General features: G+C 57.2%; 49 protein-coding genes and 5 tRNA genes (2 of these 54 only partly in view). 9 read left to right on the top strand and 45 right to left on the bottom strand.

The window, feature by feature from the left end:
• The 3 genes in view from asrA to asrC are tightly spaced (at most 23 nt apart) and all read left to right on the top strand, a layout consistent with a single transcriptional unit that may run on beyond the window.
• On the top strand, positions 1 to 412 hold the end of the coding sequence (gene asrA, locus I4V53_RS05050; protein WP_195984290.1) for an anaerobic sulfite reductase subunit AsrA. 632 nt of this gene lie to the left of the window's left edge; only the last 412 of its 1,044 coding nucleotides appear in the window; its start codon lies off the left edge, out of view; the stop codon is at positions 410 to 412.
• Between the two features lie 5 nt (positions 413 to 417).
• On the top strand, positions 418 to 1,209 hold the full coding sequence (gene asrB / locus I4V53_RS05045; RefSeq protein WP_195984289.1) for an anaerobic sulfite reductase subunit AsrB: 792 nt from the start codon (positions 418 to 420) through the stop codon (positions 1,207 to 1,209).
• 23 nt (positions 1,210 to 1,232) lie between these two features.
• Positions 1,233 to 2,312: a sulfite reductase subunit C gene (gene asrC / locus I4V53_RS05040; RefSeq protein ID WP_195984288.1), complete on the top strand. Its 1,080-nt coding sequence runs from the start codon at positions 1,233 to 1,235 to the stop codon at positions 2,310 to 2,312.
• A gap of 124 nt (positions 2,313 to 2,436) precedes the next feature.
• Here asrC and I4V53_RS05035 read toward each other — a convergent pair whose 3' ends face one another.
• From I4V53_RS05035 to ruvC, 20 genes are all read right to left on the bottom strand, one after another.
• Complete coding sequence (locus I4V53_RS05035) at positions 2,437 to 2,742, bottom strand: helix-turn-helix domain-containing protein (RefSeq protein WP_195984287.1); 306 nt, start codon at positions 2,740 to 2,742, stop codon at positions 2,437 to 2,439.
• A 799-nt stretch (positions 2,743 to 3,541) separates the two neighbouring features.
• Positions 3,542 to 3,617: transfer RNA gene (locus tag I4V53_RS05030), tRNA-Lys, on the bottom strand.
• Positions 3,618 to 3,704: 87 nt separating this feature from the next.
• Positions 3,705 to 3,780 (bottom strand) — tRNA-Gln (locus I4V53_RS05025).
• A gap of 51 nt (positions 3,781 to 3,831) precedes the next feature.
• Positions 3,832 to 3,908 (bottom strand) — tRNA-His (locus tag I4V53_RS05020).
• A 6-nt stretch (positions 3,909 to 3,914) separates the two neighbouring features.
• Positions 3,915 to 3,991: transfer RNA gene (locus I4V53_RS05015), tRNA-Arg, on the bottom strand.
• A gap of 7 nt (positions 3,992 to 3,998) precedes the next feature.
• Positions 3,999 to 4,072: transfer RNA gene (locus I4V53_RS05010), tRNA-Gly, on the bottom strand.
• Between the two features lie 134 nt (positions 4,073 to 4,206).
• A complete protein-coding gene (locus tag I4V53_RS05005; RefSeq protein WP_195984322.1) occupies positions 4,207 to 6,480 on the bottom strand; it encodes an ATP-dependent Clp protease ATP-binding subunit in 2,274 nt (757 codons plus the stop codon).
• An 86-nt stretch (positions 6,481 to 6,566) separates the two neighbouring features.
• Positions 6,567 to 7,187, bottom strand: coding sequence for a CDP-alcohol phosphatidyltransferase family protein (locus I4V53_RS05000; protein ID WP_195984286.1), 621 nt, complete (start codon positions 7,185 to 7,187; stop codon positions 6,567 to 6,569).
• Between the two features lie 89 nt (positions 7,188 to 7,276).
• A complete protein-coding gene (locus I4V53_RS04995; protein ID WP_195984285.1) occupies positions 7,277 to 7,819 on the bottom strand; it encodes a CvpA family protein in 543 nt (180 codons plus the stop codon).
• Positions 7,820 to 7,956: 137 nt separating this feature from the next.
• Positions 7,957 to 9,204, bottom strand: a complete 1,248-nt coding sequence (locus I4V53_RS04990; RefSeq protein WP_195984284.1) for a DUF5711 family protein — start codon at positions 9,202 to 9,204, stop codon at positions 7,957 to 7,959.
• The gene (gene truA / locus I4V53_RS04985; RefSeq protein ID WP_195984283.1) at positions 9,197 to 9,955 is read right to left on the bottom strand and encodes a tRNA pseudouridine(38-40) synthase TruA; all 759 of its coding nucleotides are present in this window, start codon (positions 9,953 to 9,955) and stop codon (positions 9,197 to 9,199) included. Before truA ends, I4V53_RS04990 begins: the two co-directional genes overlap by 8 nt.
• Before the next feature lie 22 nt (positions 9,956 to 9,977).
• The gene (locus I4V53_RS04980) at positions 9,978 to 10,793 is read right to left on the bottom strand and encodes an energy-coupling factor transporter transmembrane component T family protein (protein ID WP_195984282.1); all 816 of its coding nucleotides are present in this window, start codon (positions 10,791 to 10,793) and stop codon (positions 9,978 to 9,980) included.
• The gene (locus I4V53_RS04975; RefSeq protein ID WP_195984281.1) at positions 10,790 to 11,653 is read right to left on the bottom strand and encodes an energy-coupling factor transporter ATPase; all 864 of its coding nucleotides are present in this window, start codon (positions 11,651 to 11,653) and stop codon (positions 10,790 to 10,792) included. Before I4V53_RS04975 ends, I4V53_RS04980 begins: the two co-directional genes overlap by 4 nt.
• A 38-nt stretch (positions 11,654 to 11,691) precedes the next feature.
• A complete protein-coding gene (locus tag I4V53_RS04970; protein ID WP_195984280.1) occupies positions 11,692 to 12,546 on the bottom strand; it encodes an energy-coupling factor transporter ATPase in 855 nt (284 codons plus the stop codon).
• Between the two features lie 52 nt (positions 12,547 to 12,598).
• Positions 12,599 to 13,459, bottom strand: a complete 861-nt coding sequence (locus I4V53_RS04965; RefSeq protein ID WP_353616472.1) for a class I SAM-dependent methyltransferase — start codon at positions 13,457 to 13,459, stop codon at positions 12,599 to 12,601.
• Positions 13,460 to 13,480: 21 nt separating this feature from the next.
• Entirely contained in the window at positions 13,481 to 14,830 is a 1,350-nt protein-coding gene (glmM, locus tag I4V53_RS04960; RefSeq protein ID WP_195984278.1) for a phosphoglucosamine mutase, read from the bottom strand.
• A 144-nt stretch (positions 14,831 to 14,974) separates the two neighbouring features.
• Positions 14,975 to 15,298 carry a YqfO family protein gene (locus tag I4V53_RS04955; RefSeq protein WP_195984277.1) on the bottom strand — a complete coding sequence of 108 codons (324 nt, stop codon included), beginning with the start codon at positions 15,296 to 15,298 and terminating at the stop codon, positions 14,975 to 14,977.
• A 9-nt stretch (positions 15,299 to 15,307) separates the two neighbouring features.
• A complete protein-coding gene (gene ruvB, locus I4V53_RS04950) occupies positions 15,308 to 16,384 on the bottom strand; it encodes a Holliday junction branch migration DNA helicase RuvB (RefSeq protein WP_195984276.1) in 1,077 nt (358 codons plus the stop codon).
• Between the two features lie 38 nt (positions 16,385 to 16,422).
• Positions 16,423 to 17,028: a Holliday junction branch migration protein RuvA gene (gene ruvA, locus I4V53_RS04945; RefSeq protein ID WP_195984275.1), complete on the bottom strand. Its 606-nt coding sequence runs from the start codon at positions 17,026 to 17,028 to the stop codon at positions 16,423 to 16,425.
• A gap of 18 nt (positions 17,029 to 17,046) precedes the next feature.
• Positions 17,047 to 17,550, bottom strand: coding sequence for a crossover junction endodeoxyribonuclease RuvC (gene ruvC / locus I4V53_RS04940; RefSeq protein WP_195984274.1), 504 nt, complete (start codon positions 17,548 to 17,550; stop codon positions 17,047 to 17,049).
• A 577-nt stretch (positions 17,551 to 18,127) separates the two neighbouring features.
• Between ruvC and I4V53_RS04935 the strand changes: the two genes are divergently transcribed.
• Entirely contained in the window at positions 18,128 to 19,618 is a 1,491-nt protein-coding gene (locus I4V53_RS04935) for a phosphate--AMP phosphotransferase (RefSeq protein WP_195984273.1), read from the top strand.
• A 112-nt stretch (positions 19,619 to 19,730) separates the two neighbouring features.
• On the opposite strand, the gene I4V53_RS04930 is transcribed toward I4V53_RS04935, so the two are convergent.
• The 8 genes from I4V53_RS04930 to I4V53_RS04895 form a co-directional block, all read right to left on the bottom strand.
• The gene (locus I4V53_RS04930; protein WP_195984272.1) at positions 19,731 to 20,177 is read right to left on the bottom strand and encodes a threonine/serine exporter family protein; all 447 of its coding nucleotides are present in this window, start codon (positions 20,175 to 20,177) and stop codon (positions 19,731 to 19,733) included.
• Positions 20,178 to 20,180: 3 nt separating this feature from the next.
• Positions 20,181 to 20,945: a threonine/serine exporter family protein gene (locus tag I4V53_RS04925; RefSeq protein ID WP_195984271.1), complete on the bottom strand. Its 765-nt coding sequence runs from the start codon at positions 20,943 to 20,945 to the stop codon at positions 20,181 to 20,183.
• Positions 20,946 to 21,009: 64 nt separating this feature from the next.
• Positions 21,010 to 22,050 carry an A/G-specific adenine glycosylase gene (gene mutY / locus I4V53_RS04920; protein ID WP_195984270.1) on the bottom strand — a complete coding sequence of 347 codons (1,041 nt, stop codon included), beginning with the start codon at positions 22,048 to 22,050 and terminating at the stop codon, positions 21,010 to 21,012.
• Complete coding sequence (locus I4V53_RS04915; protein WP_195984269.1) at positions 22,047 to 23,642, bottom strand: amidohydrolase; 1,596 nt, start codon at positions 23,640 to 23,642, stop codon at positions 22,047 to 22,049. Before I4V53_RS04915 ends, mutY begins: the two co-directional genes overlap by 4 nt.
• Before the next feature lie 103 nt (positions 23,643 to 23,745).
• A complete protein-coding gene (locus I4V53_RS04910) occupies positions 23,746 to 24,417 on the bottom strand; it encodes a DUF6320 domain-containing protein (protein ID WP_195984268.1) in 672 nt (223 codons plus the stop codon).
• Positions 24,414 to 25,697: a hypothetical protein gene (locus I4V53_RS04905; protein WP_195984267.1), complete on the bottom strand. Its 1,284-nt coding sequence runs from the start codon at positions 25,695 to 25,697 to the stop codon at positions 24,414 to 24,416. Before I4V53_RS04905 ends, I4V53_RS04910 begins: the two co-directional genes overlap by 4 nt.
• Positions 25,694 to 26,629: an alpha/beta hydrolase gene (locus I4V53_RS04900; RefSeq protein ID WP_195984266.1), complete on the bottom strand. Its 936-nt coding sequence runs from the start codon at positions 26,627 to 26,629 to the stop codon at positions 25,694 to 25,696. The genes I4V53_RS04905 and I4V53_RS04900 overlap by 4 nt, the downstream gene beginning before the upstream one ends.
• Before the next feature lie 3 nt (positions 26,630 to 26,632).
• Positions 26,633 to 28,261, bottom strand: a complete 1,629-nt coding sequence (locus I4V53_RS04895) for a DEAD/DEAH box helicase (RefSeq protein ID WP_195984265.1) — start codon at positions 28,259 to 28,261, stop codon at positions 26,633 to 26,635.
• Positions 28,262 to 28,574: 313 nt separating this feature from the next.
• Between I4V53_RS04895 and I4V53_RS04890 the strand changes: the two genes are divergently transcribed.
• The 3 genes from I4V53_RS04890 (at position 28,575) to I4V53_RS04880 (ending at position 30,977) form a co-directional block, all read left to right on the top strand.
• Positions 28,575 to 29,804: a class I SAM-dependent rRNA methyltransferase gene (locus I4V53_RS04890; protein WP_195984321.1), complete on the top strand. Its 1,230-nt coding sequence runs from the start codon at positions 28,575 to 28,577 to the stop codon at positions 29,802 to 29,804.
• Between the two features lie 227 nt (positions 29,805 to 30,031).
• Entirely contained in the window at positions 30,032 to 30,469 is a 438-nt protein-coding gene (locus tag I4V53_RS04885; protein ID WP_195984264.1) for a hypothetical protein, read from the top strand.
• Positions 30,470 to 30,488: 19 nt separating this feature from the next.
• Positions 30,489 to 30,977, top strand: a complete 489-nt coding sequence (locus I4V53_RS04880; protein WP_195984263.1) for a P-loop nucleotide/nucleoside kinase family protein — start codon at positions 30,489 to 30,491, stop codon at positions 30,975 to 30,977.
• Between the two features lie 153 nt (positions 30,978 to 31,130).
• Here the strand turns inward: I4V53_RS04880 and I4V53_RS04875 are convergent, their stop codons facing one another.
• The 5 genes from I4V53_RS04875 to I4V53_RS04855 form a co-directional block, all read right to left on the bottom strand.
• On the bottom strand, positions 31,131 to 32,636 hold the full coding sequence (locus I4V53_RS04875) for a catalase (protein WP_195984262.1): 1,506 nt from the start codon (positions 32,634 to 32,636) through the stop codon (positions 31,131 to 31,133).
• 287 nt (positions 32,637 to 32,923) lie between these two features.
• Positions 32,924 to 34,093 carry an ABC transporter permease gene (locus tag I4V53_RS04870; protein ID WP_195984261.1) on the bottom strand — a complete coding sequence of 390 codons (1,170 nt, stop codon included), beginning with the start codon at positions 34,091 to 34,093 and terminating at the stop codon, positions 32,924 to 32,926.
• Positions 34,077 to 34,796: an ABC transporter ATP-binding protein gene (locus tag I4V53_RS04865; protein WP_195984260.1), complete on the bottom strand. Its 720-nt coding sequence runs from the start codon at positions 34,794 to 34,796 to the stop codon at positions 34,077 to 34,079. The genes I4V53_RS04870 and I4V53_RS04865 overlap by 17 nt, the downstream gene beginning before the upstream one ends.
• Positions 34,796 to 36,592, bottom strand: coding sequence for an efflux RND transporter periplasmic adaptor subunit (locus I4V53_RS04860; protein ID WP_195984259.1), 1,797 nt, complete (start codon positions 36,590 to 36,592; stop codon positions 34,796 to 34,798). Before I4V53_RS04860 ends, I4V53_RS04865 begins: the two co-directional genes overlap by 1 nt.
• Positions 36,585 to 37,649 carry an S-layer homology domain-containing protein gene (locus I4V53_RS04855; RefSeq protein WP_195984258.1) on the bottom strand — a complete coding sequence of 355 codons (1,065 nt, stop codon included), beginning with the start codon at positions 37,647 to 37,649 and terminating at the stop codon, positions 36,585 to 36,587. The genes I4V53_RS04860 and I4V53_RS04855 overlap by 8 nt, the downstream gene beginning before the upstream one ends.
• 787 nt (positions 37,650 to 38,436) lie before the next feature.
• Here I4V53_RS04855 and I4V53_RS04850 point away from each other — a divergent pair.
• Positions 38,437 to 39,126 (top strand): response regulator transcription factor, encoded by a 690-nt coding sequence (locus I4V53_RS04850; RefSeq protein WP_195984257.1) that lies wholly within the window; start codon positions 38,437 to 38,439, stop codon positions 39,124 to 39,126.
• Entirely contained in the window at positions 39,111 to 40,304 is a 1,194-nt protein-coding gene (locus I4V53_RS04845) for a sensor histidine kinase (RefSeq protein ID WP_195984256.1), read from the top strand. Before I4V53_RS04850 ends, I4V53_RS04845 begins: the two co-directional genes overlap by 16 nt.
• A gap of 66 nt (positions 40,305 to 40,370) precedes the next feature.
• Here I4V53_RS04845 and I4V53_RS04840 read toward each other — a convergent pair whose 3' ends face one another.
• The 12 genes from I4V53_RS04840 to I4V53_RS04785 all read right to left on the bottom strand — a co-directional run.
• Positions 40,371 to 41,192 (bottom strand): DegV family protein, encoded by an 822-nt coding sequence (locus I4V53_RS04840; protein WP_195984255.1) that lies wholly within the window; start codon positions 41,190 to 41,192, stop codon positions 40,371 to 40,373.
• Positions 41,189 to 41,971 (bottom strand): acetyl-CoA carboxylase carboxyltransferase subunit alpha, encoded by a 783-nt coding sequence (locus I4V53_RS04835; protein WP_195984254.1) that lies wholly within the window; start codon positions 41,969 to 41,971, stop codon positions 41,189 to 41,191. The genes I4V53_RS04840 and I4V53_RS04835 overlap by 4 nt, the downstream gene beginning before the upstream one ends.
• The gene (gene accD, locus I4V53_RS04830; protein WP_195984253.1) at positions 41,958 to 42,848 is read right to left on the bottom strand and encodes an acetyl-CoA carboxylase, carboxyltransferase subunit beta; all 891 of its coding nucleotides are present in this window, start codon (positions 42,846 to 42,848) and stop codon (positions 41,958 to 41,960) included. The genes I4V53_RS04835 and accD overlap by 14 nt, the downstream gene beginning before the upstream one ends.
• 3 nt (positions 42,849 to 42,851) lie before the next feature.
• Positions 42,852 to 44,195 (bottom strand): acetyl-CoA carboxylase biotin carboxylase subunit, encoded by a 1,344-nt coding sequence (gene accC, locus I4V53_RS04825; protein ID WP_195984252.1) that lies wholly within the window; start codon positions 44,193 to 44,195, stop codon positions 42,852 to 42,854.
• A gap of 37 nt (positions 44,196 to 44,232) precedes the next feature.
• Entirely contained in the window at positions 44,233 to 44,643 is a 411-nt protein-coding gene (locus I4V53_RS04820; protein WP_195984251.1) for a 3-hydroxyacyl-ACP dehydratase FabZ family protein, read from the bottom strand.
• Between the two features lie 28 nt (positions 44,644 to 44,671).
• Positions 44,672 to 45,109: an acetyl-CoA carboxylase biotin carboxyl carrier protein gene (accB, locus tag I4V53_RS04815; RefSeq protein WP_195984250.1), complete on the bottom strand. Its 438-nt coding sequence runs from the start codon at positions 45,107 to 45,109 to the stop codon at positions 44,672 to 44,674.
• A gap of 12 nt (positions 45,110 to 45,121) precedes the next feature.
• Positions 45,122 to 46,360 carry a beta-ketoacyl-ACP synthase II gene (gene fabF / locus I4V53_RS04810; protein ID WP_195984249.1) on the bottom strand — a complete coding sequence of 413 codons (1,239 nt, stop codon included), beginning with the start codon at positions 46,358 to 46,360 and terminating at the stop codon, positions 45,122 to 45,124.
• 18 nt (positions 46,361 to 46,378) lie between these two features.
• A complete protein-coding gene (gene fabG / locus I4V53_RS04805; RefSeq protein WP_195984248.1) occupies positions 46,379 to 47,119 on the bottom strand; it encodes a 3-oxoacyl-[acyl-carrier-protein] reductase in 741 nt (246 codons plus the stop codon).
• 13 nt (positions 47,120 to 47,132) lie between these two features.
• The gene (gene fabD / locus I4V53_RS04800; RefSeq protein ID WP_195984247.1) at positions 47,133 to 48,056 is read right to left on the bottom strand and encodes an ACP S-malonyltransferase; all 924 of its coding nucleotides are present in this window, start codon (positions 48,054 to 48,056) and stop codon (positions 47,133 to 47,135) included.
• Positions 48,044 to 48,991, bottom strand: coding sequence for an enoyl-[acyl-carrier-protein] reductase FabK (fabK, locus tag I4V53_RS04795; RefSeq protein WP_195984246.1), 948 nt, complete (start codon positions 48,989 to 48,991; stop codon positions 48,044 to 48,046). Before fabK ends, fabD begins: the two co-directional genes overlap by 13 nt.
• Before the next feature lie 38 nt (positions 48,992 to 49,029).
• Complete coding sequence (locus I4V53_RS04790; RefSeq protein ID WP_195984245.1) at positions 49,030 to 50,004, bottom strand: beta-ketoacyl-ACP synthase III; 975 nt, start codon at positions 50,002 to 50,004, stop codon at positions 49,030 to 49,032.
• A gap of 424 nt (positions 50,005 to 50,428) precedes the next feature.
• Positions 50,429 to 57,671, bottom strand: the 3' portion of a protein-coding gene (locus I4V53_RS04785; RefSeq protein ID WP_195984244.1) for a glycoside hydrolase family 2 TIM barrel-domain containing protein. It continues 170 nt past the right edge of the window; the window shows 7,243 of its 7,413 coding nt (coding positions 171-7,413); the start codon falls outside the window, past its right edge; the stop codon is at positions 50,429 to 50,431.

Here is a 57,671-nt window from a genome sequence, read left to right as displayed (position 1 = left end):
GGCTCTTAAAAAGCACCCCATGTGGAAAGAATTTGATTCCCGCTGCATCTCCTGCGGAAGCTGTACGCTGGCGTGTTCCACCTGCACCTGTTTTACCACCCGTGATCTGATCTATGGGGACAATCCCGAGGTCGGCGAAAGAAGGCGGGTCAGCGCATCCTGCCAGATTGAAGGGTTTGACCGGATGGCGGGCCAGCGGGAACTGCGGTCCACCGCCGGAGACCGGATGCGCTACAAGGTATTACATAAGTTTCACGATTACAAAGCCAGGTTTGGAGAAAGCCATATGTGCGTCGGCTGCGGGCGCTGCACGCACCGCTGCCCCGAGCTCATTTCCATCTCCGCGACCGTCGCAAAAGTAAACGACGCCGTAGCGGAAATCAAGGCCGGCATGGCGACCAAAGGAGCGTGAGAAAGATGATCGATTCTGTTCAGCCGCAGCCCTGCACCATCCTCAGCGTCCAGAAGGAAAGCGAGCACGAGTGGACTTTCCGCGTGGAATCCGACGCAAAGGTTGCGCACGGCCAGTTCATGCAGCTTTCCATCCCCAAAATCGGCGAGGCCCCGATCTCAGTCTCTTCCCAGGGGGAGGGATGGCTGGAATTTACCATCCGTTCGGTCGGTAAAGTGACCGACTGCATTTTCAGCAAACAGCCGGGGGACCTTCTGTTCCTGCGCGGGCCGTACGGCAAGGGCTGGCCCCTCGACGCGCTAAAAGGGAAACATCTGGTAATCATCACCGGCGGAACCGGTCTGGCCCCGGTGCGCTCTCTGCTGCGCAAATGCGCGGAGGAGCCCGGCTTTGTGGCGGACGTCCATCTCATCTGCGGCTTCAAAAACGAAGCGGGGATCGTCTTCCACAAAGAGCTGGAGAAATGGCGGGAAACATTCCACACCACCTATGCGCTGGATACCGACGAGAAGGAGGGCTGGCGCACCGGCTTTGTCACCGCTTTCGTAAAGGAAATTCCCTTCGCGTCCTTTGACGGGAATTACGCCGTGCTGGTGGTCGGCCCGCCGCCCATGATGAAATTTACCGGTCTGGAACTGCTGAAATGCGGAGCGGACCCGGAAACCATCTGGATGAGTTTTGAACGCAAAATGTCCTGCGCCATCGGCAAATGCGGCCACTGCCGCATTGACGAGGTCTATGTCTGCCTGGACGGTCCGGTATTCCCCTATGCCGTCGCCCGGGACCTTGTGGACTGATTGAAAAGGAAGGAGAATTTCGGATGAATCAGGACATCAATATCAAGAAGGTTCGCCTCAACTGCTTCCGCCAGTCCAAGGTGCCCGGCCTCTTCATGCTCCAGATGCGCGTGCCGGGCGGCACGGTGGATGCAAAATATCTGAGTTACATCCAGCACATCGCCAAAACCTGGGGGGACGGCAACTTCCACTTCGGCACCCGCCAGACCTTTGACATCACCGGCATCAAATATGAGGACATCCCCGCTGTGGACGCCTATCTGGAATCGTATATCCGGGAGGTGGACGCATCCCTCTGCAATGTGGATATGGACATGGTGGCCGGCCAGCCGCGGGATTGGGACCCGGTCAGCGGCTATCCTACCATCGGCGCCCGCAACATCACCGCCTGTATCGGCAATTACCATTGCATTTGCGGCAACTGCAATACCTTCGAGCTGGCGCAGAAGATCGAACCCATCATCTTCCCCAGCCACTACCACATCAAAATCAATATCGCAGGCTGCCCCAACGACTGCAACAAAGCGCATCTGTGCGACTTTGGCATTATCGGCGTCGCCCGGATGGTCTACCATCCCGAGCGCTGTATCGCCTGCGGGGCCTGTGTGCGGGCCTGCGAAAAAGGCGCCACCCGTGTTCTCAAGCTCAACGAGGACACAGGAAAAGTGGAAAAGGACGCCTGCTGCTGCGTCGGCTGCGGCGAATGCGTGCGGGCCTGCCCCGCCAGCGCATGGACCCGGCAGGAGACGAAGTTCTACCGTGTGATCCTGGGCGGGCGCACCGGCCGCCAGACGCCCCGCACCGGCAAGATGTTCCTCAACTGGGCGACGGAGGAGGTCATTTTGAACGTGCTGCGCAACTGGCAGAAGTTTTCCGCCTGGGTCATGGACTACAAGCCCGAATACCTCCACGGCGGCCATCTGATCGACCGTGCGGGTTACAAAAAATTCAAGGAACTCATGCTCGACGGCGTAACGCTCAACCCGGATTGCCTGGTGGCGGAGGACATCTTCTGGCAGGAGACCGAGTACCGCTCCAACTTTAACGTCAAGCCTCTGGAAAAGCATCATACCGCCGGGCCGCAGGAAAAGGCCGCGCAATAAACGAAACAAAAAGCCGGGGAACCGTCTCGTTTGAGAATGGTTCGCCGGCTTTTTTAACATTCACCTTCAGAAAACAGGGGACATGTTTTCCTTTCAGGCAATACATAATCCATAAACAACACTTTTACATTTTTTCAAGCAAATCTTTCATGATGCGCTGTTGCTCGCTTGTCAGCGCAGACCAGTTGTCGAGCAGCTCTTTCTGCTCCCCGGTCAGGGAAATAGGATCGTCTCCCTCGGCAAAAAACTGGGACAGCGTAATGCCCAATCCATTGCACACCTTGTCCAAAGTCTGAATTGTGGGCGTCTGCTGCTTACGGTACCACGTCGATATGGTGGACTGGGACAGCCCCGCGTGTTTGGCCAACTTATATTCAGACCACTTCCGCTGTAAACGCAGCCTTGTAATCTCCTCTAGGACGTCCTTCATTGTCTCACCTGCCCGCTATGTTCTGTCGTTATTATACTTTATAAAAAACTTAATTTTTAGTTGTCTATACCGTATACTTTATTTGGTAAAAAACACCAACGAAAAAAAGCCAGAGGCAAAAAATAAAAGCCACAGGAATTATCAGAAAGGCAGATGAATCGGGGAAAATCGTACTTCAAAAGGAAATCAGAGACGCATTTCATATGCAGGAAAAAGACGTGCTAAAGATTTTCATTGACAGGGAGAACGAAGAAATCATTCTGAAAAAGGCTGCAAAGCAATGCATGAAATGCCAATCAAATGAGAATTTGAAAGATATCAAAAGCGGCGTTTATCTATGCGAAAGCTGTATCCGGAAATTGCAATAAAAAATAGCTGTGTTTTTCCAGCCCTTATCTGCTTTCCAGATAACCTGTCTGAATGAGATTTTTTGTTACGTTTAAAAGTGAAAAATCAAACGATTTTTTTGATGTAATAAAAAATAGCTGTGTCATTCCGGTTTCTGAGCGCGTTCCAGTTCACCTGGCAGAAACAGATTTTTTGTTACGTTCAGAGGTGGAAAATCTAACAATTTTCTTGATGTAATAAAAAAGAGCGCAGCTGCAACGCTGCGCCCCCTTTTGGGTACATAAAAAAACAGCCCAAAAGGGCTGCCCCTATTTCTCCATTTAATCACTGTGAAACATACGGCTGCATACCTATTTGATTACAAAAAGCAGTCAAACGGCAGTCAAAGACAAAAAGCATAAAGAAAAACCGCAAGGTCAACGCCCAAAAGGCTTAACCATGCGGTTTTTCTTGGTGAACCATCGGGGATTCGAACCCCGGACACCCTGATTAAAAGTCAGGTGCTCTGCCAGCTGAGCTAATGATTCATTTACAGCTTGTCTATTATAACAACTTTTTACAGTCTTGTCAACAAATAAATTCCTGCCCGCAAGCCTGGGCCACGGGCAGGCTTTTGGCTGGGCTGGCAGGATTCGAACCTACGGAATGACGGAGTCAAAGTCCGTTGCCTTACCGCTTGGCGACAGCCCAAAATATGGGGCACGGGACAAACGTCGCTTGTCCCGTGCTGCAAAAAAAGTATGGGGTGGATGATGGGATTCGAACCCACGGTCTCCAGAGCCACAATCTGGCGCTTTAACCAGCTAAGCTACAACCACCATGTATGGCGCGCCAAAAGGGACTCGAACCCCTGGCCTACTGCTTAGAAGGCAGTTGCTCTATCCAGCTGAGCTATTGGCGCACGCAATTGGAGCGAGTGATGGGAATCGAACCCACACGACCAGCTTGGAAGGCTGGGGTTCTACCATTGAACTACACTCGCATTTTAGCGACGGCTATAATTATAGCATAGTCCAACGGCATCTGTCAATAGAATTTTCCAAATTGCGCGGCCAATCCGCCCAGTTTTTCTCTTTTCGCGCCGTATTTCCGCCCGTTTCTCCGGGCTTTTTTTAATTACTGCAAAACATCCAGTTTGAGCTCCTCTTCCGCCGTGAGCGCAATGCCGAAAATCTGCTCATCGTAGCGGTCCACCAGTAGGGACGCGATCTGATCCTCCACCTTGCGGCGGATCAGGTTGCGCAGGTCGCGCGCGCCGCTCTTGCCGCCGATGGCATGCTCCGCCAGCCACTTGGTGGCGCGTTCGTCATAGACAAACTTCACGCCGCGCTCCTGCAGGGAGCCGACATATTCGTTCAGCATCAGGGCGGCAATTTCGTTGAAGTCCTCCAGCGTCAGCTGACGGAACACAATGACTTCGTCCACACGGCTGAGGAATTCCGGACGCAGGAAGTCGGACAGGGCCTTCATCGCTTTTTCCTTGGTGACGTCCGCCTCGTTGCGGGCAAAGCCCAGCGCGCCCTCCTTCTTTTCGCTGCCCGCGTTGGAGGTCATGACGATCACGGTGTTTTCAAAATTGACCGTGCGTCCATGCGCGTCGGTGATGCGCCCCTCGTCGAGAATCTGCAGCAGGATGTTCATCACATCGGGATGCGCTTTCTCAATCTCGTCAAAGAGCAGTACCGAATATGGGCGGCGGCGCACCTTCTCCGTCACCTGCCCGGCTTCGTCGTAGCCGACGTAACCCGGAGGGGAACCGATGATGCGGGACACGGAGTGCTTCTCCATAAACTCGGACATATCCAGGCGGATCAGCGTCTCCGGAGAGTCGAACAGCTCCTGAGACAGCACCTTGACCAGCTCCGTCTTTCCCACGCCGGTAGGGCCGACAAAGATGAAGGACGCCGGGCGGCGGCGGGGGCTGATCTGCACACGGCTGCGGCGGATGGCGGCGGAAATTGCCGCGACAGCTTCTTTCTGTCCAATAATCTTGGAATTGAGCACGCCTTCAATATCGCCCAGCTTTTTCAGCTCGTTTTCCTGTACGCGGCTGGCGGGGATCCCCGTCCAGAGCTCAATGACCTTGGCCAGATCGGTTTCCTCCACCTCAGCGCCGAGTGCGGCGGGGGCCAGCTCCTTGACCTTCTGATCCAGCTGGGAGATGGAATAGCGGAGCTTCGCCAGCTCCTCATAGTCGATCTCCGCGCCGTCGTTGGTCATGTCCTCTTCCTCCTGGCGCAGGCGCTCCAGCTCCGCGGCCGCCTTGTCGTATTCCGCCATGGGGAGGTTCCGCAGGGCGGCGCAGGCGCAGGCTTCGTCCAGCAGGTCGATCGCCTTGTCCGGCAGGAAGCGGTCGGTGATATAGCGCTCAGAAAGCACCACTGTGCGGCGCACCAGCGGTTCCGGCACGCGGACGCGGTGGTATTCCTCATAGTACGACTTGATGCCGTCGAGCATATCCACCGTCTCGCCGACGGACGGTTCCGCGATGGTCACCGGCTGGAAGCGGCGCTCCAATGCGGCGTCCTTTTCGATATATTTGCGGTATTCCACAAAGGTCGTTGCGCCGATCACCTGAATTTCCCCGCGGGAAAGCGCCGGCTTGAGGATGTTCGCGGCATTCATGGAGCCCTCCGCGTCTCCGGTGCCAACCAGGTTGTGCACCTCGTCGATGAAGAGGATGATGTTCCCCTCTGCCTTGACCTCGTCCACCAGGCTCTTAATGCGGCTTTCAAACTGACCGCGGAACTGTGTGCCCGCCACCAGCGCGGTCAGGTCCAGCAGGTGGATTTCCTTGGATTTCAGGCGCGACGGCACCTCGCCCGCCGCGATGCGCAGGGCCAGGCCCTCCGCCACCGCCGTCTTGCCGACGCCGGGCTCACCGATCAAACAGGGGTTGTTCTTGGTGCGGCGGCTCAGAATCTGCACCACACGGGAGATTTCCTTATCGCGCCCGATGATGCGGTCGATCTCGCCTTTTCTGGCGCGGGCCGTCAGATCGGTGCAATACGTATCCAGCGCTTTGCGCTTGGTCTTCGGCTTTTCTCTTTTTTCCCTTCTGGGAGGCTCCTTGGGGGTTGTATTTTCCTTCCCGCCCTGCGGGTTGGTCAGATCGGAAAAGATATTCTGCAAAAAGGGAAAGGTCGCCGCGCCTCCGGGCACAAAGCCATCCTCGCCGCTGCCTTCCTCGGTGTTCATCAGACCGCCGAGCTCGGACTCCATGGCTTCCATCTGCTCCTCGGTGATCCCCATCTTTTCCATCAGATCGTTGACCGGCTTGATTCCCAGCTCTTTGGCGCACACCAGGCAAAGCCCCTGGCTCTCCTTGGCATTGACCGTGGGCGAGATGAAAACGACCGCCGGACGTTTATGGCATCTGGAACACATCATCATAATGATCACTTCTTTTTCTATAGAATACGGCTGCAACAGATAAAACAACAACCGCCCGCAGCCAGGGGGGCGGTTTCCAAAATTTATTTGTCTTCCCGGGTTTTTCTGGCCTTCATATCGGCCTTCAAATCGATGTTGTCCTTCGGATCGTTGGAATGCATCAATTCCAGGAAGATCTTAAAGTATTGTACAAACGCATAGATCATAAACGCCGCCGTTACAGAGAGCAGCGTCACAGTAACCGCAAGGTTCTCTATATGGAAGAAGCCCTTGAGCGCCACAATGACAACAAAGGAAACATAGAAAAGGATCGTCGCCACCTTGCCGTACCATTTGGAGCCGCTGGGCCGTTTTTTCTTTTTCAGTACCAGGAACGACGCCGCGAACAGCATCAAAAGTTCCTTCAGGATAAAGATCGCAAGCAGCGGAATCAAAATCGGCTGCTCGATTGCCAGACAGATCGCCACCGCGCCCTGCGTGAGCTTATCCGCCAGCGGGTCGAGCATCTGCCCCAGTTCCGTAAACTGGTTGAATTTGCGCGCAATCATGCCGTCCAGCATATCGGAAATTCCGGAGAGCACCAGACAGACCGCCGCCGGGATGATCCGGTCGTTCAAAAAGAAATAGACAAACGGTACGATCAGGATGATCCGGGACAGGGAAAGCGCGTTTGGCACATTGATATTTTTGTTCCTGCTTTTCATGTTAAACTAGCCTTTCCGGGCCGTCCTTTCCTATAGAAACCCATATGGAAGAAGGGCGCCCGCCGTGAAAATTTCTGAGTTGCGCGCATTTACATTCCGGAGTCCTTCAAAAAGTCTTCCACGCGGAACAGGGAATAAACCGGATTGTGTGAAGAGATTGCCTGATATACATAAGAAGTTTGGAACAGCTTCTGCTGGTCCAGCGGCACGTCGTCCATTTCAAAGACCGGCGACGCCACCTGCACCAGACTGCAGAGAAGAAATACCAACACCACGCCTTTCAACGCGCCGAACAGCGCGCCAAGCAGGGAATTCGCCAGATTGAGCAGCGGCAGCCGGAACACCGCGTCCAATGCCGAAGCGGCGATGCGCACCACCATCTGCAGCAAAACAAATACAATCACCGTTGCAATCATCCGCAGAAAATAGTATTCCGCGGCAGAAGGCGAACGCGACTGCAAAAAAAATCCACAAATGACGTCCGTCACAAAGCCCGTGAGCACCACTGATGCGATCACCGCAAGGATGTACCCAACAAACTCCACCAACGTCCGGACCAAGCCGGCCCGATAGCCGGAGATAATCAGCCAGAGCGTGACGGCAGCAAAAACAACGTCCAATACCAGACCCACTTACATCCCCCATTGTCTTGTTGATTTACAAATTTTGGAGGAAATTCCCTCCAAACGGTATATAACTCCCCACGTAGGAATTAATATAGCACAAAAAAGAGATAAACACAAGTTTTGCAACGAATGTTCACATGGCGTTAACCAATCTCCACGCTGCGCAGCTCTGAAATCCCCAGTACAAAGGCACGGCTCTCACTGCTCTGCGCCACGGCCTTTGCATCGCTGCCGGCGTCCGCCGTGCCGACCGCGGCGCCGTCCGCCGCGGAATACGCGTACAGCTTACCGTCTGCCAACGCCGTCACGGTGTCCCCATAGACGGAAACAGAGCGCACCGCGCCCGGAACGCTTACGCTGGCCCGTTCCTTCCCGCCGCCGTCCAGCACCACCAACCGGCTGCTGGCCGCGCTGTCATACGGAGTCAGGCTCAGCGCCGTATTGCCGTTATCCACAGTATATGCCGTCAACTGCATGCCCTGATAATCATAATTTACCTTTGTCTGTGCCATCGTATTGATAATCGCCGTCATTTTATCCCCGATCGCGGTGACGGTCCCGTCGTTGCTCCAGTAGACGTCGAGCATCATATTTTCCGTATAAGCGGCAAACGGCTGCACTGGCTCCTTGCTGCTGAAGTCCAGCAGATAGATCGCGGAGGTCAGACCGCCGTCCTGCGCGGAGATTGCAGTTACCGCCGCCCGGGTGCCGTCCGCATTCAGTGCGACCGCCGTGGGATAGTAGTCGGCAAACCAGTAGTGGAACAGTTCCTTGCCGTCCGGCTTGTAGGCCGTCAGCTTACCGCAGTAGCCCTCCACCTGCGTGACAAACGCATAGCGGCCGTTGCCTGCCAGCGCGCCGGCAAAGATATTCTCCGACGTGCTCTTTTTCTGCAGCGTCTTGCTGCGGCTTTCCAGCTGGTAGCCCGTGCCGCCCAGATTGTAGATCAGGGTCCGGGAGCCGCTCACCTTCATGACCGGCTCGCTGAAGCTGTGCTGACGGCTTGTCAGCACCTTTGCGGTGCCATTATATACCGTAAGATCCGTATCGCTGACCATCACCAGCTCCTGATTGACAGACAGAAAATTTCTGGCTTCCACAGAACCGGAGAACTTCTGCGGGAATCCGTCGCCCACGCCGATGCCTACCACACGGTCCTGCACCCATTCCGCGATATTGGCGGGCGCAAGGTTCTGCCGGTTGAACCAGAGCAGCATCCCCACCACGCTCAACGCCAGAATCAGGATGACCTTATAGACCCAGCCCGGAATTTTGCCAAAGCGGGCCTTGCGGCGGCGGCGCTTGGCGCGCTTTTGGGCGATCCGCTCGGAGCGCCCGTCGTGCTTTGGCGCGTCGAATTCACCGGTGGCAAAGTGTTTTCCATCATTCATAGCGGTATTCCTCTCCGTAGAAGACGCGGCTCAGGTACAGACCGCAGGGCGGCGCGGTCGGCCCGGCCGCCTTGCGGTTTTGGGCAGCAAGAATTTCCGGAATCTGTTCCGGCTCCAGTTTGCCCTGCGCCACACGCAACAGCGTACCCACCATGATACGCACCATGTTGTACAAAAAGCCGTCCGCCGCAACAGTAAACAAAACCAGGCCGCCCTCCCGGCGCACCTCCGACTTTGTGACCGTGCGGCGCAGGTCGCCGCGCTCCCGCGCGTCCAGCGTGCAGAAGGAGGTAAAGTCGTGCGATCCCAGATAGTGGGCGGCGGCCGCATTGAGGCGGTCCAGGTTCAGATCGTACCAATAATGCAAAGCGCGGTGCTGCAAAAACGGATTGCGCACCGGCTCATTCCAAATCTTATAGACGTACTCCTTGCCGGTACAGGAATAGCGCGCGTGGAAGTCCAGCGGGACCTCCCGGCAGTCCTTCACCGCGATATCCTCCGGCAGGAAGTGGTTCAGCGCGTTGAGCAGCCGCTCACAGGGGATGCTGTGCTCCGTCTTGAGGCTGATGCAGTACGCATTGGCGTGCACGCCGGAATCGGTGCGGCTGCAGCCCTTGATATCCGGACGCTCCGCGATAATTTTGAGAAGCGCTTCCTGAAAAACCTGCTGGACCGCCACGGCGTTCTGCTGGATTTGCCAGCCGTGGTAACGCGTGCCGTCGTAGCAGATGGTCAGCAATAGGTTTCTCATGGGCGCTTCCCTTCTTTCTTCATTAAAATACAGATGGCAGGTAAAGATTCAACACCACGACCACCGCGCAGACCAGCACGGATACGGCGGCCGCCCAGCCGTCCCTTGCGGTGATATGCAGCTGCTTCATTTTGGTGCGCCCCTCCCCGCCGTGGTAACAGCGGCATTCCATTGCCATCGCAAGGTCGTACGCCCGGCGGAACGAGGAGACAAAGAGCGGAATCAGAATCGGAATCAGCGCTTTGACGCGCTGCATCAGCCCGCCGCTCTCCAAATCGGCGCCGCGCGCCTTCTGCGCGCTCATAATCTTATCCGTCTCCTCCAGCAGCGTCGGCACAAAGCGCAGCGCAATGGTCATCATCATCGCGATCTCGTGCACCTTGATGTGAAACACCTTGAGCGGCTTCATAATGCGCTCCAGCGCGTCGGTCAGCTCGGTCGGTGAGGTGGTAAATGTCAGCACGGCGCTGAACAAAATCAGGCTCATAATGCGGATTGCAATAAAAATGGCATTCTCGAGGCCGCTTGCCGTGATCTGCATGAAGCCGAACAGCGTCACCAGCGGCTCGCCCGTTCCGTAGAACAGGTTCAGCACCGAGGTGAACAGCACTACAAAAAGAACCGCCTTGAGGCTTTTGAAATACTGCCTGAGCGGCACGCCGGAAAGAAACAGCGTGCTCAGCAGCAGCGCGATCATCACCAGAAGCGAACCGAAATTTCGCGCCACAAAAATGAACACGATGAACAGAAATGTCAGGATAATCTTGACGCGCGGGTCCAGCCGGTGAATCAGCGATTTGCCGGGAAAGTACTGTCCCAGCGTAACGTCTCTAATCATCTGCCCGCCCCCCTTTTTTTCAGCAGCGGCATCAGCTGCTTGATCGCCTGCTCCATTGTGAGGGACGTCCCCACCGGGTAGCCCTTCCGGCGCAGGATCGACAGGATCTTTGTGACCTGCGGGACCCGCAGGCCCATCGCCTCCAGCTCCTCCCCGCGCGCGAACACCTTTTCCGTCGCGTCGAACATGGCGGCGTGCGCGTCGTTCATGACGAGGATGCGGTCCGCCGTGCGGGCAATATCCTCCATGCTGTGAGAGACCAGCAGCACGGTGTTATGCCGCATCTCATGATAACTCGTGATCTGGGAGAGCAGTACGTCGCGCCCGCACGGGTCCAGTCCCGCTGTGGGCTCGTCCAGGATCAGCACGTCCGGGTCCATCGCGATCACGCCCGCAATCGCGGCGCGGCGCTTCTCGCCGCCGGAGAGCTCAAACGGGCTTTTCTCCAGCAGCGTCTCCGACAGGCCGACAAATTTCGCGGCGTTCCGCGCGCGCTCCTCGATCTCGTCAGGCTTTAAGCCCATGTTCGTGGGGCCGAAGGAAATGTCCCTGAGCACCGTCTCCTCAAAGAGCTGATGCTCAGGGTACTGAAACACCATTCCCACCCGAAAGCGCACGTCGCGGATTTTCTTCGGCTCGGCCCAGATATCCTTCCCGTCCAGCAGCACCGTGCCGGAGGTCGGCGTAAGCAGGCCGTTCAGCAGCTGAATCAGCGTGGACTTGCCGGAACCGGTGTGTCCGATGACCCCAATGAACTCCCCCTTCTCGATGGAGAGGTTCACATGGTCCACCGCCATCTTTTCAAAGGGCGTGCCCGCGCCGTAGGTATATGTCAGGTTTTTCGTCTCTATGATTGCCATCACGATTCCCCGTACTTTCGTCAGATTTACGCCGGTCCTTATTTGGACAAAAGGGGTTCCAGCGCCGCCACACAATCTTCCACGTTCAGCACACATTCCGGCAAGGGAAAGCCGCTGGCGCGCAGGCGGTACACCAGCTCTGTGGCCTGCGGCACATCCAGCTTGTGCTGCTTGAGCAGTTCCACCTGGGAGAAAACCTCCTCCGGGGTTCCCTGCGTCAGGATGCGCCCGCTGTCCATCACGATGACGCGGTCCGCCTGCACCGCCTCGTCCATGTAATGTGTAATCAGGATAATGGTGATGTTTTTTTCCCTGTTCAGCTTGTGGATCGTGCGCAGCACCTCTTCGCGCCCGCGCGGGTCCAGCATGGCGGTGGGCTCGTCCAGCACGATACAGTCGGGCCGCATGGCGATGATGCCCGCGATGGCGATGCGCTGTTTCTGCCCGCCGGAGAGCTTATACGGCGCGTTCAGCCGGTAGTCGTACATCTCTACCGCCCGGAGCGCGTCGTCCACCCGCTCGCGGATTTCCTTTGGCGGCACGCCGAGGTTCTCCGGCCCGAACGCCACATCCTCCTCCACGATGCTGGCCACCAGCTGGTTGTCCGGATTTTGCAGCACCAGGCCGACGCGGCGGCGGATTTCATACAGCAGGGATTCGTCCAGCGTATCCATGCCGTCGATGTAGACCTTGCCGCCCGCGGGCAGCAGCATCGCGTTGAACATCTTGGCGATGGTGGATTTGCCGGAACCGTTGTGCCCCAGCAGCGCCACGAACTCGCCCTTTTCGACGCCCAGCGACACGCCGCGCAGCACTTTGCGCACCTGGACGGATTCGCCTTCTTCCGCCTCATCGTAGGTGAAGGTTAAATTTTCTGTCTGTATATAACTCATCGTATAATACTCTCCGTATTTTCACAAACCGCCAATTTTTTCTCTGGCATCTTCAGGATTCCCAAATCGCCGTGCTCCCACAGGGCAGCGTCAGCCCGCTTGCCGTCACCGGCAGGCCGATTTCTCCGGAGGAAACCTTTCCGCCAAAGCGCTTTTGCAGCAGCACGCCCAGCAAGTACTCCATGACCGCCGGGGACAGCCCCGTGGTATAGGAATTCAGGATGAAAAACAGCGGATTTCGGGAAAGGATGGGCAGGCACAGCTCCACCAATCCGTAGAGCTGCTCCTCCAGCTTCCAGACCTCGCCGTTCGGGCCGCGCCCATAGGAGGGCGGGTCCATGATGATGCCGTCGTAGGTGTTGCCGCGGCGCTGCTCACGCTGCACAAATTTGACGCAGTCGTCCACCAGCCAGCGGACCGGGCGGTCCGCCAAACCGGACGCGGCGGCGTTCTCCTTGGCCCATGCGACCATGCCCTTGGAGGCGTCCACATGGCAGACCTGCGCGCCCGCCCTGGCGCAGGCCAGCGTGGCCGCGCCCGTGTAGCCGAACAGGTTCAGCACTTTGACGGGGCGGCCTGCGCCTGCAATTTTCTGCATGGCAAAATCCCAGTTGACGGCCTGTTCCGGGAAAATACCGGTATGTTTAAAGCCCATGGTTTTGAGTTGGAAGGTCAAATCCCCGTAGCCGATCTTCCACATCGCGGGAACCTTTTTCAGTTCCTGCCAGCTGCCGCCGCCCGTGCTGGACCGGTAATACCGCGCGTGCGCCTGTTTCCACAGCGGATGTTCGCACGGGGTATCCCAGATGATCTGCGGATCCGGACGGATCAGGACAATATTGCCCCAGCGCTCCAGCCGCTCGCCGCCCGATGTGTCGATCAGTTCATAGTCCTTCCAATTTGCCGCTCTCAAACCCATTCCTCTTTTCTAAGATTATGCCAGCCGCTCCCGCAGGACGTCCGCGACGGAGTTCGCCAGTTCGTTGATATAGTCCAGGTCCTCGCCCTCGATCATCACGCGCAGAAGCGGCTCCGTTCCGGAGGGGCGCACCACAATGCGTCCGCTGTCGCCCAGCTTTTCTTTCGCGCGCTCGATGGCCTCTTTCACTTCCGCATCCGTGTAGAAATGCAGCTTGCCCTCCGGGCCGACTTTTACGTTGACAATGACCTGCGGATAGCGGGTCATCAGCGTCGCCAGGCTGGAAAGCTTTGCCTGCCGGCGGTGTACAATGCTCAGCAGCTGCGCCGCGGTCATCTGTCCGTCTCCCGTGGAGGCGAAGTCGAGGAATATCACATGCCCGCTCTGCTCGCCGCCAAAGTTGTAGCCTTCCAGCAGCATTTCCTCCAGCACATAGCGGTCGCCCACCTTTGTCGCCTCAAAATGCAGCCCAATCTCCTTGCAAAAGCGCGTAAAGCCCATGTTGGTCATAATCGTGCCCACGACCGTATCCTTCGCCAGCTTGCCGCGGGACTTCAAATCCGCCGCGCAGATCGCCATAACGAAGTCGCCGTCCACCAGCTGGCCCTTATCGTCCACCGCCAGGCAGCGGTCCGCATCGCCGTCAAATGCGACGCCCGCGTCGAGGTTGTGCTCCTTGACATAGCTCATCAGGTTTTCCATATGGGTGGAACCGCAGTTTTCATTTACATTCACACCGTCCGGATGATCGGACAGCATATGGCAGTTGGCGCCCAGTTCCGTAAACAGCAGCTCCGCCGTCCGGCAGGCCGCGCCGTTTGCGCAGTCCAGAGCGATATTCATGCCGTGCAGCGAGAAGGGTACCGTGCTCTTGATATGGTCCACATAGTCGCGTACCACGTTCGGCGCGGTGGTCACACTGCCAATGTCTCCCCCGGTCGGCGCGGGAGGCGTATCCTTATGGTCCAGAACAATTGCTTCAATCTGCTCCTCCAGCGCATCAGGCAGCTTGTTGCCGTCGCCGCTGAAAATCTTGATCCCGTTAAATTCGCACGGGTTGTGGGAGGCCGTCAGCATCACGCCCGCGTCCGCCTTGTATTTGCCCACCAGGAAGGCCACGGCCGGGGTCGGCACCACACCGAGCTGCACCACATTCGCGCCCACGCTGCAAAGACCCGCGGTGATCGCGCTCTCCAGCATGTCGGAAGAAAGGCGCGTATCCTTGCCAATTAAAATCTTCGGGTGGCGGTGGTTGTTATCCGTCAGCACCATCGCGGCCGCGCGGCCGATGTTCATTGCCATTTCACAGGTCAATTCCGAGTTTGCGACGCCTCTGACGCCGTCCGTTCCAAAAAGTCTGCCCATGTACCATACACTCTCCTAATCATGATCTTTTGTTGATTGTACCAAATCCCCAATGCAAACCGCGTCGCAAAAGCTTTGCATCCCCCACACGGCGCGGATTTCTGCCATTTCCATACCTTCCCTGTACAAGGGTAATGCCGCCTTTTAAATATCCCACAAGGGCAGCACATGAACAACCGGTTCCTCATATGGGTGCAGGCACTTGACCGTCTCCACCGCCCGCACGGCCAGTTCCGCCGGGCAAACCGCCTCTATTTTGCACTCCTCACCGCGGCTGAGGATCCCCACCTCGCCGTCGAACGGATCCGCCCCGGGCAAAGGCCGCCAGGTCCCCGCAACGCGCGACACGGATGTGCAGCAGTCATAATTTCCAATATGACAGGCGCCCAGCGCATTGAGCGCGTCCCGGATGGAATCCACACAGGACTCCGGCGCATAGATTTCCAACTTTACTCTGGTAATTTCCATGGATAGGCCTCATTTCCGATCCTGCATTTCAAACAGGTTCTGCTGCTCCGGTTTCACTTCCCCCGGCGGCGTCAGCCCCAGATGCAGGTATGCCGCCCGCGTGGCGCAGCGGCCGCGCGGCGTGCGGTTCAAAAAGCCGATCTGCATCAGATACGGCTCGTAAACGTCCTCAATGGTGACAGCCTCTTCTCCGATGGCCGCCGCGAGCGTTTCCAGCCCAACCGGCCCGCCGTTATAGAACTGAATCAGCGTGGACAGCATCCGTCGGTCGTTGGCGTCCAGGCCGATCTCGTCGACCTCCAGGCGGTCAAGGCCAATTTTGGCCGACTGGAAGGTGATGACGCCGTCCGTCATCACCTGCGCAAAGTCCCGCACGCGCTTGAGCATGCGGTTCGCGATACGCGGCGTTCCGCGGGACCGGGAGGCGATTTCCAGCGCGCCGTCCGCCTCGATCGGGATGCCCAGAATTTTCGCGCTGCGGGCGACGATCTTCGCCAGTTCCTGCGGGGAATACATCTCCAGACGCAGGACGACGCCAAAACGGTCGCGCAGCGGCGCGGAGAGCTGGCCCGCGCGCGTGGTCGCACCCACCAGCGTAAACTTCGGCAGCGGCAGGTGGTAGGAAGCCGCCATCTGTCCCTTGCCCGTGATAATATCCAGCGCAAAGTCCTCCATCGCGGGGTAGAGAATTTCCTCCACGCTGCGGGAAAGGCGGTGCACCTCGTCGATAAACAGCACGTCGCCGGGATTCAGGTTCGTCAGCAGCGCCGCCAGATCGCCCGGCTTTTCAATTGCCGGGCCGGAGGTAATGCGCAAATTGACGTTTAATTCGTTTGCAATGATGCCCGCCAGCGTGGTTTTTCCCAGTCCGGGCGGGCCGTACAGCAGCACATGGTCCAGTGACTCCTTGCGCTGTTTGGCCGCTTCTATAAAAACCGCCAGGTTTTCCTTGACCTTTTCCTGGCCGATGTATTCTCCCAGTGTCCGGGGACGAAGCGGGTTTTCCACCTCCGCGTCCTCGGGGGCATACTCCGGCGCGACCATCCGGTTTTCAAAGTCCATCTCGTTTTCGTATTCATAATCCATCGGCACGCCTCACCGCCCTTTTCATCTCTTTCATTTTTCTATCTCGCCTTGCCGAATTCTTTGAGCGCCAGGCGGATCAATTCCTCCGTCGGCAGGGAGCTGTCAAACTTCGCCACAACCGACGCCGCATCCGTGGGCGTATAACCCAGCACGGAAAGCGCGCTGACCGCATTGGCGGCGTTTCCGGCGGCATTCGGCGCGCCGCCCGCGGGCACAAAACCCTCCAGCGTACCGCCGCCCATCTTTTTGACCTTATCCTTCAGTTCCAGAACAATGCGCTGCGCCAGCTTTGCGCCCACGCCGCTGGCCCGCGTCAGGGACTTGCTGTCCCCTGCCGCTGCCGCCATCGCCACCTGCTCCGGAGAAAGCTCGCTTAGAATCGCCAGGCCGACCTTCGGCCCCACGCCGGAAACGCCCGTCAGCATTTTAAAGCAGTTCAACTCCATCATCGAGGCAAAGCCGAACAGGTCCAGCGCGTCCTCGCGCACATTTAAATGCGTGTACAGCTTAACCGTCTCACCCAGCTTCGGCATGGCGCGCTGGGTGCTCATGGTGGTCATGCATTTAAAGCCGACCCCGCCGCATTCCACCACAGCCAAACCCGGCTCCATGTGTGTCAAAATTCCTTTTACACTATAAAACATCTTGTATTCTCCAACTTTTTATCTTCTGCGCAGCATCGCCTGCCGCAAACTGGAGCCCGCCGCCTGCCCGTGGCAGATCGCCATAGCCAGCGCGTCCGCCGTGTCGTCCGGTTTTGGCACTTCCTTCAGGCAGAGCAGCCGGCGCGTCATCTCCATCACCTGCGGCTTCTGCGCCTGCCCGTAACCGGTCACCGCCAGCTTCACCTGCAACGGGGTGTATTCAAAGACGGGCACCCGCGCCTTCTGCGCGGCCAGCAGGATCACACCCCTCGCTTCCGCCACGCCGATCGCCGTCTTCTGGTTGTTCTGGAAAAAAAGCTTTTCCAGGCTGACCGCTTCGGGCCGCCATTTCTGCAGGACCTCCGCGATCCCGTCGTACACGATTTCCAGCCGCCGGTTGAACGGCTGCCCGGCCTTTGTAACGACCGCCCCATGCTCCAACGGGATGTATCTCCCGCGTTCCGTGCGGATGACCCCGTAGCCCACGATTGCGTAGCCCGGGTCGATTCCCAATATGACCATTTTTACACGTCCTGGTTTTTCTAAAATTATATCAATTTCAGTAATTGTTATTTCAGCCATTCGTTGGAAGCTCTGCTTTCGGTCACGGCGTAAGGTTATTCAATCGTGACCGTTTCCCTGCGCGGGGTATCCAACACCGCAATTTCGAGTCCTTTACTAGACCAGCATGATTCAATGTTCTCCCAGCCGTCGGAAGCTCTGCTTTCGGTCACGGCGTGAGGTTATTCAATCATGACCGTTTTCCCGCGCGGCGTATATAACACCGCAATTTTGTATCCTTCACCAAGCCGGCATGATTCAATGTTCTCTCAGCCGTCGGAAGCTCTGCTTCCGTTTACGGCGTGAGGTTATTATAGCACACCCGCGCCGAATAGAAAAGAGAAAAACGCCCTTTCTCACACAGCTTTCGGACAATTGTTCTATCGCATCCTCTGCTGAAAAACCGCACTGGTAGATCACACAAAAACATTTGCATTTTTATTTTATTAGTGTATAATTAGCATATATACCAATAAACGGAAAATCGATTCATTTTATTCTTCGTATTTCAAAGATTGCAAAAGGGGGTTATCCCGGTATGCTGGAAAAAGTCAATTTAAAAGCCTCTGTTACAAAAGAGGAATATAAAAAGGAAGCGCCCGTTTTGGAAGCGGAGCTTTCCGCCCTGCAGCAGACGATCAAACAGGTCAAACTGCCGGTCATCATCATTTTTGAGGGCTGGGGCTCGGCGGGCAAGGGCGGGCAGATTGCCCGGCTGACACTGAATTTTGATCCGCGCGGCTCCAAGGTTTATTCCAACGTAGCCCCTACGGAGCTGGAAAAACGCCACCCGGACCTGTGGCGCTACTGGAAGATCATTCCCGGCGGCGGCGAAATCGCCACGATGGACCGCAGCTGGTATCAGGAGGTTTCCACCCTTCGGCTGGAGCAGGGAATCGACGATGTCACAAACCTGCGCCGCATGAACAGCATCAACACCTTTGAGCGCCAGCTGACGGACAACGGCTATCTGATTATCAAGTTTTTCCTGCACATCAGCCAGAAAGACCAGAAGGAGCGGCTGGAAAACCTGGCGAATTCCAAAAACACCGAATGGCGCGCCACTGAGCAGGACTGGAAGCGCAATAGGCAATACGACCGTTACTACCGTGCGTTCGACGAAATGCTGGAATATACCAACACGACTTATGCACCGTGGCATCTGATCGCCAGCACCCACCGGCAAAACGCCACGCTGGAGGTCTACCGCACCGTTGTAGATTCCATCAAAACCGCGTTGGCGTTAAAGGAACACCGCAAGACGTACCCGGTCACGCCTGCCAACATTATTCTGCCGGGCAATTTTACGTTTGTCCCCATGACGCCGCTCGGACAGGTTTCTCTGGATAAAACCATTACAGATGAAAAATACAAGAAACAGCTTGATAAGCTCCAGGAGGAGCTGAGCGAGCTGCACAACAAAATATACCGCAAACGCGTACCGGTCATCGTCTGTTACGAGGGCTGGGACGCCGCCGGCAAGGGCGGAAACATCCGCCGCATTGCCGCCGCGCTGGACCCCCGCGGGTACGAGGTGGTGCCGATCGCCGCGCCCACCGCGCCGGAACTGAACCACCATTACCTGTGGCGCTTCTGGAACCAGATTCCCAAGGACGGGCACGTCGCCATCTATGACCGCACCTGGTATGGCCGCGTCATGGTGGAGCGCATTGAGGGCTTCTGTTCCACGGAGGACTGGCAGCGCGCCTACCGCGAGATCAACGAATTTGAACGCGAACTGTACGACTGGGGCGCGGTTATTGTGAAGTTCTGGCTGCATATCGACAAAGACGAGCAGCTCCGCCGCTTCACCGACCGCCAGAACACGCCTTCCAAACAGTGGAAGATCACCGACGAAGACTGGCGCAACCGTGAAAAGTGGGACCAGTACGAGGAAGCGATCGACGACATGCTGAAATACACCTCTACGGACTTCGCGCCGTGGCACATCGTGGAATCGCAGAACAAAAAATACGCGCGCATCAAAGCGCTGAAAATCCTGATCGACGCGATCAAAGACCGCCTTTAAATTGCAAGCATCTTTGGCTCTTATAAAAAAGGAACAGCTTTTTTCGTAAGAGTCCTGTTTTGGATAAGGATGGCATATAGGAAAAGGACCTGCTATTCAGCAGGTCCTTTTCCTATACGTGCGGTTCCGTGCGGTCGCCGCAGGCGTGCCACAGGCGCACCAGGGAGGAAACCAGCAGGATACCCAGCGCCAGCGCCCCGGCAATGCCCAGTGTGTGCAGGCCGGTTTCCAAAAACATCTCCGTGTTGCCCGCAATGCAGTATTCCATCGAATAATAGATGCCGCCGCCCGGCACCATCGGCAGCAGGGCAATCAGCAGATAGCCCGTCACCGGCACGCGGTGGATGCGCGCCATGATTTCCGAATACAGCGTGATAACGACCGTCGCAAGGAAGAACTGTACAATGTCGTTTTGCAGCGGGCTCAGCAGCAGATAGACAAACCAGCCGATCGCGCCGCCCAACGAGGTAAAAAAAATCAGCTTGCCGCGCATATTGAACACCAGGCAGAAGGCCGCGCAGGCGATAAACGCATATAAACAGGGCAGATACGCTTCCATCCGCTACACCCCCCAGATCAGCCGGGGCGCGAGCAGGGCCACGCCTGCCCCGATAGCGATGGCCGTCGCCACCAGCAGGGACTCCACAAAGCGGATCAGCCCCGCGATCAGGTCGCCCGCAATGACGTCGCGCATGAAGCTGGTAATAACAATGCCGGGCACCAGATTCATCAGCGCGCCGATGATGATTTTATCCGTATTTGCGCCGAAGCCGAATTGTACCGCCAGCAGCGCCAGCGTTGCCGCCACACAGCTCGCGGCGATGTTCATAAAAAAACTGTTGGTGGAAAAGCGGCCCATAAAGTCGATTACAAGGCGGACCGCCGCGCCGCAGACCAGCGCGCAGCAGGCGTCCGCAAAGCTGCCGCTGTAAAACAGCGTGAAAGAAAAGGCGATCAGCGCATACGCCGCCACCTGCGTCCAAAAGCCGTAGACGGGCCGTTGGTCGATACTCCTGACCTCTTCCCGCACCGTCTGAAAGTCCGGCTTTTGATAGCAGACGATCCGGCAAAGATCGTTTGCGCGCTCCACCTTGTCCAGATTCGTCACACGCGCATACAGGCGCTTAAAGCCGGTGACGGGCTTCCCCCGCCCGGTTTCCACCGTTGCAAAGATGCAGGTGGGGATCACAAACACATCCCCTGTTTCCACGCCGTACGCGCGGAAAATACGCCGCATGGAATCCTCCACGCGGTAAATCTCCGCCCCGTTGCTCAGGAGCAGGTAGCCCACTTCCATGGTGGTATTGACCAGCTCGTCGTAATTCATCGGCACGCCCCCTGTTCGCTTTGATTCGAGTGCAGTATAGCACAAAACCGGCGCGGAAGAAAGATTATCCTGTAAATGCATCCAGATAGGCACGGAAGGCGGACGGCAAAGCATAGACCTCCAACAACTCCCCTCTGCCCGCCCAGGAAAAGCCGTTCGGTTTTTCCTCCAGCTCCACCCAGTAGCCGGTCATATGCCACTCTACATGAGTAAAAATATGTTTTGCGGCGGGCAGTGGTTTTAATTGGAGCGGATGGATTCCCCAGTCCTGCAACACCTCACCCGCGCCCTCCGGGGAAAGGCGCCCTTCCGCGGACGGCAATTCCCATAATCCGGCCAGCAGGCCGCTGTCCTCACGCCGCCGAATGGCCAGCTCGCCGCTGTAAACCAACAGAAAGACCGTTTTTTCTTCGATGCGGCGCGCTTTTTTCTTCGCCTTGACGGGCAGCTCCCGCGCAACACCCAAGCGGTTTCCTTCGCACAATCCCGCCAACGGGCAGACCAGACAGCGCGGTTCCCCGCCCGGGCCGCAGACCGTCGCGCCCAGCTCCATCATGGCCTGATTGAAATCGCCCGGGCGATCCTGCGGAATAACCTGTCGAATCTGCTCTTCCACCGCGCGCTTAACCGCCGGCTCACTGATATTATCCCGCGAGGCGGTCAGGCGCATCACCACACGCAGGACATTGCCGTCCACCGCCGGGGCTGGGATTTGGAACGCAATGGAGGCCACCGCGCCCGCCGTATACGGCCCGATTCCCGGCAGACGCAGCAGTTCTTCGTAATCCGCGGGAAGTTTCCCGTCGTATTGTTCCACCAGCACCTGCGCGGCCCTCTGCAAATTGCGCGCGCGGCTGTAATAGCCCAATCCCTCCCACAGCTTCATCAGCTGCTGCTCCGGCGCGGCGGCAAGGGCCGCGACAGTGGGCAGCTCCTCCATGAAGCGTGCAAAATATGGCTTGACCGCCTCTACGCGCGTCTGCTGCAGCATGATTTCCGAAACCCACACGCGGTACGGCTCCGGCCGGTCCCGCCAGGGCAGGGAGCGGGCGTTCCGATCGTACCAGTTCAGCAGAGGACGGACTATCTCCTGTAACACGCTCATCGGCTCGCCTCGTAGACCGCCCTGCCGTCCTTAATGGTCGCCAGTACGCTAATATCCTTAATATCCATGGGATTGACCTGTAACGGGTCGCGGTCCAGGATGACAAAGTCCGCCCGCTTGCCGGCCCGGATGGAACCCTTTTCATCCTCCTCAAAATATTGGTATGCCGCGTTGGTTGTGACCGCACGGAGCGCCTCCAGCGGCGTAACGCGCTCCTCTTCCCCCATCACCATACCATTCTTGCTGATGCGGTTCACCGCGCACCAGATTGTCTCCAGCATATTGGGCTGGATCACCGGCGTATCCTGATGAAACGTATATATCACGCCGCTTTCAATGGCGGAGCGCGCCGGACTGATCCGGATCGCCCGCGCTTCCCCAAAGTTCTGTAAATGCACGTCGCCCCAGTACCAGGTATGCGCCACAAAAAATGAAGCGATCATGCGCAGCTTTGCCATTTTTTCGAGCTGGTCCTGACGCACCAGCTGTGCATGAATCATCACCGGCCGTATCTGTTGCTCCGTCCGGCTTTCCGCAAGGACCTTTTCATACGCATCGATCATCTGCTGCGCCGCCGCGTCGCCGTTGCAGTGCACCAAAAGCTGCATATCGTCCCGCAGGGCTTCCCTCATAAAGGATTCAACCTGCGCGTCCTGATAGATGGGATACCCCTTGTATCCCGCTTCGCCGTTTTCATACGGCTGGGTCATCCAGGCAGTGCGGCCCTGCGGGGAGCCGTCCAGAAAAATTTTATAGCCGCCGATTTTCAGGCGGTTGCAGTACTGCTTGCAATAGGGCAGATTTTCGGCAGCCAACGCACGGTTATCCTTTAAATCCGGATAGGCGACCACGTCCGCTTTCAGGCGGTTTTGTTCCGCAAGCCCCTTCAGCATCTCCCACCGGACGGGGACGGTCAGGCCATCCTGCACAGTTGTGATGCCATTCTGTAAATAAATGTCCTGCGCCAATTCCATTTGCCGCAGCAGCTGCTCCTGTGACGGCTGGGGAATCTTTGCGGTGAAAGAACTGAAGGCTGTCTCCTCCAGATAGCCGTTCGGCGTTCTTCCATCCGCTTCTCTGCCGACCACGCCACCCTCCGGGTCCGGCGTCTCCGCGCAGACGCCCATCTCTTTCAACCCCAGGGAATTTGCCGCTCCCATGTGGCCCGAGGCATGCGTCACGATCACAGGATATTTGATTTGGTCGAGCAGCTGCCTGTCCGGATGGCGCTTTTCCGCAAGGAAATTATTGTCGTAACCAAACGCGGTGACCCATTGCCCCGGCGCAGGTTTTGTCTTTTGAATAAACGCCTGCAGCTTTTGCACGATTTCTGCAAAGCTTTTCGCCCCGGTCAGATCGACGGAACCGAGTGTCTGCGCCAGCGCCGTGATATGGCTGTGCGGGTCGATGAACGCCGGCAGCAGGACCGCCCCCTGCAAATCCATCTCTTCGGTCTCCGGCGGACACCCCTGCCGCAGCACGCTCTTTTCTCCCACGGCGCGAATGACGCCGTCTTCCACCAGAACCGCCTCCGCGTAAAGCGGCTCCTCCATCGTGAGGATGGTTCCGCCGCTGTAAATGGTCATGCTCATCATATTCCTGCCTTTCGTCAACGAATAGAAAGAAACTTCCAAAACAGCGTTTGGAAGTTTCGGTTCCTTTTTATTTTATGCCGCTTTCCTGTAAATATCGATCTTACAGGTGCAAACGCCGTTTTAATTCCTGCAGCATGTTGCCGCCCTCAAAAACCATCAACGCCACCAGAGAAATCAAACTGCCCGCCACACAGATCAGCGACGGATAGACCACCTGCAGCATCCCCTTGACATAGAAGATAATGGGGATGACGCCAAACAGTGCGGCGATGATCGTATAGATGATAAAGCTGCCGAGGTTCAGCTTGAACACGCGCGCCGTGATGGACAGCACCAGCAGCGCCACCACACAGGCGATGGGAAACACATAGTCCAGCGACCAGCCGTGCCAGCCCGTAAAATAGTCCCAGAGCATCGTCAGCACGCAGATCAGCACCACCTGGTACAGCACGCTTTTGGGAATATTGTTTCGTTTGTGGACCGCTACGGCCAGGCTGAGCCACATGCAGGCCAGCCCCGCCAGCACAAAAAGGCTCCACCAGCCGTGCTGCGGCAAAATCAGGTTGACCGTCACGCAGATAATCGCCGCCACAGCGGAAACCAGAATCAGGATTTTAAAAAACAGGCTGTGCTTATGCAGCACCGTCGGAATCTGCGGAAAAATCTCCCCGCGCGGGTCCGGCGCGCCGTCCTCCCGCAGAGGCCCCTGGCACAGCGGGCATCCCGGCGGGCTGCCCGTTACTTTTACCTTACACTTGTCGCATGTTTTCATTCCGGCGCCTCCTCTTCGTCCGGCAGGCGGCTGGCCGTGATCTCCACGGGAATTCCCATGCCCGTCAATGCCCGGAAGAAATGCTTTTGAATATCCGTACTGACCAGCGGCGTTGTGAAGCTGATGGTCAGGTTGTCCCCAAAGGAACACATACAGATTTGCAGGCGGTCCGTACTGACAAACACGTCGAACAGGCGGATATATTCCGCCAGCTCCGGCGGCATCTGGATTTTTCCCACGTTGGAGATGGCGGCGGTCTCCTTCTTTTCCGCCAGCTCGTAGCCGATGCGCATGCCGAAGTCTTTGACCACCAGCGGCGCAATGCGGGCAACCGGGTTAAAATCGTATTTGACAAACTGGCAGAGGCGCGCCTCCATTTTATCCTGCGTCAGCTCCCGCTCAAAATCGCGGTTCAGGCTCTGGATCACGTCCTCCAGCCGGTTCGACTGTTTTTTAAAATTATAGCGCACCTGCATAATGCTGAAAAAGTTGCGCGCGCTCTCCGAAGGAAAATAGTTGCGCAGGTTGATCGGCACCGCCAGCACAACCGGACGCTTTTTATACCGCACCATCATTTCCTGTTCGATGGCGCACATCAGCAGGGCCGCGCACAGCACCGTGAGCGTCGTCCCATACTCGCGCGCCTTTTGGAGGACCGCTTTAACCGGGACCACGCCTTCGATCACGCGCACACGGCTTTCCGGCACGCGCGTGCCGCGCAGGTGGTAGGCGTTCGGCGCTTTCTCCGGCGTCTTTCTCTTGCGCGTATAGTATTTTTGAAAGCTGTTGTTCATCTTCTCCGTAGCGGACGCGTCATAGTCCATCACAGGCGCATTTTCCGCAAACCGGTCCGCATGCCGGATCAGCAGATAATGATACACCAGCACGCGCAGGAACTGCAGCGCGCCCGTGCCGTCGGTCAGCGCATGGTAAATCTCCACGTTGATCCGGCAGCGGTAATAAGTCACATTAAACAGCAGCCCCTTCCGGTTCTGATCGTAAATCGGGCTGCACAGGGGACGGGTTTCCTCCCGCACCTCCGGCCGTTCCACACTATCCTCCAGGTAATACCAAAACATCCCCCGTCGCAGTACACAGCGGTACCCGGGAAAGACCTCCATCGCGCGGTCCAGCGCCTGCTGCAGCGCCTGCGGGTCCACAGGCTCCACAAGCTCGCAGGCAAAGCGGAACACCTTGGCGTCCGCTTTGGTGCTGGTGCACGGGAAAATCTTTGCCGCGTTGTCCAGCCGTCTCCATTCGGCAGATTTTTTCGGTTTCACGGTTGCGGCACCTCACTTAAAAAGCGATTGATAAGTTCATAGCATTCCTTGACCTGGGGAAAGCTCGGCGGCAGGGAAAAGAAGCCGTGCAGCGCGTCCTCGATGCGGTGCAGCTCCACCCGGTTTCCGAATTTCTCCAGCTTGCGGGCGTATTCCTCGCCCTCGTCGCGCAGGGGGTCATACTCCGCCGTAATCAGCAGCGTGTCCGGCTGGTTGGACAGATCCTTTGCCAGCAAGGGCGCAAAATAGGGATTGTGCAGATCCTCCGGCCCGCTCATATACAAATCCATATAATCGCAGACGCGCTTGGAGGTCAGCAGGTAATCCGTCCCGTTGTCCCGGATGGAATCGAAGAGCGAATGCTCCGAGTGGTCGTTATAAGTAGCGGGATAGATCAAAATCTGTTTGCCGGGCAGAAATTCGCCCCGGTCCCGCGCCATCAGGGAAACCACGGCGGCCAGATTGGCCCCCGCGCTGTCCCCAATCAGGGTGATGTCGCTTGCAGGCGTATCCAGCAGCGCCGTATCCAAAAAGATTTCGCGCGCCACGGCGTAACAATCTTCCGGCGCGGCGGGAAATTTGTGCTCCGGCGCAAGCTGGTAATCCACGGAGACGACAAGCCGCCCCGTCAGGCGGGCCATATTGGCGCACACCTTGTTATAGGAATCGATATTCCCCAGCACCCAGCCGCCGCCGTGGAAGAAGAGCAAAATCGAGTGGTTTTCCGCTTCCTCCGGCGGGGAGAAAATGCGCACGGGAATCTCGTGGTCTCCGCAGGACACCTTGTGATCCCAGGTCTTGTAAAAGGGCTTTAAGTAATGGTAGTGCGTCACGTTGACCACCTGACGCTCCCACCAGTAATTTTTTTTGATGTCAATATCGGGGTAAGACAGGGCTTTCAGGGCCGCCATCATAAATTTATTGATCGCCATGGATCATCCCCTGCGCCCAAAGCGCGTCTGTCCCAACGGCTGGTCGACCGGACGCTTGCGCGCGGGCTCCGCCTTGCGGATGGGCTCCAGCTTTTGCATGGGTTTTGCATCCCGTTTCTGCATGCCGCGTCCGCCCGGGACCGGGTCCCTTCTCTGGCGCGGCTTTTTGCCGCCCTCCGTTTTGCCGTAGAGCGTCGGGCGCTGCTCCGGCAGCAGGTCGTGCAGAGACGGGAATTCCGTCATCGGCGTGGTTTTTTCCGGCTGCGGCGCAGGTGTGCGCACCGGCTGCTTCTGCGGAAGCTTTGGCGCGGCGGGTTTTGCCGCCTTTTGCTGCCGGTTTTTCTGCGGCGCGGGCTTCGGCCCGGCAATCTTGGGCGTTTCCGCCTTCTTCTTGGGTTCCTGCTTTCTCTGCGGAGCCGGCTGGGTTTTCTGTACCGCCGGCTGCTGCGGACGCTGACCGCGGTTGCGGCGCAGCTCGGACTTGGGCGTCGGCACTGTAATCAGCATCGGATACGGATGGTCCGTCACCACGGGGACGTCTTTGCCGATCAGCTTGACAATGCGGGCGAAGTCGGCCTTCTCGTTGATGTCACAGAAGGAAACCGCGATGCCGGAAAGCCCCGCGCGGCCGGTCCGGCCGATGCGGTGCACGTATGTCTCCGGCACCTCCGGGATGTCGTAATTGATCACATGGGAAAGTTCGTCGATGTCGATGCCGCGCGCGGCGATATCCGTCGCCACCAGCACGCGGGTCACGCGCTTTTTAAAGTCCCCCAGCGCCTTCTGGCGCGCGTTCTGGGACTTATCGCCGTGAATCGCCGCGGCGCTGATCTTTGCACGGGTCAATTCGCGCACCACGCGGTCCGCCCCATGTTTGGTGCGGGTAAAGACCAGCGCGGAGGTAATCTCCGGGTTTTGGAGCAAATGGATCAGCAGCTTCCGCTTGTTTTCTTTGTCTACATAATAGACGCTCTGGTCGATGGCCTCCACCGTAGTGGCGGGCGGCGTCACCGTGATTTTTTCCGGCTGATACAGGATCGTATCCACCAGCTCGCTGATTTCCGGCGGCATGGTTGCGGAGAACAAAAGTGTCTGCCTTTTTTGCGGCAGCTTTGCAATGACCTTTTTCACATCGTTGATAAAGCCCATGTCCAGCATGCGGTCCGCCTCGTCCAGCACAAAAATCTGGACGTCCTGCAGTTTGATAAAGCCCTGGTTAATCAGGTCGTTCAAACGTCCCGGCGTGGCAACCAGAATATCGACGCCGCGCTTGAGCTGCTGCACCTGCGCGTTCTGCGGCACGCCGCCGAAGATCACACAGGATTTCAGGGAAAGATAGCGTCCGTAAGCCGTAAAGCTCTCGTAAATTTGCAGCGCCAGCTCCCGGGTGGGCGTGAGGATCAGGGAGCGGATTTTCTTCGGCTGCACAGCGCCCTGTTCCGTCAGGCGCTGTAAGATCGGCACAGCGAAAGCCGCTGTCTTTCCTGTGCCCGTCTGGGCGCAGCCCAGAAGATCCTTTCCCTGCAGCACCGGGGGAATCGCCTGCTCCTGAATCGGCGTCGGCGACGCATAGCCCTCTTTCTTCAGGGCGTTCAAAATGGATGGGATCATGCCAAGTTCTTGAAATGTCATACTGTTTCCTTTTCTATATTTAATGGGCGCGCCCTTGGACACGCCTGAAAACGGAATCCCGGCGCGGCGCTCTCCCTGTTAAACGGAAAGCCCGCGCCCGGGGACGGAGCAATACCGCCCTTTGGGGTTCCGCAGACCTGCTGTATACACGGACGATCGTCCGTTTTGTTTATTATAGCGCATAACCGAAAAATATTCCACTGTATTCTATCTTGTCCCTGTTTTATCGTAAAAAATACGGCCCGCATTTCCTATACGGGGACGTTTATGTTATACTTATTAAAAAATTGACGGACAAGGAATGAAGCGGAGCATGAAACAGGAGCGGAACTATCCGCGGGTGGAAGTCACCCGCAAAGCGGAAAATAGTATCAAGGCGGGGCATCCATGGATTTACAATACAGAGCTGGGCCGGGGTGAAATGGCCTGCAAGGACGGCGATCTGGTCGATCTGATCAGCCCGCGCGGCAAATATCTGGGCACGGGTTTTTACAACCGCCATTCCAAAATACGGGTGCGGCTGCTCTCCACCAACGCAAACGACCGGTTCGACGAATCCTTCTGGGAACGCCGCCTGCGGTATGCGTGGGACTACCGCAAGACGGTGATGGGAGACGACCTCTCCTGCTGCCGCGTCATCTTCGGTGAATCGGACGCGTTCCCGGGCCTGACGGTGGACCGGTTCAGCGATATTCTGGTAACACAGACGCTCAGCCTGGGCATGGAGCAGCGCAAATCCATGCTGTTCCCCCTGCTGGCGCGCATCCTGCGGGAGGATGGGCAGAAAATCTCCGGCGTCTACGAGCGCAACGACGTGGCGATCCGCGAGCTGGAGGGCATGGAGCAGGGCAAGGGCTTTTTCCCGCTGGACGGCATCCCCACGCCCGCATCCACAGAGACGGAAATTGTGGAAAACGGCATCTGTTACGGCGTGGACTTTGAAAACGGCCAGAAGACCGGCTTTTTCCTCGATCAAAAGTACAACCGGCAGGCGGTGGCACGGCTGAGCCGGGGCAAACGCGTGCTGGACTGCTTTACGCATACCGGCTCCTTCGGCCTGAACGCGGCGATGGGCGGCGCGGCGCACGTCCATGCGGTGGACATCTCGGAAGCCGCCGTGGCGATGGCGGAAGCGAACGCAAAACGCAACCATCTGGAAGGCACCATGTCCTTTGAGGCGGCAAACGTCTTCGACCTGCTGCCCTCCCTGCCCTGCGGCGCAAAAGACGGCTACGACTTTATCATTCTGGACCCGCCGGCCTTCACGAAGTCGCGCCAGACGGTGGAACACGCGATGCGCGGCTACAAGGAGATCAACCTGCGCGCCATGAAGGTGCTGCCGCGCGGCGGCTACCTGGCCACCTGCTCCTGCTCGCACTTCATGACGGACGCGCTGTTCCGCGACATGCTGCGCAGCGCGGCGTTCGATGCCAACGTCTCCCTGCGGCAGATCGAGGCCCGCCAGCAGTCCCCGGACCATCCCATCCTCTGGAACGTGCCGGAGACGGACTATCTCAAATTCTATCTGTTCCAGATTGTGTAACGGTTAACAATGTCGATTAAACGGAAGTTATCACATGGTTCTCTTTATAACTATTTATAAAATGCAACGGGAAAAAGCGCTAGCATATAACCAACTTCATTTTATGGATTCTTTTTTAAAGTAATTGATAAAGAGTATGTCTCGATTCACAGTAAATAGCAAAATATAAAAAGTCCAATTCCCATGATCCATTTCACTTTCATCAAACTTTTAAAGGATGAACAGGTATGTATAAAGAAAAATCCAACATTCTCTGGGAACGGCCCGGATTCTACCTTGCCGCCTTGCTGTGTCTGCTGATCGGTTTCTCCGCCGGTGTGATCACCATGATCAACTATATGAACGATCACAAGGACGTTCTTACGATCTCCGCCGAGGAAGCAAGGGAAGAAGGCCTCAGCCTGATCCGCGCGGAAGTCGCCAAACAAAACCCGGACTGCCCGTGGAATGAAACCACGACCATTAGCAAGTCTATCGCGTTTCGTACTACTTATTTGCTTTACGTCAATACGGACGGAGTCGATGCAGGCGCTATTTTTGTGTCTGAGAGAGACGGGAAAGCATACGGCGATATTTACAGTTACGATGCGGACGCCGCCAATATAGAAGAAGGGAAGCGCCGCCAAGGCGTCACTCTATTCGGTTTGTTGGGAATTGGAGCCTGAATGGAAAGGAAACTGTACCATGCCGGAAATTATTCTGCTCTGCGGCCCGTGCGGCTGCGGTAAAACCCATTATGCACAGCGCCTGCGGGAACAGGGCGGAACCGCCATCCTTTCCAGCGACGACCTGATGCTGCGGCTGTTTGACGCCTGCATCGGGCCGGAACGCCACCAGGACATGCTGCGCCGCTGCAAGGCGTTTCTGCTCCAGCAGGCGGAGGAGCTCTACGCGCTGGGGCTCACCGTTGTGCTCGACTTCGGCTTCTGGAGCCGCGCGGAGCGGGAGGAAACCAGGTCCCACTTTATTGCAAAAGGACTCCCCGCGAAACTGGTTTATCTGGACGCGCCATACGATGTAATTACCCGCCATCTGGAGATTCGCAATCGGGCAGTTGAACGCGGTGAGCTGTGCGCCTACCACATCGACGCGGAAAAGCGCGCGCGGTTTGACTCGTGGTTTGAAGCGCCCGGGCCGGAGGAAATCGATGAGAAAATACCCATCACGGAATAAACAAAAAAACACGCGGACGGTTGTAATCGTCCGCGTGTTTTTTTACATCATGAAAACCGTCAGATTTTCTACTTTTAAACGTGGAAACCTCCTCCACGCCGGGTTAAACGGAAAGCACTTGGGGATGGGAAGACACAGTCACCGTCCGCTATTTTACGGTTTCAGCGTCGCCTCGACCAGCTCCTGATGGGACAGACCGGAAAGCGTTTTTACCCTCTCCAAATCCAGCCCCATCGCCTCCGTGATGCGCCTGCCGTATTCCTCGTCCGCCAGATAGCAATGCACCGCGTGGCGGTATTTGACGTTTTCCGTAACCGGGGCGATGTTCCGCGCGGTGTTTTCGATCAGCAGCGCGCGCTTGTCCTCCGTCATCACCCGGTACAGGTCCCCGCCCGCGCGGAAGCAGTCGTCCGTTGGATCGTCCTTCGGATCATAGGCATACATGGCGCCGGAGAGGTCCAGCGGGGGCTCCATCACACCGGGCTGCGCGGACCAGTCTCCCAAGCTGTTCGGCGTATAGGCTGGCCGGCCGCCGTAGTTTCCATCAACCCGCATCAGGCCGTCCCGATGATAGTCGTTGACATCACATTTTGCGCGGTTGACGGGAATCTGGTTATAATTGACGCCCAGACGATACCGCTGTGCGTCTCCATAGACAAACAACCGGCCCTGCAGGAATTTATCCGGGGAAAACCCGATACCCGGCACCACATGGGCGGGCGTAAACGCCGCCTGTTCCACCTCCGCAAAATAATTCTCCGGGTTGCGGTTCAGTTCCAGAACGCCGACTTCGTGCAGCGGGTATTCTTTATGCCGCCAGATTTTGGTGATGTCAAACGGGTTTTCATAGTGGTTCTTCGCCTGTTCTTCCGTCATAATCTGCACATACATGGTCCAGCGGGGATAATCGCCGCGTTCGATCGATTCAAACAGGTCGCGTCCATGGCTCTCACGGTCCGCGGCGATCCGCGCTTCCGCCTCCGCATCGGTCAGGTTCCGGATGCCCTGCTGTGTGCGGAAATGGAACTTGCACCAGACGCGTTCATTCTTTGTATTGTAAAAACTGAAGGTATGTTCGCCATAAAAATGCATGTGGCGGAATGTGGCCGGAATGCCGCGGTCGGACATGACAACCGTCGTTTGATGGAAGGTTTCCGGGAGAAGCGTCCAGAAATCCCAGTTGTTCTGCGCGGAACGCAGGCCCGTACGCGGATCGCGTTTCACCGCACGGTTCAGGTCCGGGAAATTATGTACGTCCCGGATAAAAAACGTAGGCGTATTGTTGCCCACCAGATCCCAGTTCCCTTCTTCCGTATAGAACTTGCAGGCCACGCCGCGGATGTCGCGCTCCGCATCCGCCGCGCCGCGTTCGCCCGCAACCGTGGAAAAGCGGACGAATACATCGGTCTTTTTGCCCGGTTCAAACACCCTGGCCTTTGTCCACTGCGTGATGTCGTGCGTCACGGTAAACGTACCGTAAGCGCCCCAGCCCTTTGCGTGCATACGCCTCTCCGGAATGACCTCGCGATCAAAATGCGCCAGCTTCTCCAGCAGCCAGACGTCCTGCATCATCACCGGTCCCCGCGGGCCCGCTGTCAGGGAATTCTCGTTTTCCGCCACCGGCGCGCCCACTTCATTCGTCAATTTTTTCTGTTCCATTTTTCATCCCCCTGTCTGTTAAATTTAAGAATAATTCTTACCTCTATTTTACGCTTTCGGGACCGGCAAAGCAATTAAATAGTAGCCAAATTCACCCGCCTGTTCTTGACAGAAACAACAAAACAGCAGCCGTCCGGCCATTCCGGACAGCTGCTGTTTTCAGCGGTTACCCGCCAGATTTATATGAAACTTTCCGGTCGTCTCACATGCGCCTCCAAACAGGAGAAGGCCATGCTGAAACGGCATTTCCGCCGCGCCCTCCCGACTTCCGAAAAGAACCTGCGGTATCATTCGCTCCGCAGCGCGTCAATCGGATTCAGTTTGGCGGCGCGCCGTGCCGGCATGTAGCCGAAGATCACGCCGATGCCCGCCGAAATGCCGAACGAAACCAGAATCGCCGCAGCGGACGGCGTCGCGTCCAGGCCGATCAGCCCGCCGACCACCGACGTCACCGCACAGCCCAGCGCAATGCCGACCAGGCCGCCCATGGCGCTGGTAACGCCCGCCTCGATGATAAACTGCTGTAAAATGGTCCGGCGCTTTGCGCCCAAAGACTTGCGGATGCCAATTTCCCGCGTGCGTTCCGTTACGGAAACCAGCATAATGTTCATGATGCCGATGCCGGCCACCAGCAGGGAAATCGCCGCGATGCCCACCAGCAGCAGGGTCATCATGTCCGTCATGGAGGTCACCATTTCCAGCATCTCGGAAAGGCTGGTGACGGTGTACAGGTCCTCATTTTTAAATATTTCGTACAGCTCGCTTTTCAGCACGGTTTTCGCGGTTTCCATGTCGTCCACGTTGTTGACGATAAAGGTATAGCTGGATATATCCGCGCTGAAGGAAAGCTTGGTCGCCACAGAATAGGGCAGATAGACGCAGTCGTCGGAGGAGCCTTCCTCCGAATCCGCCTTCTCCTGCAAAATTCCGATCACTGTATATGCCTCGCCGTTGATTTTCACCGTCTGGCTGAGCGCGTTCTGGTCCGCAAACAGGTCCTGTGCCACATAAGAACCGATCACACAGACCTTCTGCCGGGAGACGATGTCGGAATACTGGATAAAGCGCCCTGCGGAAAGCTCCAGCGCTTTGATCTGCATGTAATCCTCGCCGACGCCGGTGATCGAGGTGGTGGTCGTGCTCTCCGTCCCCTTTTTCAGGGTGGCGCGCACGCTGACGGTGGGGCTCATATTGGCAAACAGCTCGCTTTGTTCGTCTAGAAACGCATACATGGTGTCCACATCCACGTTTCGGGTATCTGTATTGGTCACGGATACGCTCACCTGGTCGGTGCCGAGATCGGAAAAGCTGTCTGAAATATAGTTTGTCATCCCCTGCATCAGGCTGACCAGAATGATGACGGACGCCACGCCGATAATAATGCCCAGCATGGTCAGGAAGGAGCGCATTTTGCTGCTCGCGATGCTCTTGATCGCCAGCCTAAAGGATTGACTCATAGGCACTCACATCTCCGTCAAAAATAATCTTTCCGTCGTGGATTTTGACCACGCGTTCGGCTTCCATGGCGATGGAATTGTCGTGGGTGATGATGACGACGGTATTTCCCTCGTCGTGCAGCTGTTTGAGAAAGTCCAGCACCTCGCGGCTTGTTCTGGAGTCGAGCGCGCCGGTCGGTTCGTCCGCTAGGATCAGGGAGGGGTTCCCCACCAGCGCGCGCGCAATGGACACGCGCTGCTGCTGTCCGCCGGAGAGCTGCTGGGGAAAGTAGCGCCATTTGTCGCGCAGGCCCACCCGTTCCAGCGATTCCAGAGAGCGCTCCGTGCGCTCTTTTTTCCCCACGCCCGCATAGACGAGGGGCAGCTCCACGTTTTCCAGCAGGTTCTGCTTGGGCAGCAGGTTGTACTGCTGGAACACAAAACCAATGGTCTTGTTGCGGACCTCCGCCAGGCTGTCGTCCCTCATACAGCTGACGTCCTGCCCGTTGAGGACGTATTTTCCCTCCGTCGGGACGTCCAGCGCCCCAATGATGTTCATAATGGTGGATTTGCCGCTGCCGGATTTTCCCACAATGGAGACGAATTCTCCGGGATAAATATCCAAAGAGATTCCGTCGTTGGCGCGCACCACCATATCGCCCATGTTATAGATTTTATAAATCTCCTGCAGGGAGATCAACGGCTGTTCGGTCTGTGTGTTCATCAGAATCCACCTCCTGGACGGCCGCCGCCACCGCCGCCTGTGGGCATGGCTCCGCCACCGCCGGGCATACCGCCGCCTCCGCCAGGCATGCCGCCGGGCATACCGCCCATGGCAAAGGTTGTCGTTTCCGTGGAAGAGGTCGGGTCAATATAGACCACGTCTCCCTCGGAAAGGCCGCTCTTGATTTCCACATAATCCTGGCTGATTAAACCGGTCTCCACTTCCACGGAGCGGAATCCGGCGGGCACCCTGCCCTCCGCCTCTTTGACGCTGTCATCCTGTATGTAAACGGTATTTCCGCGCATCAGCGCCTGTGCGGGGACTGCCAGCACGTTTTCGGCCTCTTCTATAATGATTTCGCCGTTGACGTTCATGCCGGGCAGCAGCTCGCCGACCTCATCCATCTGCACCGTGACAGGGTACTGCGTCACGCCGTTGCTGGAGGTGCTTTGCAGGCTGACATTGGTTACTTTGCCGGTAAAGCTCTCCCCTTCAAAGGCGTCCACGGTAACCTGTACCTTCTGACCAACCTCGATACTGAGAATATCCAGCTCGTCGACGTTCATATCAAAAGTGAGCGCGGACATATCGTAAATGACCGCCATGGTTGTAGCATTGTTGCCGCCGCTGTTGAGCGTATCGCCCGCTTTTGTATTCTTTACAATCACCTGGCCGGAGATCGGCGCGGTGATTTCATAATCGCTGAGGCTGTCTTCCTGATTCTCCAGACTGGTCTGCGCGTCCTCCACGCTCTGCTCCGCGGATTCCAGCTGGTCCTTCACGCTTTTCAGCGCGTCGTCCGCAGACTCCCGGGTCAGGGTAAAGAGCGCCGCTCCCCGATGCACGTAGCCGCCTTCCTGCACATGGACGGAGGCTATGTCCCCGCCGTATTCCGCCGTGATGGTTTTTTCCAGCAGGACGGAGAACGTCCCGTCCCCGCTGCAGGAAACGCCGTTTACCGTTGCGGACGCGGTACTGGTGGTGGAAATACCGCCCGGATTCTGCACCTGAATGGTGACCATACGCACCACGCTGCCGCCGCTGAGCGTCTGCTCCATGGCGTTGACGGCGGTCACGGAACCCTCCAGCGTCTCATAGGTTTCCAGAATCTGTACCTGCGCGGTGCTGCCGACGGAAATTTTCTCCGCGTCTGCGCTCAGGAACGGAACCTTCAGCACCATGGTTTTGTCATTATACACGTCTGCAATCTTATCGCCGCTCTTAACCGTGTCCCCGGCTTCCACATACAGCGTCTTGATGTAGCCCTCTTCCGGAGAGGAATAGTCAAGGGACTGGTAATCCTGCGCCGCGTCGTTGTAATTTTTCAGCGCGTCCTGATATTTCTTCTGCGCGCGCTCCAGATTGGTCTGCGCGGAATCGATCTTCTGATCGACGGAATCGGTGTCGATCCGGTACAGAACGTCGCCCTTCTGCACCTCGTCGCCCTTTTCAAAATCGGCGCTGATGACTTCTCCGGAAACCAGGGACGTGATGGTATAGGTGTCCAGCGCGGCGAGCGTTCCGGAGGAGGAAATGGAAGACTGGATCGTCTGCCGCTCGACCGTCGCCGTGCGCACCTGTTCCTCCCCGCTGCCGGCGTCACGCTTCGTCAGGAACCGAAACGCGGTAAAACCGATGGCCGCAACCAAAACCAGTGCGATCCCCACGCGAACCGCTCTTTTCCACCCCGGTTTTGCACCCGGCGTTTGATCTTTTTTACGGAAAGGATTGCGGAAACGCTTTGGTTTCAGCCGTTCCAGCTCTGTGGTGTCAAACTTATCCTTTTCATCAGTCATCGAGCAGATACCCCTTTAATGTATAGTTGTAATCGGAAGAATCCTCGCCGCCCGTGGAGTTGTCGTCGTACACGACTGTAATCTCATTGCCCACGCGGACCTTACCCAGTGTGGAGAACGCATACTGCATCTCCTCCGTGGCCAGGCTGTATCTGGTACCATCCACATAGACCGCCACAGGCGTCATGGAGCTGGAATTATCGTAGGCGATGCCGGTGACCGTGCCGCTGTTCCGGTTGTCCTGATAGACCCAAACAGTACGGGTCTTGCTGCTGTAATAGACGACGTCATCTGTATCCACGCTGTTGTAATCCTGATTCTGACCGACTTCACCGTCAAAGATATAGGTTGCATTCTTTTCGCTGAAGGGCAGAATCTTGGCGATGTCCTTGCTTTCCGTCACGCGGACCGGACCGGTGATGTTGTTGTCTGCCAGCTTCATATAGTTAATTTCCCCGTCGCTGTCCAGCTCGCAGTCAAAAAGCTTCCCGTACATTGAACCATTCCTGGTGTCCGCTTTCAGCACGTTATACAGAAGATCCTTGCAGTTTGTCAGCGTCATGGCCGAGTCCATGGTTAAGAGAGAAAGCCCGTCATCCAACTCTTTGGCATAGTACAGGGAGGTACGTCCCGCCGTCTGATCGCCCGTAAAGTCGGCGTTTGTGTAGCCCAGCAGCGCCAGGACGCCGTAGACCGCCTCCCGCAGCTTGACCGGCTGGGTGGATTTGAACGTGCCGTCCAGGTAGCCGGTCATCCAGCCCTGCGACGCCGCTAAGTTGATCGCGGAGGCATAGGCGGTATCCGTACCGACGTCGCTGAACTTGCGGTAAAATACCGTGCTGCCCGCTTTTCCCTTATAGGAGGACGCGTTTAACAGCATCTGTGCAAATTCCCCGCGGGTAATGCTAGAGGTCGTGACGATAGAGTCCGTAAACCCCAGAGAGGATACCACCTTATCCGACATGTCGGTTACGGCGGCCCCGGCGTAGGCCGGCAGGGAGGATGCCAGCATACTGACTGCCAGCAGCATGGATATGGTTTGTTTTAAGGATTTCATTTGATCACCTCATTGATTATTTCCGTTCGATTTTTCTGCGTTTATCCTGCCGCAAGCCACAGGGTTCCCAGAATGCCTGCCGCCAGGACGACTGCACCGATGGCAGCGGACAGGACCGTCCACCGGTGCGCCGCCCAAAAAGCGGGAATGCGTTCTTTCATCCGCTCACCTCCGTATCTCAGTCTTGTGTCCGGGTCTCATTATACGAGTCAAAGCTTAACTGAACCTGAAAAAACATCCGATTCACACAAGTTTAAGACCCGCTTCACACACCCGTCACACTTCCAGTGAGGACGGCATGCCTCCGGCGGGGACGGGTGCGGGCGGAAGTCTTGTCCTAATCGCGTCCCCGCATGGCCGCGACGGAAACCACCTCCGGTGGAGGGACAGCGCGGGCGGAAGTCTTACTCAAATCGCATCCCCGCATGGCCGCGACGGAAGGTACACGCTCCCGTGGTTTTGTTGGCCGCAGCTTTTGGCGCTTGTTCTTTCGTTCCGACAGCATGTCTCTCAATTTCAGGTATGAAGGCCCTTATGGCAGAACAGGGGACATAGTTCTTTCATACAACGCGTCCTGGGGATCTCGTCGTTTTTGAAAAAATGTAAAAAGACTTTGTTTCGATAACGCTTAATACTGAAAAAACCGCGGATGTATCAAATAGTTTGTGTCCATGTAAGACATTTCGCGTTCGGGCTGCAAGTTCAGGGATTGTTCACATGGCGGGCAGGGGGCGGTCACTTTTGCGCGATAGGATAGTGTTATAAAATGGGATGGGAGGAACTTTTTATGAAACTGCTCCTGGTGGAAGACGAAAAACCGCTGAGCGACGCGCTCTGTCAGATTCTCAGCAAAAAGCGGTGGGACGTCACCGCCGTTTATGATGGAGAACAGGGGCTGGACGAAGCGCTCACCGGCATTTACGATATGATTTTACTGGACATTATGCTGCCCAAACTGGACGGGCTTTCCGTTCTTCGCCAGCTGCGCGCCGCGTCGGTCTCCACACCGGTTCTGCTGCTGACGGCAAAGGGCGAGGTCGGCGACAAAGTCTTGGGTCTGGACAGTGGTGCGGACGATTACCTGGCAAAACCCTTTGCCACGGAGGAACTGCTCGCCCGTATCCGTGCCATGACGCGCCGCTATGGGGAAATCCTCCCGGACTCCATCCTGCGGGCGGGCGACCTCGCGCTGGACCTTTCCAACTACACGCTGGAACGCGATGGGCAATCCGTTCAGCTGACCAACAAAGAATTTGAAATTATGAAGCAGTTCTTCCTGCGCCTGCATGGTATTGTCAACAAAGAGGAGCTTTTGACCAAGCTGTGGGGCTTTGAAAACGCGGCGGCAGGCAATAATTTAGAGGTGTATATTTCTTTTTTGCGCAAAAAGATGGCCTATCTCGGCTCGCACATGCGCATCGCCTGCATCCGCAATGTGGGCTACCGATTGGAGGAACCGCCATGTTCCGCAAACTGAAATGGAAGCTGGTCCGCTTTAATATGGCCCTGCTCTCCCTGGTATTTGCAGCGATCTTCGCCGTAACGGCCGCTCTGATGATCGTCTCCAACCAGCGGCAGACGGACTTTATGCTGGACCGCGCTTTTCACATGCAGAACGGCCGCCGGGAACCGCCGCTCATGGGCGTCATTATGGTTCGCCAGAACATCTTCGGAGAACTGGAAATCCTCAGCATGCCGCCGGATATTTCTACGGAGCTGGTGGAGGAGGCCGCCGGTATCGCCGCCCAGTCCGCCGGGGAACGCGGGGACTTTACCATGGACGGGTACGTCTTTGCCTATGCCCGGCAGGACAACAGTTCCCGTATCGTCCTGCTGGATCAGACCAACCAGCGCACTTTCCTGCGCAACACGCTGCTGATTCTGTTGTGCGTCAGCGCCCTCAGCCTTCTGCTGCTGTTCGCTCTGAGCGTCCTGTTTGCCAACCGGACGGTCAAGCCCGTCCGGGATACCTTTGAGCGGCAGAAAAACTTTGTCGCGGACGCCTCTCACGAGCTCAAAACGCCGCTGGCAATTTTGAGCGCCAACCTTTCCGTCGTGGAAGGAAATACCGATGAAACCGTGCACGACCAGCTGCAATGGCTTTCCGCCATGCGGGTCCAGCTCGACCGCATGAGCGGGCTCGTCAACGACATGCTGACGCTGGCAAAGCTGGACCACGAGCAGGACGGCGAACCGCTCCGCACGCTGGACTTCAGCCGCCAGCTGACCGGCTGCCTGCTCTCGTTTGAGGCGGTCGCCTTTGAAAAAGAGGTGGAAATTCACTCTTATATTGAAGACGCCCTGACGGTTGCCGCCAACCCGGAAAAACTCTCCCGCCTGATTTATATCCTGCTGGACAACGCGGTTAAACACACCCCGCCGCGGGGCTGGATGGAAGTCCGCCTGTACCGGGAAAAGAACCATGCCGTCCTGCGCGTGGAAAACTCCGGTGAGGAGATTCCTGCGGAAGCCCTGCCCCACGTATTTGACCGCTTTTACCGCGCGGACAGCGCCCGCGCCCGGGAAACCGGGGGTTACGGCCTGGGTCTCGCTATTGCAAAGGCCATCGTGGAGGAAGCGCACGGAAAAATCCGCGCGGACAGCGGCGACGGACGCACGGTTTTTACCGCCGCTTTTCCGCTCGGCAGCACATAAAAAGCAAAAAAATCCCATTCGAAAGCTATAAAAGCTTCCGAATGGGATTTTTATATTGCAAAGTATTTATCCTGAAATCCATGAGACGCCGATCGCGTCCAGGCCGATATTGACGCCCAGGACCGGCCCCAGCGTGCCGCAGGTAATTGCCGCGTGCGGCAGCTTGGCGCGCACTTTTTCCAGCAGTGCCGGCGCCGCTGTGCTGCCCAACGACTGAATCAGCACCTCAGAGGCGTTCTCCGGCACCTGGTCCGCCAACGCCTGCATCTGCGCGCTGCGCCCGCGCGCGGTCCCGCCGGACACCAGCGCCCCCTCGTCCTTATCCAGGAGCAGGATGGGGCGGATATTCAGGATGGTATTGACCGATTGACGCACGACGCTGAGCCGCCCGCTGCGGCGCAGGGAATCCATACTGCTTACGGAGAAGGCCGTTCCCGTGCGTTTGCGCATCTGCTTGACGCTGTCTGCGATGTTTTTCAGAGAAACCCCGCAGCGCGCCAGCTTCGCCGCCTGCTTGAGCAGCAGCGTCAAACCGCCCGCTGTGGTGCGGGAATCCACCACCGCGATTTTCTGCGGCGAAACCGACAGCGCCGCGATGCTCGCGCTGCTGTATGCACCGCTCAGCCGTGAGGAAATCACCAGGCAGAGCGCCTCGTCCCCCCTGCCGACCACCTCCTGAAAAACTTTGGTAAAGTCCGAGACGGAAGCTTGCGCCGTCATCCCGTCGTTCTGCGCCAGCAGCGCTTCAAAATTACCGTTGCAGTCTGAAAAGCTCTCCAGATAGGACTTCCCGCCGATTGTATAATGCATCGGCACCAAACGGATGCCGAAAAGCTCCGCCTCCGCCCGCGTTATGCAGGCGGTGCTGTCTGTAATCAATGTAATCATAAACCGTCCGCCCCCATTCTGCGGAATCTGTTATAGCGCTTCTCCAACAGCTCTTCCATCGGAAGCTTGCCGTTGCGGACCAGCGTATCGTACAGATCCGCCTTCAGGATGCGGTACACCTCATCAAAATCGCCGCGGCCCTCCGGGATAATCTTTTCAATCACGCCGAAGCGCAGCAAATCCTCCGCCGTCATGTGCAGGCAGGCCGCCGCCTCCTTGACCTTGGCGCTGTCCTTCCAGAGGATGCTCGCGCAGCCCTCCGGCGAGATGACGGAATACACCGCGTTTTCCAGCATCCAGACTTCATCCGCCACAGCGAGCCCCAGCGCGCCGCCGCTGCCGCCCTCCCCGACAAACACGGAGAGAACCGGCGTTTTCAGCGTCATCATTTCCATCAGGTTTTCCGCAATGGCCTGCCCCTGCCCGCGCTCCTCCGCGGCGATGCCGCAGTACGCGCCGGCGGTATCCACAAAGCAAATCACCGGACGGTGGAACTTCTCCGCCAGCTTCATCTGGCGCAGCGCTTTGCGGTAGCCCTCCGGATGCGCCATGCCGAAGTTGCGGAACAGCTTCTCCTTGGTGTCGTGCCCGCGCTCCAGCGCGATCACCGTCACCGGCATGCCGTTGAGCCGCGCGATACCCGCCACAACGGCTTTATCGTCGCCGAAACGGCGGTCGCCGTGCATCTCCATGAAGTCGTCAAAGATATTGCGGATGAAATCTGTGCCGGTCGCACGGCCTTTCGCACGGGCCGCCTGTACTCTGTCAAACGCTTCCAATATCCGCACCTCCTTCCGGGGCCGCACTGTGCAGGGCCAGCAGCTTTGCCAGCGCATCCTTCTGCACGTTGCGTTTGACCACCTGGTCCACAAAGCCCTTTTCAAACAGGAATTCCGCGCGCTGGAAGCCCGCGGGGAGCTTCTGGCGGATGGTCTGCCGGATCACGCGCGGTCCGGCAAATCCGATCAGCGCGTCCGGCTCCGCCAGGATAATATCCGCCTCCATGGCGAAGCTGGCGGTCACGCCGCCGGTGGTCGGGTCCGTCAGCACCGCGATATACAGGTTGCCCGCGTCGCTGTGGCGCTTGACCGCGCCGCTCGTCTTGACCATCTGCATCAGAGAGAGCGTGCCCTCCTGCATGCGCGCGCCGCCGGAAACCGTAAAGCCCACCACGGGCAGGGAATGCGCCGTCGCGTACTCGAACAGGCGGGTGATCTTCTCCCCCACCACGGTGCCCATGCTGCCCATCATAAAATACGGCTCCATCACAAACAAACAACAGGGCGTTCCGCCGATGCGCGCCGTGCCGCAGACGACGCCCTCTTTCTCTGCGCTGTCCAGATAGGCGTGCTTGAGCTTCTTCTCATAGTTGGGAAAGTCAATGAGGTTGCGGGACCGCATCCCCGCGTCGCGCTCCGCAAAGGAGTCGTCGTCCGCCACCATGCTGATGCGCTGGCGCGCATTGACGCGGAAGTGGTGCCCGCACTTGGGGCAGATATGGAAGTGCTCGTTCAGCTCGCCCGTGAACAGCATCGCCTTGCAGCTCGGGCAGGCGATACACATCTCATTGGGGATATCCGGCGCCGGAGATTTTGCGTATTTATCGTACGATTCCAAATCGTTCTTCGGCTTCTTAAACATGTTTTTCGAAAGCATGCGTTATCCCCTCTTTTCCCGCAACTCCATGAAGTTGGTAAAGTAGTCGCCCGACCGAAACGCCGGGTCGCTTAAAATATCCATGTGCAGCTCCGTATTGTGGTCCACACCCTCCACAACCAGCTCACAGAGGGCCGCCTGCATCTTGCGGATAGCTTCCTCACGCGTGGGCGCGAAGACGACCAGCTTGCCGATCAGCGAATCATAAAACGGCGGCACGACGTAATCCTGGTACAGCGCCGTGTCGAACCGCACCCACGGTCCGCCCGGGATGTGCAGCAGAGAGATCTTCCCGCAGCTTGGGCGGAAATTAAGGTCCGGATTCTCCGCGTTGATGCGGCATTCGATGGCATGGCCGGACAATGCGATTTCCTCCTGCGTGAAGGCAAGCTGCATGCCGGACGCCACGCGGATCTGCCATTTGACCAGGTCGATGCCGGAAACCATCTCCGTCACGGGATGCTCCACCTGCAGGCGGGTATTCATCTCCATAAAATAGAAATTGCCGTCCCTGTCGTACAGGAACTCGATGGTTCCCACGCCGGTGTACTTTGCCGCCCTCGCCGCCTTGCAGGCTGCTTCCGTCATTTTGACGCGCGTCTCCTGCGAAATCGCCGGGGAGGGGCTTTCTTCTATCAGCTTCTGGTTCTTACGCTGTACGGAGCATTCGCGCTCGCCCAAAGCGACGACGTTGCCCTGCTGGTCGCACAGCAATTGCATTTCAATGTGCTTGGTGGGCGAAAGGTATTTTTCCAGATACACGCCGCCGTCGCCGAACGCCAGCAAAGCCTCCTGTGAAGCGGCGCGGAACGCCGTTTCAAATTCCTCCGGTTTCCGGACCAGGCGGATTCCCCTGCCGCCGCCGCCCGCCCGCGCCTTGACCAGCAGCGGGTAGCCGACGCGGTCGGCCTCCTGCTTCGCCTTTTCCGGGTCCTCCACCATATCGCAGCCGGGAATGACCGGCACGCCTGCGGCAATCATCGTTTTGCGGGCGGCGTCCTTGTCGCCCATCAGCGAGATGACTTCCGAAGACGGGCCGATAAACGTGATGTGGCATTCCTCACAGAGCGCGGCGAATTTCGCGTTTTCCGAGAGCAGGCCATAGCCCGGGTGGATTGCGCCCGCGCCCGTCGCCGCCGCCGCGGAAAGGATGGCCGTCATATTCAGGTAGCTGTCCTGCACCTGCGGGGAGCCGATGCAGATGCTCTCGTCCGCGAGGCTCACATGGAGTGCGTCGCGGTCCGCCTCTGAAAAGACTGCCACGGTCAGGATGCCCATCTCTTTGCAGGCGCGGATGATGCGCACAGCAATTTCCCCGCGATTGGCGATCAATATTTTTGAAAACAAGGATTCCACCTCTTACTCTTCAAATTCGTTCAGAGCCTCAGGTCACGGCAAAGGAAAGCTCCGCCTTGACCACCAGCGTGTCGTTTACAAAGCCCTCGCCCTGCGCAAAGTAAAAAGGGCCGCGGTGCTTGACCGTGCTGCAGCGGAACACAACGGTGTCCCCCGGCTTGACCTGCCCTTTAAAACGCACCTTATCCAGCCCGCCGAAGAGCGGCGTGTGGCCCTTGACTTCCTCCGCAAAGAGCACGCAGCAGGTCTGCGCCATCATCTCGCACTGGATTACGCCCGGCACCACGGGGTTCCCCGGAAAATGGCCCTGTAAGAACCACTCGTCGCCGCGCACGGTATATTTTCCCTCCGCCAGGTTTTCACCGGTCAACGAAGCCTCGTCAAGCAGCATCATCGGCTCCCGGTGGGGGATAATCTGTTTCAATTCCTCTTTTGTCATGTGTAACGCCCCTCTTCTTCCCTGCCAATTAAAATATCTTGTAAAGCACCTGGCCGTATTCCACCAGCTGCCCGTTTTCCACACAAACGTCCACGATCTCGCCGTCCGCATCGGCTGTGATCTCGTTCAGCAGCTTCATCGCCTCCACCACGCAGAGCACATCGCCCTTTTTGACCTTGCTGCCCACCTTGACGAACGGCTCCGCCTCCGGGGAGGGCGCTTCATAAAACACGCCCACCATGGGGGATTTGATCTCCTTGAGGCTGTTAAAATCCACCGGGGCCGCGTCCTGCGCCGGAATTGCCTGCGGAGCCGATGCGGGAACCGCTGCCGGAACCGGAAGCGTCGGCGATGCCGCACAGGCGGTTTCCAATCGGATGCAGTCTTCCCCCTCCTTGATTTCAATCAAGCCGAGGCCGCTTTCCTGCATGATCTGGGCCAACTCTCTGATTTCCTCTATTTTCATGGGGACGCCTCCTTAACCGTTGTACTTTTTGAAGGCCAGGCAGGCATTGTGGCCGCCAAAGCCCAGATTGGTGGAAAGCGCGTAATCCAGTTCGACCCTGCGCGCTGTATTCGGCACATAGTCGAGATCACACTCCGGGTCCGCCTCCTGATAATGGATCGTCGGCGGTACGACGCCGTTCCGCAGCGCGAGCGTACAGACGATCGCTTCCAGCGCGCCTGTCGCGCCCAGCATATGGCCCGTCATGGACTTTGTGGAGCTGATCGGCGTCTGTCTGGCGCGTTCCTCGCCCAGCGCCTTTTTGAACGCCAGCGTCTCCGTCTTATCGTTGAGCGGCGTGCTGGTGCCATGCGCGTTGATGTACAGCTTTGCGTCCTCCGGAATTCCGGCCTCCTGCATGGCCTGCTTGACCGCGTTGGCAGGGCCGACGGCCTCCGGGTGCGGCGCGGTGACGTGGTGCGCGTCGTTCGTGTTGCCGTAACCGCAGACCTCCGCGTAAATCTTTGCGCCGCGCTGGACGGCGCGCTCGTATTCCTCCAGAATCAGAACCGCGCTGCCCTCGCCCATGACAAAGCCGCTGCGGCGCTTGTCAAACGGCATGGAGGCGTTTTCCGGATCGTTTGTGGTACAGAGCGCCATGCAGTTGGCAAAGCCCGCGATAGCCATCTCATTGATGGTGGCTTCCGCGCCGCCCGCGATCATTGCATCCGCATAGCCGTGCTTGATGGCGCGGAACGCTTCGCCCACCGCGTTGGCGGAGGTGGCGCAAGCGGTCACGACGCACATGGACGGGCCCTGCGCGTTGTGCTTGATGGCGATGTTGCCGGACGCGATGTTGGTGATCATCTTGGTGATAAAGAACGGGGAAACGCCCTTCGGCCCCTTGTTCAGCAGCTTGGTGACCTCTTCCACAAAGGTGTCCATACCGCCCACGCCGGAGCCGACGTAGACGCCCAAACGCTCCGGATCCACCGTGCCTGCAATCCCGCTGTCCTGCATCGCCTGATCGGCGGCGGCCAGCGCGTATTGTGTAAACAGGTCCGTTTTGCGCACCTGCGGTTTTTCCATGTAGAGCAGCGGGTTAAACTCTTTTACCTCCGCCGCGATGCTGACCTTGCTGTTTGTGGTGTCGAATTTGGTGATGGGACCGATGCCATTTTTTCCGGCGACCGCGTTTTCCCAAAAGGTGGGTGCGTCGTTGCCGATCGGCGTCACCGCGCCCAGTCCCGTAATGACGACTCTTCTTTCCATTTTACTGCCTCCCATTCTTTACATGCCCAGGCCGCCGTCCACCCGGATCACTTCACCCGTGATGTAGGAGGCGCCTTCATCCGCGAGGAACAACGCCAGATTGGCCACATCCTCGGGTTTTCCCATATGCCGCAGCGGAATGGATTCCACAGCGGCTTCCTTAACCTTATCGCTCAGCTTGTCGGTCATGTCCGTTTCAATAAAGCCCGGCGCAATCGCGTTGCAGGTGATGCCGCGCCCGCCCAGCTCCTTTGCAACCGCTTTGGTCAGGCCGACCATGCCCGCCTTTGCGGAGGAATAGTTCGCCTGCCCCGCGTTGCCCATCAGGCCGGAAACCGACGTGATGTTGATGATCCTGCCGCATCTGCGCCGGAGGAAATGCCCGTAGCAGTGCTTAATCATGTGGAACGCGCCCTTGAGGTTTGTATCGATGACCGCGTCAAAATCCGCTTCCTTCATGGAGCGGATCGTGCTGTCCCGCGTGATCCCCGCGTTATTGACCAGAATATCGATCTGTCCAAAGTCGGCCAGAATCTGGTCGACGGCTGCCTTTGTCGCCTCATAGTCGGAGACGTCGCAGCGGTATGCCTTTGCCGTGACGCCGGTTTCCGCCAGCAGGGCGCAGGTTTCGTCGGCGGCCGCCTCGTTTCCGGCGTATAAAATTGCAATGTTCGCGCCGTTTTCCGCCAGCTTTCTGGCGATGGCCCTGCCCAGCCCGCGGGAACCGCCGGTGACGACGGCTGTCTGATTGGTCAGCAAAAAAATTCCTCCCTTATTGTTTCAGCTGTTCCACCGCCGCGCGCAGCGTCTCCGCGTCTTCTACGCGGCAGACCGTTGCCTTGGGCAGCGTTTTCTTCACAAGGCCGCTCAGCGTCTTGCCGGGGCCGACTTCTACAAAAGCGGTAAACCCTTCCGCGTCCAGTTTGCGCAGGATCGCCTGCCACGGCACCGGATGGTTTACCTGTCTGGCAATATTTTCTTTAATCCCGGCTTCCTCCGCCGGGTAGTGGGAGGCCGTATAGTTGGCGTACAGCGGAAGTTCCGGCGCGTGAACAGGAACCTGCCGCAGCTCCTCCGCCATCCGGTCCGCCGCGGTATCCATAAACGGGGAGTGGAACGCACCGCTCACCGCAAGAGGCACCGCGCGGCCGCCCGCCGCCTGCACGTCCCTGCACAGGGCGTCCAGCTCCGTCTTTTCACCCGCCACAGAAACCTGGCCGGGGCAATTGTAGTTGACCGGGTACACATTCTGGTGCGCGCGGCAGAGTTCCTCCACCTGTTCGTCGCTCAGCTTGAGTACCGCCGCCATCCCGCCGCCGGTCTGCTGCGTCGCCTCTTCCATAAAGGCGGCGCGCTTGCATACCAGCTGGAAGCCGTCCTCCGGTGTCAGCACACCGGAAAAGGTCAGCGCCGCGACCTCTCCCAGGGAAAAGCCTGCAACCGCGTCCGGGGCGATCCCCTGCTCCTTCAGCGCTTCCGCCGCCGCCAGATCCACACAGTAGACGCAGGGCTGCGTATTCTTCGTCAGGGACAGCTCTTCTTTTGTGCCGGCAAAACACTGCTCCGCCGTGCCGGGGCGCATGCGGTCCGCCAGATCAAAGACGGCTTTTGCAGCGGGGCTCGCCTCACAGAGCGATTGTCCCATCCCCGGATACTGCGCGCCCTGCCCGCTGAACAAAAAGGCTATTTTACCCATTTGGCCGCACCTCCCAGAACTTCCTCTGCCTGTGCAAACAGCTCTGTGACGATTTCTTCCGCCGTCTGCTCCTTTGTGACCATCGCGGCCACCTGTCCCGCCAGGAAGGAACCGCCCTGTACATCTCCATCGCGCGCCGCCTTGCGCAGCGCGCCCGCGCCGAACTGCTCAATCTCCTCGTTGGAAATGCTGGAGTCGTACTCCATGCGCGCAAATTCACGGGTAAACGGCGTTTTCAGCGCGCGCACCGGGTGGCCCAAACGGCGGCCCGTGCTGATCGTATCAATGTCCTTTGCCTTGAGGATTTTCTCCTTATAAACAGGGCTGATGGTGCATTCCTTCGCCACCAGAAAGCGCGTGCCAATCTGCACGCCCGCTGCGCCGAGCATGAACGCGGCCGCTACCTGACGTCCGTCCGCAATGCCGCCCGCCGCGATCACCGGAATCTTCACCGCGTCGCAGACCTGCGGCACCAGCGCCATCGTCGTCAGCTCGCCGATATGGCCGCCGCTCTCGCCGCCCTCCGCGATGACCGCCGTTGCGCCGCGCTTTTCCACCAGCTTGGCGATGCCGATGGAGGGAACGACTGGGATCACCTTGATGCTCGCTTCAATCCACGCCGCCATATATTTGCCGGGGTTGCCCGCGCCGGTCGTCAGAACCGGAACCTGTTCTTCCACAACAACGCGCGCCACCTCCTCCACAAAGGGGCTCATCAGCATCACATTGACGCCGAAGGGCTTGCCGGTCAGCTCCTTGCATTTGCGGATTTCCGCGCGGAGCTGTTCACCGTTGGAATTCATACCCGCGATGATTCCCAGCCCGCCCGCATTGGAAACGGCGGAGGCCAGGCTGGCGTCCGCCACCCATGCCATGCCGCCCTGTAAAATGGGATATTCGATCCCCAGCAGCTCACAAATCGGTGTCTTGATCATTTCTGAAAAACTCCCTTCTATCTTAAAACGATTTCCCTTTATTTTCTCGCTGTCTTTGCCGTCCATTCGATCACACAGGCGCCGGTGGTCAATCCCCCGCCAAACGCGGAGAGTACCAGAACGTCGCCCGGCCGGAAGGCACCCTTGCGGTTCATCTCATCCATCAGAATCGCCACACCCGCGCCCGAGGTATTGCCGTACCGGCTGATATTGACGCAGAAGCGCTCCGGCGGAATCTGCAATTTTTTCTTTGCCGTCTCAATGATGCGCAGGTTCGCCTGATGCGGCAGCACATAGTCCACATCCGCCTCCGTCAAACCCGCATCCTCCAGAACGGCGCGCACATCGGTGCACATGGCGTTCACCGCAAACTTATAGACCTCCTGCCCGTCCATAAACAGAAACGATTCCTCCGCTTCCGTCCGGTCAAACGGGGAATTCCCCCGCACGTGCGGGATGCGCAGGGCGTCGGTATTGCCGTCCGTCGTGATGCGGATGGAACGCAGCCCTTCGCCTTCGCCCAGAACCGCCGCGCCCGCGCCGTCGCCAAAGAGCACGCAGGTACTGCGGTCCTCCCAGTCCAGCAGCTTGGACATCTCCTCCGCGGCGATCACCAGCACCTTTTTGACCCGATCGCGCGCGAAATAACCGTCCGCCACATCCAGCGCGTAAACAAAACCGGAGCACGCGCCGTTGATATCGAACGCGGGACAGGTGGCGCCCAGCATTTTCTGCACCACACAGGCCAGCGCGGGCGTAATATAATCGCCGCGCACCGTGGCGCAAACGATCAAATCCAGTTCTTCCGCGCAGACACCGGCATTTTCCATTGCCCTGCGGCCCGCTTCCGCCGCAAGGTCCGCCAGCGTCTCCGTTGTGCAGACAAACCGGCTTTTAATCCCCGTCCGGGTGGAAATCCATTCGTCCGACGTGTCCAGAAATGCGGAAAGGTCGTCGTTTGTCTGTGTGCACGCGGGGTGCGCGCTGCCGGTTCCTAGGATTTGAAAGCTCATATCGGGCACCATACTTTCTATGTTATAGACTCGTTTATCCTGAAAAAAGGAAAGCTGAAAAATACTTCAATTTTTTTAATTATATTGCAAATCCAATTTTTGTCAAGCGGAAATTATTTCTCTCTGAGACACCAAAACATCCCTCTGCCATCACAAAAACACACAATCTTTCTATATCATGCAAAAATCCTTTTCGCCCCGTTTCCTTTTTAAGCAATGTCACGACAGCCTTGCTAATTTTAATTCTTTATAAATACCATAAATGTACACCTGCAAAAGTTTACAAAAATGAAATCTCTGCCTGTTTTTACAGAACAGAGGAACCCCCAGCCCTGACCGGACCGGGGGTTCCTCTGTTTTTTGATGGGGATTTTACTGGTTCAATTGGCTTTCATTGATCAGCCAATCGTTCCCATACAGGTTTTTAGCCGATTGTCACTGTGCAGTGCTGCTGCGCAGGCTGGCCTGTCAGGGTCGTATACACGCCCGTGCTCTGGCCCGGTGTGCCGACTGCCCATACTCTGTAATAGTAATCGTTGCCGATCTTCGCGACAAACTGGGTCTTGAGCACGCTGCCGTTGCCGACGGTGAAACTCGGGACCAGATTGTTGCCGTTAACAACGGTCATCTTGAAGCAATACGCGCTGCCTCTCTTCAGGGTGAAGTTGACAGTCGTATCGGATACGACGGTCGCCTTACCAAGGATGGCCTGCGCTGCGCCGACAACCGCAGTTCCTTCGTTGCCATAGCTGTTACCAGCCTTGGCGGAACTGCTGCTGGAAGAAGAGCCCTTGTGGGAGTTGGAGCCGGTATTACCGGTATCCGGCGTCTTGTCAACCTGCACCAGGCCGTTTCTTGCTGTTGCCAGCGTATTCGCCGCGCCGTTTACGTCTTCCTCCGTCGCATTCAGGTCGTTCAGAACCGTCAACGCCACGTTGTAAGCCGCTCTATACGCTGCATAGCTCGCCGGGGTGTACTCGTCTTCGTCGATATCCTTGTCGCCGTCGATCAGATCCTGCAGATAGCTCTTATCCGGGATCAGACGCAGGTTCATGATCGCAACGATCAGGCGTTTGACCATCTTGTCCAGTTCGGTCTGTGTCGGCTCTTCCTTCGCCAGAAGCGCTTCCGCTTCTTCGATCAGAGCCTCAAAGCCCACCTGGCTGTCCGGGGTATATTGGCTCAGGTCATAGCCCTTCGCCTCTTCGATCCGCGCTTCCAGCTCGCCCTTGTCCGCCGGAGTCTCCAGCGCTTCAAATGCATCGGTCAGAGCCTTTGCCGCATCGTCGACATCCTGCACCAGCGCGTTGTCGTCTTCATAGACTTCCTGTGCTGCCGCCAAAGCTTCCGCATACTTCGCCCAGCTTGCCGCGGTGAAGTTTTCTTCTCTCAACGGCTCGTAGGTCTTGAAGAGCAGCTCCAGCTTGGTCTTGTCGCCCTTTTCAAAGGCCAGATAGTTCATTGCCTTCGACATGGCGACGGTCGCTGCGTCTACTTCGTCCTGCAGAGCGGTTTCGTCCGCTTCCACTTTCACAACTGCCTGATAGGCCGCATCAAACTTGTCTTTTGCCCACGGGATCAGATTCTTGTACGCCTCGGTCTCCATCGCCTCTTCCGCGCTTGCGATCGCATTGCGCAGCAGGGTCTTCCAAACCACGACGGAGGTGAATTTCACGGTCGTCGCTGCATTCGGCATGGTCAGGTCATAATAAGCAACCGTTCTGTCGCCGTCCTTGAAGGAGGCTTCCTGCGCCGTGCCATTGACATCCAGAGCCGCCGTAACGAACTCTCTGTCCTCGTCCTGATGGGTAAAGGTCAGGCTGAGGGTATCCTCTGCCATGACGTTCTTCTGGGTGTAAACGCCGGCTTTGTCGGCCAGCTCCTGGGATTCGCCGTTCACGGTCAGCGCAATCTTCGAACCGTACTCGACGCGCAGGTCATGCGGACCCGGCACATAGTTGTCCAGACCGTCGATTGCCGCCTGGAGGACATCCAGAGCATTCATCAATTCCGCGTCGGTTGCCTCTGCATTGCCCAGAACGGTGCCTGCCGCCGCATACGCTTCTTCAAATGCATTCCAGGTATCGTCCGTGTAGTCGCCCTGGCCCGCACTCTTAATCGCAGTCGCTTCCTCATACAGCGCTTCCAGTTTCTCATGCGGGGTCTTTTCCGGAGCCGCAACAACCGTTGCATAGGTCTTTGCGGACATGCCTTCCACGCCGTTGATATTGGTCGCCATCACGCGGATTCTGGTTCCAACCGGAACCGCTTCCGTCACAGCAACGGTCGCTTTGCCCGCATCCTCCGCATTCGGAGTGATAGTTGCGCCTTCGATTTCACGGCCGAAGGAATCCACGATGGACCACTCTGCCGCAGTTACTTCATAAGTGTCGTCCCATACAAGGCCTTCCATAGCCGCCTTCAGCATGTTGTAAGCCGCCTCGACGACTTCTTCCGGCGCCTCAAACGGGAAGTCCAGAACGGTGCTCGCAACGTTGATCGCCGCCTTAAAGATCGCCACGCTGGACTCGGTGTAGATGCTGGTGTCGATTGCCTCAGCCTGCTGCAACAATGCCTTCAGATCATCGATTGTCGCCGCCGCATACGCGCCGGCTGCCTTTGCCCTCGCGGTGGGAGCAGCCTTCACAATGGTGAATTCCCTGCTGCCGCCGGAAATGATCTGCGCATCCTTCGGGGAAATGGCTACATCACTGTCTTCGATCACCGGAGCGTCAACATAGTCGATGTCGGAATAATTCAGCCACATGACAACATTCTCATTGTTCGGAGTGATTGCCGGCTGTTCCGCTTCGCCTACGTCGTAAGCGCCCTGCGCGTTCAGCTCTTCCACTGTCAGCGCTTTGTTATATACACGGGTATTCGCAAAGGTGTTGCTGTTGGTTCTCCCGGTTTCGGGGTCATAGCCGATATGGAACTTGGTTGTGCTGGCTTTCAGACCCTTGCCGGAGGTATCGGAAACTTCTGCAATAATTTTGTCGTTCATATAGACATACAATTTGCTTCCGTCAAAGATACCCGCCAAATGGATCCACTTTCCAAGAGTTTCGGTCTTCGGCACCTGCGCCTCAATGGAATCCCAGGCGTTGTTGCCGTTTTTAATAAAGAAGTCGATAGAGGAATCGGTGGAACTCTTGCCGTTTCTAATGCGGAAACCGAAGTTGCTGTCGCCCTTGCCCATGAACATATCATAATCCTGGGTATTGTTGGACGGTTTTACCCATGTTTCCACAGTGAAGGGATTCTTGCCGACAAAGAGCTCGTCAAACACGTCCGCGCCATCTGTGCCCTTGTCGTTCGGAATTGCCATCCAGCCGGTCAAGCCTACGTTAAACTTGCCGTCCATGACAAGCTTTGCATTGCTGCCCAGAACCGGATCCATCTTATTGCTGCTCAGGTCTGTGACATTGTTGGGAGCAGTGCCCTTGAACGCCATAACGTCTTCCAGAGCTTTTTCCAATTTTGCATAATTGGTAACCAGCGCCTTCTGGGTATCGGTCAGGTTTTCATAGCTTTCCTGGATCGCTTCCAGTTCCGCCTTCTGTGCATAATCGAAGACATAGATGGAATCAATCGCGGTCTGTACGGCTTCCGCCTGCTGCTTGTCAAACGCATCCTGATCAAAGCTTGCAAAAGCTCTGTACGGTTTGCTCAGTTCCATCGGGTCCGCTGTCGCAGCGTCAAACGGAACGATGGTGTACTCGAAGGAATACGCCTTGTTGTTCGGAATCTTGTATTCATCCAGCGTATCCGGTCCGCAGCTGCGGTTGCCGATGCCGCGGGAAATCAGATCGATGTTGACATAGGTTTCCTTGTTCGGCGCTTTCAGCTGATACGGATGCTTGGCAGCGTCCAGTTCGTCGATGCTGAAGTGCAGCGCGCTGGTTTCCAAATCCTGCTTGCCAGCAACCAGGATGCCGGTCGCCTTATCCGCGCCGGTCAGCGTCATCCACTTTGTGCCGTTCTGCGTGCCGGTTTCCTGGGTCTCCAGATAGGGATAGAAGGAATCGGTCACGGTGTTGGTGTACAGGCCGGTCATCGCATAGGAACCGCGGTCCCAATAGCACTCGGTCGGTCCGTTGCCGTAACGGGTGATGTCCTCATAGCCTTCCGGCAGAACCATATTGGAACCGACCTTCATGATCTGGCCCATGCTGGTGCCGGTTGCATCCAGTGTAAAGCTCATGGTAACCGCGCCGGAACCGTCGATGGTGTAAACAACGGTTTCCTTGGCATTGGCTGCATTCGTCAGCGTCAGATTGGTGGTAATCACGGTTCTGCCGTCTTCCGCTTTTGCAACGGTAATGCCATCTTCGTCTACCGTAATGTTCTTGTTGGCGTTCTTCCAGTTGTTATCGACGTCGCCGCCGTCGTTGTTGATCTTTGCTCTCCAGAAGTTCGGCGCCGGGCCGTCCAGGATGACGGTCTCGTTGTTATAAACATACTCGGACATCGCGCCGGAGGCCTTATCCAGCTTGAAGCTGAAGTTTTCGCCGGAAACCAGCACGTAGTCTGCATCGCTCTCTGTGTCTACCGTTACAGCGGTGTTGACAGTGATCGGAGCAACCGCCGGTACGGAAGCCGGAACCGCAAACTGCTCATGCGCAATTTCGTGTCCTGCATCCGCCCAAAGGGTGTCTTCCTTGAGCAGTACGTTGATGTTCAGGTAGTACTCCGCACCTGCCGGGCGGTCCGCCGCTGCGGGCATGGTGAACGGAATGACCAGGGTCTTTGTCTGCTTCGGCGCAACGTCCGCATCCGCCAGGATGCCTTCGTCGATCACTTTGCCGTCTTCCAGCAGTTCCCACTTGACGTCGTACTCATTCAGGTTGGTGAAGTTGCTTTCGTTGTAGACACTGATCTTACGGTTTGCGATTTCATTTTCAGAAGCGGTCATCCAGTAGTTCTGGTACTGGTACTTGACTTCATACAGCTCCGGCTGCGGATCTCTGTCCGGAGATACCAGGCCGTTGACGCAGAAGTTTCCGCTGTTGTTCTTGTCGCCCCAATCGCCGCCGTAACCGAAGAATCTGCCGTCCATTTCCTCATCATAGAGGTCCTGTTTCGCATAATCTTCCGCATAGTAATCCCAATAGACGCCTTCCTGCTTGGTCAGGCCCTTGGAATAATCCAGCCATACGAGAACGCTCTCGTCGTCCGGTCCGATAGCCGGCGTCGCGCTCATCTGCGCCTTCAGCTCGTCCGCGGACAGAGCCTTGGTGTAAACGCGGCCAATGGAGATTTCACCGTCCACGCTGCGGTTGTTCTCTTCATCACGGCCGATGCCGAGCGGATAGCTGTTGGGCCGGATATCATATTTGCCGTTTGCGCTGCCCTTCAACTCGCCGTCAATGTAGAGACGCAATGTGCTGCCATCATAGGTACCGGCGACCTGGTGCCATTTGCCAACCCAATCGCTTGGCAAATTGCAGGTTGCAGAATACCAGTTGCCGTTGTAAACGAAGAATTCAAGGCCGTCGCCGTTGCTCTGTGTCTTCAGCGCAACCTGGGTATCGCCCTTGGCAATCAGGACACTGTTGCGCGCGGTGGAGTTCGGCTTTACCATAACTTCAAAGGTGAAGTTCTTGCCTTCTCCGGACAGCGCTGCGTTATAAGCGCTCATGTTTGCGTCGTCCAATACCGCATAGCCGTTGTAGGACTTACCGGTCAGGGACTCTGCCGCCGCGTCGATCAGTTCCGTGGAACCATGCGCGGTTGCCGTTGCGCCAAGAGAGCTCAGTTCCTGAATGCTGCTCTGCGCCGGCAGAGAATCCAGATCGATGTAGCGGGACTGATCAACCCAGTCCCAGATGAAGCCGCCAAGCATATTGTCGGAGCTGCGGATCGCGTCCCAGTACTCCTTGATATTGCCGACTGCGTTGCCCATCGCGTGGTCGTATTCGCACATGACATAAGGCATTTTGCCTTTGCCCGCGTAGCCCCATATGGTGCCGACGGTCGGATACATGTTGCTGCCCATGTCGGTGCCGCAATCCTGGTTCAGGCCTTCCGCATGGACCGGGCGGGTCTTGTCGCGGTCTTTGAAATACCAAACCATTTTTCCGAAGATGTTATCACCGCCGTGACGGTCATAGCTCATCTCGTTGCCGATGGACCACGCCACAATCGCCGTATTGTTTTTGAGCGTTTGATAGGCGGTGACGGTTCTGTCCATGTACAACTTGCCGTAATAGTTGTTGATGTTGTCATTCTGGCCCATGATGGCATGGCACTCTGCGTTGGTTTCGCCCATCATATACAGGCCGTACTTGTCGCAGAGGTAGTACAGATACTCATCATTGGCATAGTGGGACGTACGGATGGCGTTCAGGTTCCATTCCTTCATGGTCTTGACGTCTTCCTCATAGACTTCCTTCGGCACATATTTACCGTAGATCGGATCTGTGTCATGACGGTTAGTGCCCTTAAACAGGAGCGGCTGGCCGTTGATCGTGGTCGGCTCAAACGAATTTGTCGTGCGGTTATAGTTTTCGTCTACTTCCGTACGGGTGAACTCGATCTCACGGAAGCCGAGCTGCTGGGAGATACTCTCAAAATGGCGGCCTGTCGTCTTGTCATACAGGGTCATAACGAGGGTGTAGAGGTTCGGGTCCTCCGCGGACCAGAGCTCCGGGCTCTCCACCAGCTTGCTGGCGTCCATTGTCACTTCACCGCCGACAGCGATATCGCTCACGTTGAAGCGCATCGGATCGTTTGCAAAAACGTTGCTGCCGTCCGCATCGAACAACTGCACGTCGATCGCATAATTGGCAATCGCCTGCTCGCTGTAGTTCTTGACGGAGGTGCTCAGTTCGAGCTGCGCGTTGGTGTAAGTCTCGTCCAGATCGGTGATGACGCGATAGTCGTTGATGTGTACAAGCGGCGTGGAGTACAGGTACACGTCTCTGAAGATACCGCCGTCATAGATCATATCCTGGTCTTCCATCCAGGTGCCGTCGCTGAACTTATGTACTTCCACTGCAAGGGTATTCACCTGGCCCTGGGGGTTCAGGTAATCGGTGATGTCGAAATCATGGGGACGATAGCTGTCCTCACTGTAGCCGACTTCCTTGCCGTTAACGTAAACATAGTATGCGGACTCAACGCCCTGGAAAGAAATCAGCACGCGGCCGTTGTCCTGCATGAGGGTATCGTCCACTACAAAGTCTCTGCGATAGAAGCCTACCGGGTTGTACTGCACCGGTGCGTTCGGCTGGGAAACGCTCTCACCCTGCCAAGGCATCTGTGTGTTGGTATAAATGGAGTAGTCCCAATCGCCGCAGTCCTCGTAACGGGTCCAGCTGCGCGGTACGTCGACGGTATACCAGCCGTCTTCCTTGCTTGCTTCGTACTCCGGGTTCATAAACCCGTCGTCCAGATACTTCTGGCCCTTTTCGGCATTGGAAACCACGACGAGCTCCCAATCCTTCTGTCCGATGCCGGACAGCATCTGCACGTAGTTGGAATCTTCCTTCTTGTAGTCCACAGCGCCGACGACGGCCTTTTCTACGGACTCATACGGGATGGTTCCCGTTGCATGGGCGGGTTCGCGGTTGATGCCATAGATGTCGCAGGCCCGAACTGTTTCCTTGGTGATTGGGTCTGTGTAGTTTCTTCCGGTGTACTCCATACGCGGATTCGCGAATTTC

This window comes from Clostridium sp. D33t1_170424_F3 (assembly GCF_015667585.1).
GTDB lineage: Bacteria > Bacillota > Clostridia > Oscillospirales > Acutalibacteraceae > Anaeromassilibacillus.
This window is presented reverse-complemented; position numbering and strand designations above follow the sequence as displayed.

Excerpts from the sequence above, each read along its gene's own strand:
- ruvA (WP_195984275.1), bottom strand. The coding sequence starts at position 17,028 with ATGTTTTATAGTGTAAAAGGAATTTTGACACACATGGAGCCGGGTTTG.
- fabF (WP_195984249.1), bottom strand. The coding sequence starts at position 46,360 with ATGGAAAGAAGAGTCGTCATTACGGGACTGGGCGCGGTGACGCCGATC.
- I4V53_RS04990 (WP_195984284.1), bottom strand. The coding sequence starts at position 9,204 with ATGAATGATGGAAAACACTTTGCCACCGGTGAATTCGACGCGCCAAAG.
- I4V53_RS04865 (WP_195984260.1), bottom strand. The coding sequence starts at position 34,796 with ATGAACACACAGACCGAACAGCCGTTGATCTCCCTGCAGGAGATTTAT.
- I4V53_RS04890 (WP_195984321.1), top strand. The coding sequence starts at position 28,575 with ATGAAACAGGAGCGGAACTATCCGCGGGTGGAAGTCACCCGCAAAGCG.
- truA (WP_195984283.1), bottom strand. The coding sequence starts at position 9,955 with ATGAGAAACCTATTGCTGACCATCTGCTACGACGGCACGCGTTACCAC.
- I4V53_RS04975 (WP_195984281.1), bottom strand. The coding sequence starts at position 11,653 with ATGGCAATCATAGAGACGAAAAACCTGACATATACCTACGGCGCGGGC.
- I4V53_RS04855 (WP_195984258.1), bottom strand. The coding sequence starts at position 37,649 with ATGAAATCCTTAAAACAAACCATATCCATGCTGCTGGCAGTCAGTATG.
- I4V53_RS04850 (WP_195984257.1), top strand. The coding sequence starts at position 38,437 with ATGAAACTGCTCCTGGTGGAAGACGAAAAACCGCTGAGCGACGCGCTC.
- I4V53_RS04930 (WP_195984272.1), bottom strand. The coding sequence starts at position 20,177 with ATGGAAGCGTATCTGCCCTGTTTATATGCGTTTATCGCCTGCGCGGCC.
- I4V53_RS04845 (WP_195984256.1), top strand. The coding sequence starts at position 39,111 with ATGTTCCGCAAACTGAAATGGAAGCTGGTCCGCTTTAATATGGCCCTG.
- asrC (WP_195984288.1), top strand. The coding sequence starts at position 1,233 with ATGAATCAGGACATCAATATCAAGAAGGTTCGCCTCAACTGCTTCCGC.
- fabD (WP_195984247.1), bottom strand. The coding sequence starts at position 48,056 with ATGGGTAAAATAGCCTTTTTGTTCAGCGGGCAGGGCGCGCAGTATCCG.
- I4V53_RS04970 (WP_195984280.1), bottom strand. The coding sequence starts at position 12,546 with ATGAGTTATATACAGACAGAAAATTTAACCTTCACCTACGATGAGGCG.
- I4V53_RS04895 (WP_195984265.1), bottom strand. The coding sequence starts at position 28,261 with ATGACATTTCAAGAACTTGGCATGATCCCATCCATTTTGAACGCCCTG.
- I4V53_RS04980 (WP_195984282.1), bottom strand. The coding sequence starts at position 10,793 with ATGATTAGAGACGTTACGCTGGGACAGTACTTTCCCGGCAAATCGCTG.
- I4V53_RS04860 (WP_195984259.1), bottom strand. The coding sequence starts at position 36,592 with ATGACTGATGAAAAGGATAAGTTTGACACCACAGAGCTGGAACGGCTG.
- ruvB (WP_195984276.1), bottom strand. The coding sequence starts at position 16,384 with ATGGATTATGAATACGAAAACGAGATGGACTTTGAAAACCGGATGGTC.
- I4V53_RS04820 (WP_195984251.1), bottom strand. The coding sequence starts at position 44,643 with ATGACAAAAGAGGAATTGAAACAGATTATCCCCCACCGGGAGCCGATG.
- I4V53_RS05000 (WP_195984286.1), bottom strand. The coding sequence starts at position 7,187 with ATGAAAAGCAGGAACAAAAATATCAATGTGCCAAACGCGCTTTCCCTG.
- I4V53_RS04840 (WP_195984255.1), bottom strand. The coding sequence starts at position 41,192 with ATGATTACATTGATTACAGACAGCACCGCCTGCATAACGCGGGCGGAG.
- I4V53_RS04900 (WP_195984266.1), bottom strand. The coding sequence starts at position 26,629 with ATGGCGATCAATAAATTTATGATGGCGGCCCTGAAAGCCCTGTCTTAC.
- I4V53_RS04955 (WP_195984277.1), bottom strand. The coding sequence starts at position 15,298 with ATGGAAATTACCAGAGTAAAGTTGGAAATCTATGCGCCGGAGTCCTGT.
- mutY (WP_195984270.1), bottom strand. The coding sequence starts at position 22,050 with ATGAGCGTGTTACAGGAGATAGTCCGTCCTCTGCTGAACTGGTACGAT.
- I4V53_RS04870 (WP_195984261.1), bottom strand. The coding sequence starts at position 34,093 with ATGAGTCAATCCTTTAGGCTGGCGATCAAGAGCATCGCGAGCAGCAAA.
- I4V53_RS04910 (WP_195984268.1), bottom strand. The coding sequence starts at position 24,417 with ATGAAAACATGCGACAAGTGTAAGGTAAAAGTAACGGGCAGCCCGCCG.
- ruvC (WP_195984274.1), bottom strand. The coding sequence starts at position 17,550 with ATGGTCATATTGGGAATCGACCCGGGCTACGCAATCGTGGGCTACGGG.
- I4V53_RS05005 (WP_195984322.1), bottom strand. The coding sequence starts at position 6,480 with ATGATGTGTTCCAGATGCCATAAACGTCCGGCGGTCGTTTTCATCTCG.
- I4V53_RS04790 (WP_195984245.1), bottom strand. The coding sequence starts at position 50,004 with ATGAGCTTTCAAATCCTAGGAACCGGCAGCGCGCACCCCGCGTGCACA.
- accB (WP_195984250.1), bottom strand. The coding sequence starts at position 45,109 with ATGAAAATAGAGGAAATCAGAGAGTTGGCCCAGATCATGCAGGAAAGC.
- asrB (WP_195984289.1), top strand. The coding sequence starts at position 418 with ATGATCGATTCTGTTCAGCCGCAGCCCTGCACCATCCTCAGCGTCCAG.
- I4V53_RS04880 (WP_195984263.1), top strand. The coding sequence starts at position 30,489 with ATGCCGGAAATTATTCTGCTCTGCGGCCCGTGCGGCTGCGGTAAAACC.
- accD (WP_195984253.1), bottom strand. The coding sequence starts at position 42,848 with ATGCTTTCGAAAAACATGTTTAAGAAGCCGAAGAACGATTTGGAATCG.
- I4V53_RS04935 (WP_195984273.1), top strand. The coding sequence starts at position 18,128 with ATGCTGGAAAAAGTCAATTTAAAAGCCTCTGTTACAAAAGAGGAATAT.
- I4V53_RS04885 (WP_195984264.1), top strand. The coding sequence starts at position 30,032 with ATGTATAAAGAAAAATCCAACATTCTCTGGGAACGGCCCGGATTCTAC.
- I4V53_RS04875 (WP_195984262.1), bottom strand. The coding sequence starts at position 32,636 with ATGGAACAGAAAAAATTGACGAATGAAGTGGGCGCGCCGGTGGCGGAA.
- I4V53_RS04915 (WP_195984269.1), bottom strand. The coding sequence starts at position 23,642 with ATGAGCATGACCATTTACAGCGGCGGAACCATCCTCACGATGGAGGAG.
- glmM (WP_195984278.1), bottom strand. The coding sequence starts at position 14,830 with ATGGGCAGACTTTTTGGAACGGACGGCGTCAGAGGCGTCGCAAACTCG.
- I4V53_RS04925 (WP_195984271.1), bottom strand. The coding sequence starts at position 20,945 with ATGAATTACGACGAGCTGGTCAATACCACCATGGAAGTGGGCTACCTG.
- fabK (WP_195984246.1), bottom strand. The coding sequence starts at position 48,991 with ATGATCAAGACACCGATTTGTGAGCTGCTGGGGATCGAATATCCCATT.
- I4V53_RS05035 (WP_195984287.1), bottom strand. The coding sequence starts at position 2,742 with ATGAAGGACGTCCTAGAGGAGATTACAAGGCTGCGTTTACAGCGGAAG.